This is a genomic window from Ruegeria sp. AF2 (assembly GCF_056542025.1).
The window spans coordinates 1-57,671 of record NZ_JBQFZC010000009.1 but is presented as its reverse complement, the minus strand read 5'-3'; the positions used below and the strand labels follow the sequence as shown (position 1 = coordinate 57,671).

The window sequence follows — 57,671 nt, the reverse complement described above, 5'->3', positions numbered from 1 at the left end:
TGCGATCTGGACCGACCGGGTGGAATCTGAGGTAACCCGCCGCACAGCGTCTAGTAACCCGCTCTGGCATCGCCGGATCAGAGCGCGGTTAGAACATCGGCCCATGTGGGAATGGGAAAAATTTATCATCCGACGCGCGGCTCTGGGCCTGTTTCACGGCAAGGAAACCTATGAGACCTATGCCCCCTATTGCCGCCAACCACAACTCGTGCACGACATCCACATCAAGGCCTCGGAACATCTCCCTCCCGAAGCTCTGAAGGCTAAGGTTGTCGCTGCGAACAATGGGCCCCTGAAGATCGTCTATACAGGAAGGGCGAGCGCGATGAAGGGTCCGCAAGACTGGGTGGAGGTTCTTGAGACACTTGCCAAGCGACAAGTGGATTTCCAAGCCACATGGCTGGGTGATGGACCGGATCTAGCAGACATGAGGGCGCGCGTCGCCAACGCAGGCCTTGAGAGCCACGTCACCTTCACAGGTTTCGTGAATGACCGCGCTGCGGTTTTCGACCACTTGCGACAGGCCCATATTTTCCTTTTCTGCCACAAGACGCCGGAATCCCCGCGATGCCTAATCGAAGCGCTGGTCTCTGGCACGCCGATCGTCGGCTATAGCAGCGCCTATCCCGAGGATCTGATTTCGACTCATGGTGGAGGACAACTCGTTTCACTGAACAATGTCGCTGCCCTGAGTGAAACAGTGCAGTCGATTGCTGGAGATCGGTTACTCCTCGGAGACATGATGGCCCGAGCCTTGCGGGATGGAGAGGGTTATACCGACGATGCGGTCTTCCAGCACCGCTGCGAGATCATTAAGAAGTATCTTTAAACAACGGGTTGCCCGGGAAGGTCGTCTTGTGGTGACCTTCCCCCGCAGCCCGGATCAATGGGTAGCTTCACCGGGTTTGTGCGACAAAGCCACGAACATGTTTCATGCAAACATATCATAAGGGTTCGATATGAAGTATCTTTTATTCAATACGTTGATGAGTATGAAGAAGCCATTTTCTGATGCGGCTCGCGAACGTCGCCAAGCTCAGTTTTTGAAGCGTATGAAAATTAAAGGCGGCGAACGCATCATCGACTTAGGGGGAACGGTAGAATTTTGGAGAGGTTTCCCTGTCCCTCTGAAACTGACAATCGTAAATCTGCCAGATCCTGAGAAGACGGTTGATGCAAGTCACGAGTTGCATGAGATTGAAATTTTGGACGGAGACGCATGTGACGTAAACTTTGCCAATGACTTGTCTTATGACATAGTTTTTTCCAATAGTGTGATTGAGCATGTTGGTGCGATCGACAAGCGTAGAGCGATGGCTGAAGAGGTCTTGAGACTGGCGCCAAGCTACTGGGTTCAAACTCCTTCTATTTGGTTTCCAATTGAAGCTCATTGCAACATGCCGTTTTGGTGGGCCTATCCTGAGTGGTTAAAACGCCGATTAATTTCTCGTTGGTATAAGAAATTGCCTGCTTGGACGGACATGGTGGCCGGGACAACTGTCTTACTGAGAGCTGAAATTTTGTCTTTGTTCCCTAATTGCATACTGTGGACGGAATGGAAGTTTGGGTTCCCCAAGAGTTACGTGGCCTACAAACCTCCGTCTAACAGCAAGGGCCGGGTTTCAGAGCAGATGTAGGCGCCGAAAGCCAGTCCATTCATTGCAGCCTAGCTTGAGCTCGTACCGAGACGGAACTCAAATGGTGAAAAACGCGCTTTGGGTTAGAGTTGTGCTGGGGAAAAAGCCCGTTCGTTTAGTCGTAGTCGCCTTGGCAATCAAAATTGCTCGAACCGTTTGGGCTATATTGGCGCACGGGCGAACTTATCATCCATATCGTTCAGAATCGAACTAAATCCAGAAATTTAGAATGACAAAATAGGATTTGAGACGATGCGTCCAAAACCCGGAACATCCCTCGTTGTTCATTTCACTCCGGGGTGCGTCAAGAGTTTAGACCCAGTTTATCCCGCCGGTGCAAACCGAGGCAATGGCGGTTCAATCGCCATCAGCGCATCCAGCAGCCTTTCTTCCGCTGCTGCATCACTTTCACCTGGTCTAATCGGCGTGCTCAACCGGATGAGTGCCCCATCTGTCCGCCCTTCTCGGATGCCGTCCACCATCAGCCAGAACTTTGCTGCTAGATCCCATGCTACCTTTCGGCCTTTTTGGTCGAACCAGTAGAAAACCATCATCCGCGCCTCGCCGTGCTGAACGATCGCGCGATTGATCATGAAGGGCGTCGCGCTGCCGACTTCTGCAGCGATGTCGGTTCGTTCCAGCCAGGCGATCTCCCAGCCGCTACCGGGCAGGCATATCTCAGGCGAATGAACGCCACCCCGACCCTGATCGGCATACCAGGCCATGAAAAGTCCGACCTCAGCGCCATCCGCTCGGGTCATATTGACCTGGCGGTAGTCGTCGGCGCCAAGCGTCTCCTCCACAACTGGGTCAAGCCGCTGATGGGGGGTTGTGCGCCAGTCGCCGAGGGTTCGGGGAAAAAGTGCAAAGCGTTCACGGGCCACTTCGATCTGGCCGCGTTCGGGGATCATCTGCCATGTTGCGACGGCCCCGACGGCCAGAATGGCGGCCGTGATTAGTGCGGCTGAAGGCTGAACCAAACGTATGCGTTTGGCTTGAGTCCAAAGCCCGTCCGTTTCCAGATCCAGAGCCTCGGTAAGGCTCATCTTCACGGGGTTAAAGAACAGCATGATCCGGGCAAGCACAAACAGAAGCAACACACAGGCAACAAAGATCACCCATCCTTCGAAGAAATGGGTAAACCCGTCCAACCAGTCGAGCCCGTAGTAGTTGACGACGGTTCCCGCGATGGCGATGCGGACCGAGTTCATGATGACGGTGATCGGCGCGGCCGCGATCAACAGTATAGCTTTGTGCCACATCGGGCCCTTGTAAAGGATGGCAAAGATGTAGCTGAAGCTGAGGATCGGAAAGAGGTATCTGAGCCCAGAGCAGGCCTCGGCCACATGCAGTTTGGTGACGCCCAAATCAATGATGTTGCCGTCAAGAAAGACCGGTACGGACAGAAGCCCTAGCATCCATACGCCCAATTCGGATGAGATCAGTTGCAGCCAGGTAGACATCTTGTAATAGAGCGTGTCGGGCAGCGGTAGCATGTAGACAAGATGCAGTACCGGCGGCCAGAAGTGTTTTCCGGTGGACCAGCCAAAGCTGATCAAAAGAATGCCGCCGACCCAAAGGATCAGCGCATAGGCGGCCATGTCGTCGATATTAGCCAGCCGTGCCAACGCACCAAAAACGAGTGCCAATGCCACGACTGCCACTCCGACCCAACGATCACCAATGGGTCCGGGCCGTTCGGGGTAGTCTTTGAGTTGGCGGAGGAAAAGAAGCCCGGACAGAACCGGGATCAACGGAGCGTGTGAGTACTCTGGCAGGCCCCAGGCAATGCGCAGCGCATCAAGTCCTGGTGATAGAAATATGAACGCCCCCACCGTCGCCACCAAAAGCCATAAAAGGCCCAAGTGCAGGCTTTTACCTACACGGTGGTTCAGAACGGTTTGGGCTGCGGATTCAGTCATGAGGATCTGTTTATCTGGTCGGGCCGGGTTGCCGTATCTTGCGGAAGCTATGTCATCCTAAGCGTAGTCATTAAAGCTTTTCAAACGCCCACCAGACAAAATCATGTCATAGATCTTCATCGTCTAGGCGGCTTTTGTGTTAGAAGTACATAGATTGACAGCATAGCCTTCGCGGCGGTGGAGAAATGTTTCAATGGCCTTGAGCTTGGTTCGAGGCTACGATTTACTCAGCACATGGCGAAATTTGTTCCTCATTGCCGGAGAGGTCACCATTGCGCGCGAGTATTTGTATCCGACCGCCGGTAATGAAGGCCATATAAAGTTACAGTCTCCTGCAAGGATCAGAACACGGGGGCGAGATATAAAAGATTTAATAAACCTATATACCTCACACATTATGGATAGGCCGGACAAAACGCTGAAAGATTTTGCAAACTGCCTGATTGTTTATGACTGACCGCACCTATGTCCTGATCTCTCCATGCCGGAACGAAGCGGCCTATATGCGGCGCACGCTCGACAGTGTGGTGGCGCAAACCGAGACGCCGTCGCTCTGGGTGATCGTCGATGACGGCTCAACCGATGGGTCGATGGATATTCTTACCGAATATGCCGCAAAGCATGACTGGATACGCATCGTCTCCGCGTCCGACCGCGGGCATCGGGCCGTTGGTCCTGGTGTGATTGACGCGTTTTATGCAGGGTTAGACACTGTTTCGCTGGAAAATTATGCCTATCTTTGCAAGCTCGACGTCGATCTGGACCTGCCGCCGCGCTATTTCGAATTGCTGATCGAACGGATGGAGACTGACCCGCGGCTCGGCACCTGTTCGGGCAAGCCCTATATTCGTCAGGATGGCAAGCTGATCTCGGAGCGCCGTGGTGACGAGATGAGTGTCGGTATGACCAAGTTCTACCGCCGTGAATGCTTCTCCGATATCGGCGGCTTCGTACGCGAGGTCATGTGGGACGCCATCGACTGTCATAAGGCGCGCCAGTTGGGTTGGATTGCGCGTTCGTGGGATGACCCCGACCTGAGGTTTGAACATCTGAGGCCCATGGGGTCGAGCCAAACCTCAATCTATACCGGTCGCCGCCGCCACGGGTTCGGGCAGTATTTCATGGGGTCCGACCCGCTTTTCTTTTTGGCGACGGCAATCTTTCGGATGACCGACAGGCCATATGTGCTGGGCGGGTTAGCCACAGTGCGGGGTTATCTGGGGGCCTGGTTTCGGAGGGAAAAGCAGCTCGATGACCCCGAGCTGCGCGCTTTCATTCGGGCCTATCAGCGTCGGGCGTTGTTCAAAGGCAAAGCTCGGGCGATTGCAGAGCAGGAGGCCGCAAAAGCCCGGGCGTGGTCGCTCGGCTCAACTTAGTCCGCATACATCTCCAGCCAGCTCTGGAACATCAGCACATTCCACAGCTGATGACCCCAATTGTGGGTCCCAGCTTGGTGTTGGGACCAAAGCTGCCCGATCAGGACGGGGTCCAGGTATCCTTCTCGGGCCAAGCGCTCGGGGGCCAGCAGGGCAGCGGCCCAGTCCTTGAGCCCTCCGCGCAACCATAGGCCGATGGGAACTTCGAAACCCATCTTCGGGCGCTCGATCAATTCTCGGGGGACGTATCGGTGGAGCACCTGTCTGAGCAGCCATTTCGATTGGCCGCCGCGGACCTTCATGTGAAGGGGCAGCCCCCAGGCAAACTCGGCCACTCGATGATCGAGCAGGGGCGCGCGGCTTTCCAGTGCCACAGCCATGGTCGCCCGATCGACCTTGGTCAGGATGTCGTCAGGCATATAGGCCAACATATCCAACTGCATCATCCGTTCGATCACACCCAGATCGCCACGCGGAGGGAGATGATCAGCCAGGATCGAAGGCGGGTTGGAACCGCCAATGACTGCGGCCTCTGGGAAGCGCCAAACCGATACCATCTTGCGGTGCAGTTCATCTACGTTGTGGCTCGCGGCATAATTGGCCAAGCGATGCAGACGCTGACCGTTGGGTTCCTTGCCTTGCGGAGTTGCGCGGATGGGCTCGATCAACTGGTTCAGAAGCGTTGCGGGGAGAGCGCGAACGGCCCCCGCCCCAAGACGACGTAATTGGGAGGGCATCAATGCCAGCTTTCTGAGCAGCGCCGCGCCTTGCTGATAGCGGTCGTAACCGCCGAAAAGCTCATCTCCACCGTCGCCAGAAAGCGCCACCGTAACGTGTTGGCGCGCCAGTTCGGCAATTAGGAACGTCGGAATTTGAGAACTGTCGGCGAAAGGTTCGTCATAGATAGTAGGCAATCGAGGGATCACGTCGCGCAGGTCTGTGTCGCCTACATAAAGTTCTGTGTGGTGCGTGCCTAGATGTTTCGCCACATCGGCGGCGAATACGGCCTCATTATAGCGGGCTTCGTGGAAACCGATGGAAAAGGTATGTACCGGCTTGTTTGATAGGTGCTGCATCAGCGCCACGATGGTCGAACTGTCGATGCCGCCCGACAAGAAGGCCCCAAGCGGCACGTCTGACATCATCTCGTTGCCGACAGCATCCAGCAGGAGTGCTTCAAGCTGGTTGATGGCCTCAGCATCAGTTGGCACCGGGCCGCGGGGAGCGGCAGCAATGGCACCCCCGTTCCAGTAAAACTTGCGGGCGAGGCCGGGGGCTGTCAGCGAGACTTCGGCCATCTCGCCCGGACGCAGCTTCATCAGCCCTTCATAGATCGTCAGGTCTTCGGGGACATGACCGTGGCGCAGCATCGCCACCAGCGCGTCGCGGCGCACTTTGGCGCGGAACGCGGGATGCGTGCGCAGTGCTTTGAGTTCTGACCCGAACAGGAATAGTGCGTCTTTTCCAGTGCCCTGCCAGCCATAGTAAAGCGGTTTTTCCCCCAAACGGTCGCGCGCCAGCAGAAGCTTCCTCTCCTCGCGGTCCCACAGCGCGATGGCAAACATGCCTTGGGTACGCCGGATCGTTTCTTCGAACCCCCAGACCTCGAAGCCACGCAGCATGACTTCGGTATCGGATGTACCGCGCCATTCCGGCGCCTTACCTGTGTCTTCCAATTCGGTTCGCAGGGCTCGGTGGTTGTAGATCTCGCCATTGTAGACCAGTTGGTAACGCCCGGTTGACGACACCATCGGTTGGTGTCCCGCAGGTGACAGATCGACGATGGCCAGTCGCAGATGGCCCAGGGCAACGCCTACCTCCTCATCGACCCAATGGCCCTGGCTGTCAGGACCGCGATGAGCAATGGCACTCATCATCGCCTGAACGCAGGTCGGAGCGTCCTGTACCTGAGGGCGACCCGGAGGCCAGAGAAAACCGGTGATACCGCACATAACGTGGTCTTAATACCTTAACAAATTTCCCTAGTCTTAATGCCGGGGCGGAGAACATGAGGCAAGCGTACAGTCTCTTGCGCGGAAAAACTGTTTTTATGATGCTTCTTGCGCGCCGCGAGACGGGTATTGTGGTCGCTGGTTGCCAAAAAAATCATCATAAGCGATAGGTTGGGTTTCATCGGCGTCACCAAGCGCCGAGGAGCCGGGCAGGGGGGCATAAGTATCAAACATACCGGGGGTATTTAGTGTGGCCGTTTGTGCGCGAAGATCGACTGTAGATGTCTGATAGCCCCTTTCGCGAGGGCTGAAAAAGAGATTTGTGGAACTGGACAGCGGGGCGTCACCGATCATTGGGTCATCAGTTCCCGTTTGATAGACAACATTGTTGGCGACCGTGATGTTATTGAAATGGTCCTGCCAGTTCACAAATATTGCCATATTGTCAGCAACATCCCATTGATATGCGTCTCGTCGGAGCCGGTTCACGAACGTATTATTTAGAATAGAAATCGGAGCGGAGTTGTTGTCTGGGGATGTGGAAGAACCGCCATTATGTCCGTCCAATAAAATAAATGCATGAGGGTTCGTGGTTCCAAGAGATTGTTCAGAATCCGGCAGAACAAAAACGTTGTTTCGGATGGTGGTGCCCCCAAAACCGAAATTTACGAGATTGGCAGTTTGATACCCTCCAACCACGTAATTTTTTTCAAACAAAGCATTTATGGGACGCTTTTTCTGACCTTCACCCGGCCCCATTGTCACAACATTGTAACCTCCCTCAAAGGCATTCGCCTGGCAGTTGATTTTGGCGCCTTCGAAAGAGCTTGCATTCAATCGTAAGCACGGCTGCGTCGCAATAATTTTGCCATTTCCAGACCATCCTTGTCGAATAAAGAAATCAGAATTTTGAATGATCGAAACAACAGCATTTCCCGCCAATCGAGCCCCCCATCCTCCATTGCCGGTTGAATCGATCAGAGCATTGACATCAGATATGATTGAAGAGCCGGTGATGGCAAACCCTTCAAAGCTGGCGTCTAGAACCGCCGTACCAAAGTTGGTGACAACCGTATCGTTCAAAACGACAGAATGACCACCTTCGGTTTGGCCTACAATAATTGCAGCCAGAAGACCTGAAACGGAGCACCCATCCAACAATGCCAAATGCGGTGGGTTATTAAACCAAGTGAACAGGATGGGGTGCTCTCCGCCCAGAACCGAGGTTGAATCAAACCCGGACTCAAGAACCACATTTTGCCAAACCATATCTTTGGAAGGGTTTGGGATTCTTGGGGCGATGTCGTTCCAGAAAACCCCTCCTGTACAAAAAACCAGCGGCCTGTCAGCATTGCCGTCTCCTGCGACAATATGGAAGGATGGGGTATGTCCGCCAAACCCAGGCGAAATGCCGGAGAAGGTATATTCTTCGCCCCGATTTAACACGATCCTTTTGGGTGCCGCTTCTTGCCCTGCAATATTGTCGTTAAAAACGCTGCTGATATCGCCAGTTTTAAGGCGCCGAGCCCGAGGCGGAGAATGTTCGAAATTGCCGGAGGGGCTGAGAAAAAGCGTGTTTCGGGCTGGAAATACGGCGCCAGGGTCTTCGATCACGATATCGGTTGATGCTGTGGCTGTCTTTCCCGAAGCTGGTTCGATGACGAAAACCGAAACGCGATAGCTGCCCGGAGTGCGAAACGTATGTGAGACCCAAGGGCCATATGCGACACCGGCGTTTAGGTGTTTACCAGGCAGGTTCTCTGGCGCCTGGAAATCGTATGGATCATCAAAGTCCCAAAAATAGTATAAGTCATGAAACCGGCTGTCATAGATTTGACCAGCGGTTGGCGCCACAGCGTCAAAGCCATCGACCGTCACTTCAAAAAAGACGGCATCGGGGGACACCTGCCAAACTGAGCGGCGCATAACGGTAATTTCAGCTGTAGCACCTTCAGACATGTAGGGGACTCCCGGCTGGAAATTTTACCTTGTTAGCAAGCGTTAATCTGATGAGAAACACAACCCTATTTAAGTTGCGGGCTCGTATGAAGCATTTTAAGTGATCGTGTTTCTTGACGGCGCCAGTGCCTGAAATTGTGTCATAAGTTGGATTGGTGACAGACAGGATTGGTGACAGTGTCAAAATCTTCGTGTACCCACTGGGCGTTGCTTTTGAATGCTGGGCGCGGGGCGGCTCCAAAATGTTCGGATATATCGTCCTGTATACTTGGCCGCTAGTCGTATTCGCCTTTTTCCGCGTCTGGTCTCCGGCCGTCGCGTTATTGGCGGCAATCATCGGGGGATATCTGTTCCTACCGACGGGATTGTCTCTTGACTTGCCCGGCTTACCAGCCCTGAACAAAGATACGATACCAGCAACTGCGGCTTTTATAGCTGCAATGATAACTTCAGGAACGACTACACCAACGAGCCTGCCGGGCTGGCTCCCCAAAAAACGTTTGCCAATACTTTTGATCGTTATTCTGATTTTGGGTACATGCTTGACAGTTTTAGCCAACAGACACCCATTGTTCTATGGGCCTCTCGTCTTTCCGGCTCTCCGAGTCTGGGACATTCTTTCGACATTGCTTTCAGCTGTAATGATGCTTCTGCCTTTCATTCTCGGACGGAAATATTTAGCACATCCGGAGAAGCAATGGCTTTTTCTGAAGGCGCTTGTCATTGCTGGAACTGGATATTCGCTACTGGCTCTATATGAAATTCGGATGTCGCCGCAGCTTAATTTCATGATTTATGGGTATTTCCCGCACGCATGGGAACAACATATTCGCCCGGGCGGTTATCGCCCACTTGTTTTCGTGCAGCACGGCCTTTGGTTGGCGATGTTCTTCGCTATGTGTGTCTTGGCTGCCGGCGGACTTGCCAAATACGTCAAAGAGAAAAGAGGGCGTGTCTACCTCCTGCTTTGCGTTTGGTTATTGATGACGTTGTTTCTATCAAATTCTCTTGGGGCGTTTTTAATCGCAGCGATCCTGATAGTTGTGATGTTTGTTCTGAACGTCAGATTGCACTTTGCGATTGCTGCAGTGTTTTCTGGCATTGCTCTGCTTTATCCGATGCTTCGTGGTGCTGATCTTGTACCTGTCAATACTATCATTGAATGGGTTACAACCTTGAGCGTTGATCGAGCAGATTCCTTGGAATTTCGGGTAGTTAACGAAAATTATCTGTTGGAGAAGGCGCGCGAACGACCGCTGTTTGGATGGGGCGGGTGGGGTCGCAGTTTTGTGTATGATCCAGCCACCGGTGAAGGCATCAGTCTAATTGCTGATGGGTATTGGGTGGGGGTAATTGGTGTAGGTGGATGGGCGCGATACCTATCCGAGTTTGGATTGCTTTGTCTCCCGGCCCTAGTACTTTTTTTCAGAGCCCGGAGATTTGGTCTGGGACCAGAGACGGCTATTCTTTCGTTGGTTTTGGTCGCAAATGTGATCGACTTGCTTCCCAATGCGACAGTAACGCCAATTACCTGGCTTATAACCGGGGCGCTGTGGGGTAGACTAGAACTCGGCCGTGTCGCAACATCCGACACTGAAATGGCACCAGTAGCTGAGCCCAAGCATGCCCTTGCCCGTGCCCGCCCACGGGCACCCCTGCCGCCATCATCACCTGTGCCGGGACCGTCGGCCATGAAATCACGACCTACCAGCCGCTACACCCGGCAAACCAACCGGATCATCCGGAACGGTCGCGGAAGGAAAGGAACTGACGCATGACAGGGCAACCGACGGTTGGGGCCGTCGTCATAGGCCGTAATGAAGGGGATCGATTGGTGCGGTGCCTGGCCTCAGCCACTGAACAAGCAGATAGGGTTGTTTATGTGGACAGCGGTTCAACTGATGGCAGTCAACAGGCCGCGAAAGCCGTAGGCGCAACATGTGTCGAATTGGACCAAAGCCAACCCTTCACAGCGGCGCGCGCACGTAATGCCGGGTTCGATATCTTGCAAAAAGACCCGGTGCCGGTGCAATTTGTGCAATTCATCGACGGAGATTGCGAATTGCAACCAAGTTGGATCGAAGCCGCACGATCCTTTCTGGCGGAAACGCCGACTGCGGCCGTCGCCTGTGGTCGCCGCCGTGAACGCTTTCCCGAAGCGTCGGTTTACAATCGGCTTATTGACCAGGAGTGGGATACGCCGGTGGGACAGACCAGAGCCTGTGGTGGAGATGCGCTGATGCGCAGCAAAGCCTTGTCGGCTGTTGGCGGTTTTGATCCGGCCCTCATAGCGGGGGAAGAGCCTGAATTATGTGTCCGCCTGCGCGCAGCGGGTTGGTCGATCTGGCGGCTTGATGAGGAAATGACGTTGCACGACGCGGCTCTGACCCGGTTTGCGCAATGGTGGAATCGGAACCGGCGTGCGGGCCACGCATATGGGGAAGGGGCGGCCATGCACGGGTCTCCGCCCGAACGCCACTGTGTGCGGGAGACCCGATCAGCTCTCGCCTGGGGGGCTGTGTTTCCCCTGCTTGTTGTGACGGGTACACTTGTGACATCTTGGTCGCTCGCGTTACTTTTAGTCTGGCCCGCTCAGGTGCTGCGCCTGGTATCGCGTGGTATGGACCCGACCCGTGCCCTGTTTATAACACTGGGTAAGATCCCTGAGGCACAAGGTGTCCTGGGCTATTGGTGGGACCGGTTCCGCGGACGCCGGGCAAAGTTGATAGAGTACAAATAGGATCTTACCGCCCGGCAAAGGGCAGAATGTCAAAAACGCTTGGGTTCATCCAGATTGTAGCCATTACAATTCCACAGGAAGCAATCAGAAAAGCGAGGTCTTGTTTGGGGTACCACCCACTGTAAGGCCGGATAAAATAGACCAGAAATGGATAGGAAAAAATATCAACGATAACAGGAGCCAAAGCTGCACCGATCAGACCAAACTTGCTGACCATAGGCAACAACACCAAGATACGAGCAATTGCGGTGCCTGTTGTGAATATGGTGAAATCGCGCGAGTTTCCATTCGCCAATAGTATCTTATCGTAGCTCATGATGACCTGCCTTGGGATCATCGCCAGACTAAGAAGCACCAGAATTGGCCCTGCAGCGTGGTAACGGGGATCATAGAGAAAAGTTACAGCTAAAACGCCAACCATAGCCAAGACTGCAGCCATTCCAAGTGTTCCCATGGTCAGTAGCATTCGCGCACGTCCAATACTCTTTCGGTTTGCGTCATTGTCTGCGGGCGGTCGGGTACGATAAAGCGGGAACAATATCCGCTCTAGCAATTGCGTGCTGAGTGTGAGCGGGACAGCGGCAAGCATGAAAGCGATGGTGTAGACTGCAAGATCTTCAAGGCTTACATATTTCCCGAGTACCATTCGGTCACCTTGCTGCACAAAGAAGCCTGCAGCAGTCCCAAGGATAATATACTTTCCGAAATGAAAGATTTCCCTAAAAGCGTCGCGCTCCCAAGCAAGTCTGTTTGCGGGCCCGGGCAAGATTGTATGTGAAAGAACAACACGAACGCTGACCCCAACAAGTGCGCCCATTACAAGCGCCCAAACCGAGTTTAGCCAAAGCGCCATAACAATCATGAATACTGTACCAGAAGTTTGTGACGCTAGTTCCATCGCCGTCAAACGGCCTAACGTGAGATGTCGATTAGCGAGATACATTTTCGTCGACTGGAAACCCTGGATGAATGTTGACATCGCCAAAACCGGAATGATGAGACCAAGTTCAGGTTGTTCATAAAATGCGGCAATCGGATTTGAGATAAGACACGCCACAACCCAAAGCACAGCACCTCGAATGACTTGTAACGTCCAGGCGGTGTTCAGGTACTTGGGATCATCGCCTCGCGGACTCCGTACAACGGACGCACCTATGGCCACGTCAGAAAACATTTCGAGCCCGGCGATGACAACCTGCACCAGGGCCATCAGGCCGAACGCTTCAGGAAAAAGAATGCGCGTCAGGATCAGGTTCGACCCCAGGCGGATCAACTGGCTGCTGCCGAAGCCCATGACACTCAGGGCTGTTCCGCGGATTGCCCGCACCTTCAAACCATCACCGCTGAGAACGGACCGGAGCGCTGCTTTCATGATGGCAGCATCCGGAAATCGGGTTGATTTACCATGCCTTAACCGGTTAGCCGTGTCAGATTGATGGATTCCATGAACCGCAGGTCCAGCGCCTGTTCATACTTTTGTGCAGCCTCTGGCAGCACCTGCCCTGAGTGCAGAAGCACCCAATCTGCAAAGGTTAGCTCGTTGCGGGTCCAGATTGTGTCATAGATGTTGATGAACTCGCGGAAAGTTCCTGTCTGTACTTTGTGCCAGAAGAAATCCGTTGTTGCGTAATCGACGAAGGCAAAGCAGTCGCGATAAGCCGTCCAGCTGTCTTCCAGCGTCCAGTTCAACGGACGTCCAATACGTGTGAGGAACGTTGAAGCGATGTAGCTCTCCGCAGCTCCAATCTGGCAAAGCTCACCGATGGGGATTTGGGCATAGATGTCCGACAACGCCTCGGGCCAGTGTTTGGGCAATGGGTCGGTTCGCAGACCGGGCGTCCAGTAGCGCAACATATCCTCCGCATGACCAAAGACGGTCTGATCTGTGACGTGATAGGGCGCGAATTTGAGCGTTCCGTGACCTACGCCGATGATCCGGTGCAGCTGTTCAAATCCGCCTCCGGCCGGAAAGCTGCGCGCAATGGCCGCGAGGAATCCCATGACATTGGGCCGGTACAGCCGCTGATCAGTGCGGGTTTTCATGATCCAGATTGCACCATTCTTATGCGCCTGGATGATCCCGGCACCGGCGCTGACCAGTTGCATGTTGATGTTGAAGAGCCCCGGGGCCGCGGGCTTTTCGGATAACACCACATCGACCCCTTCGGCACGGATGGGGGCAAGATCGGCCTCAGGCGTGTCGTTCCAGGTCGACAGGATTAGCCGCACACCAGGCATGTTGCGGCGATAAATCCGCAGGGTTTCGACAGTGAAATCATCCTGTATGGAGATCGGCCCCTGCATGACGATTGCCATCGGTTCATCCGTGGATTCAGGTTCGGACTGATTGGCGATCTGCCGGCTCAGCTTGGGGCGCTGCGTATATGTTAGAAAATGATCTGATGACCGGGTGATTTGCTCCAGGCTCCACATCAGCAGGCGCCGGGCGACTTTGACCATCACGGTATCGGTCGTATCCATGATGTTTATCCCGCTAGGCCATTGATGGCCTTTTGCGACACTGGTGCCGCCAGGAAGGCATCAAGATCATCCGGTACGCCGATGCCGTGCATCCCGGCGCCAACTCGACCAATGGAATGACAGGCAATCGCCGCACCTTGTTCGATCATTTTCGTGTAAGCAGGAGCCACATAGAACTCTCCGTTCACGCGGATATTGGCGGCGATCATCGCATCTGCGGCAGCCACAAAATCGCGGCCGTGCGCAAAGTTATATATGCCTACCGTCGCCTCGTTCGAAACGACTTCCTTTTCGACCACCTCGGTAACGCGACCGCTGTCATCTCGGCGTATGAAGGACCATTTGTCATCATCAGCCCACATCGTCATAATCAGCCCATCGGCTGTGCCCATATCGACCAAATAGGCATCAATGTCGGCATCAATGTATTGGTCACAATTGGCGATCATCAGCGCATCGTCATTGTTGATGGCAGCACGATTGAGAAGAACGGTGCAGGCCGCCCCTTCAGTCACCGCATCGACATAGGTGATCGTGCAGCCCGGTGCCCAGCCCCGCAGTTTGCCGGCCAAACCATATTCGCTGTCGTGCTCGCGCAGGATCAGGAAATGGAACTGGTGTGGCACAGACGGCGTCAAGTTGGCGATCACAACCTGGATCATTGGAAACCCGTGGATTGGGATCAGGGGCTTGGGCAGATCATAGCCTACATCAGCAAACCGGCTTCCCCGACCGGCCATTGGGACTACAATGTTCAGCATTCGTATTTGTCTCCGGTCACGCTTGGGGTCTTGACGACAACGGTGGTCACATCGGTGAGAGCCTCAAAATCGGTCGCCTCACCCGGTTCGATCAGGATGATGTCGCCAGCGCCGTATTCTATGCCGTTCATTCGGACCCGACCTGTGGCAATCAACGTCACCTCGGGGGCAATCTTGTGCATATGACGAGCTTCTTTCGCGCCTGCTTCGTAGGATTTCATTGCCACTTCGGCATCTCGAGTACGCAGCACCACAGGATCAAAATCGCCGACAAACCACCCCTTGGTCATGTTTTCCAGACGAAATATCTTCATGAAGCTGCCTCTCGCCGGCGGGCGATCAGTTCCTGTTCATAGTCTTCGACCGCCTGCGGTGTTGCCAACGAAATGTATTGCGCGCGATCGACCTGATAGGTGCCGACCGATTTCTGTAACAGGATCAGCTCGTTAAAGGTTGGGCAGACGAAATAGCCTCCGTTCACATCGGCTCCTTTCATGATCATGGTCTGCGCTGCATCCACGAAATCCTGTCCGCGCCTGAAATAATACACCCCCGCCGTGGCATTGCGGCTGATCGGGCGTTTTTCCGCCGCTTCAATGACCATGCCGTTTTCATCGGTTTTCACGAAAGACCAACGGGGATGAACACTGTCGAACACGACCGTCCCGGCGTCCAGCTTGCGCTTGCGGAAATCAGAGATTGCAGCGGCCACGTCGAATGCCAGTATCTGGTCGGCATTGGCGATCAGAAGCTCATCATCATTGGCCACGTGCTCAACCGCCAGCAGTGCCGTGCAAGCCGCTCCAGCGGTGTCACCTTCCGTGCGGACGATATGACAATTGGAGTGCAAAAGCTGCAAAACCTCGCGCAAGTGAAAGCGCAGATCATCTTCCTTGCGAACGATAAAGACAAACTCCACGCCATCGATCACATTCAGGCAGTCAGTGGCATGTTCGATCATCGGGCGTCCGTCGATCTCGATCACCGGCTTGGCAAAAGGAAAACCGTGATTGCGAAACCGCTCATCGCTGCCGGCCATGGGAACCACGATTTTCATACCTCGCCCTCCTCTACACGAGCAATGGCATCCAGGATGCGATCCAGTTGTACATCATAGACGCTTTGTACCACCAGTAGATGGCAACCTGCATCCTCGGCTGCTTTGATGCCGTTTTGATTGTCCTCAACCACTAAACACTGGTCGGGGTGCAGTCCCAACTTGGCAGAAGCCGTCAAATACATGTCAGGATCGGGTTTCGGCTTGGAGACATCTTCGTTCGAAAGCATCACATCAAGATAACCGTCCAGTGCGCTTTTCTGCATCATCAATTCGACGCTGTTCCGCACCGAATTCGAGGCCAGACCCAGTTTGTAGCCACGGGCTTTGAGGTTTGATAGCGCATATTCATGCACAAAGACCGGATGGCAGTTTACATGCACCTGATCGACGGTAAATTTCTGCTTCAGCGTGTTCAGAAACCCGTGCAGTCCTCGCGGCAAACCACGTTCTTTGGACAGCATCTCCAGCTTGGTGCGCGTTGGCAATCCGTCAAAGGTCGACAGGTGATCGGCCCGTGAAATCGTGTAGCCAAAATGCTCTAGCGCGCGGTTTAAAGCATGATAATGCCATTCTTTAGCGTCTATCAACACGCCATCCATATCAAATATAACCGCCTCAATTTTCATGATTAAAATACTCCTTGGCCGCTTCCGGGTAATCAGTGCAAATCAGAACATCTTCATGTCTGGAGACATCCCATACTGCGAGGCGCTCCCATACTGGTTCATAGGTGCGTTTGTGTAAGTCAGGTGAAACAACACACACGCGTTTTCCCGCATCCAAATGTCGTGAGATGTCATCGCGATCCCACCAGTCGGTCCAGAATGCGTCCAGCCAGACGCCTGCGGCCTCTGAATAAAGAGGTGGTTCCGGTTCGGCATCAGAATGGCGGGTGAAAACCGGGACCCCGGCGTTGAGCCAGTGCAGCGTGTCCGGTACCGACATGTCGAAGACGAAAGCATCGCGCACTTCAAATTGATCCAGTAGATCCCGGACCATCACCTGCAGACCGTCCGCCTTAATGTTTAGCGCCAGTGTCAGTCTCGGGTCTGCCTTAGCGTGGATCGCGAACATCTCTTCGGCCTGCATGGCACCGGCCTTTGGCGGATCGTGCGCAATGGCCAGATCGCCGCCCAAATCGCGGAGGTCGGTTTCGGTACCGAATCCCAGTTCGAATGATCGGGTGAAGGCCACCGGTGCATTCTTTTCCGCCTCGGTCTTCCAATAACCTCTATGACTTAAAATTTGCATGTCCTACTCGGATTTCACATGAAAACAAGTCTCTGTCTCGACCTGCGTGGGAGGGGACGCGTTTTTCAGACCAGCGCGCCGTAGCATCCGTGTCATTGCACTCCTTCCTGGGTAAATCGGGCGAGAGGTGGAAAATCTGTTGCGCGCTGGCACAACCCGCTGCCCCAGCCAGGAATAGCTCAGCGTGTTAAGCGTCGTAATCGTCAGACCTTTCAGCTTTCTCGGATTGGAGGGAAGCTCTGCGACAGTTCCAAAGAAATAAGACCAAAGCGTGCCCCCAATGATGATGGCCTCTCCACTGGAAGCTAGCACACGGTTGATCTCGGCAAAAGCTGGCGCCAGATCGAAATATTGATGGGCCGACACGCACAGGACGAGGTCGAACTCACCATCATCAAATGGTAAAGCCTCGGCCGAACCCTGTTGCACTTCCGGCGGGTCCATACCTTCGCGTTCACAGAAGATGGCACCCATCTGAACATAAGCCTCGATAGGTTCGACGCCCATTACCTTGGCCCCCTGCAATGCAAAGGACATCAGGTTTGTCCCCATGCCGGACCCAATCTCGAGCACGCGGCGCCCGCGAAAGCGCTCAATGGCAAGCTGAGGAGCGACCCCTTCGAAAGGCAGTGCCCTTTGGCGTTCGGTCCAAAATTGGTATTCGCGACAAGAATCTTCAGCGCAAATGCCAAGCTCTGTCCTGTGCCCGTCCGATCCGACCCATTCTAACTCACGGGCCTTGGCCCGGGACTCTGCCCCGTGATCCTCTGAGGCCTTTCCGAGCGCGAGATCGTGCATAAAGCGGATCAGATCATCGCCCTCGTGACCCAAAAGTGCTTCGCGGATATTTTCAATCGCTTGCACGTCGAATTTCATTTGATACGCCCCAGAACACCCAAGTTTAGGGCTGTATCGTGCACGAGCACCTCAAAAGTATAGGAAAAGGTCGTGGCTCCCTGATTTTCGATTTCCAGCCAGGTCAATATTCCCTGCCAATCTGCCAATACTTCAATTGGGCTCTCAAGTACGTAGTTTAGCACATGGCCTTCTGTCAGGATCGCCTGAAGTGCCGCAGGATTGACCTTGCCATCCAGATTGATCGTTCGATCGTGCCAGTATCCCAGTGTCCCTGTTTGCACCGCGCCAACCCATGTTTCGGCATGCACGTTTGCAGTCACCCAGTCGACAACCTGAAAATGCCCCTGATCGCGCACTCCCGGTACAAGGGCACGGCCCAGAAGGCCTAAGCAAAGTGCCAAAGCTGCCAAGCAAAAAAAACTGAACATTGAAGCATGCCGCTCAGGAGTAATACGTCCCACCACTGTCAACAGAACTGATGCCGCAGCGATAATCGTGAAAGGCGCAAAAGGAGCCAGATAGCGACTTAAAAACCAGCCTGCACCGAAATATAGTCCGTAATAGATGCTGAGTACGGTGGCGAATATTAGGAATGCCACGGTCACATACCGCGCCGGACCTCCGCGTTTCCAGGTTTGGATCACAAACACTGCAACGATGAGCAACACCAACAGCAACGCAATGACTTGAAACGCCGGTATAGATTGCAATACCGCCGGGATTGGAAACATCGGAAAAGTATTTTCAAACAGGATAGCGGGCAACAAATCAACGTTCTTGGCAAAGCCGCCACTCAGAGCCTGCGCAGTGCCGCTGACAGGCACGATGGAACCGAAGTTGACATAGTTGTTGATCAGCCACGGTGCCGCAATGATCAGGCTCAGCACACCGGGTGGAAGCAGGTCGGCGACAACTTTAACGAACCTGTCTCGCTGCACGATCAGGTTATGCAGGCCCCAGACAAGGAAGATAGCAGTCACCAGGAAGGCACCGTCATTACGGGCCAGGAAAGTCACGCCGCAGGCCGCGCCCAAGATCATTCGGTCCGCAAAGGTTGCTCCCGGACCCTTTGCCAACACTTCGCCGAACAGAACGAGCGTCAGCGCAATCATAGCGGTGTAAAGTCCGGTCTCCAGCCCGTTCATCGTATGAAACAGCAACAATGGCCCGAGAAACCAAAGGGCCGCCACGAACCAGGGCCAAAGTGGATTGTCGTCTTGCCCCCGCAACAGATCTCGCGCCAATGCGCGAACTGCAAAAAGTCCACCTACCGATATGGCTGCCGCGATCAGGTGCACGCCAGTCAATCCCAAAACCTTGTCGCCGTTGGTCAGCAGATAAGGAACCGAAAACAGGAACGTGGCCAAAGGCTGCACACCATTGCTCGCGGTTGTGCCGTCTGAGACCGACATCCCTAGGCCGATCGCCATATTGCGGGCGATGGTCAGCATCAGATAGCCGTCTTCAGTCATGAAGAATTGGGCCAGCGCTGGGGTGCCCGCCACAACCGGCCACAATCTATAGGCCGTGCCCAGGATCAGAGACGCCACAATAAGGCGAAATGTGGTTTTTTCGGTTAGAATAGTCATGGCCTAGCGCTATTGCCTGAAAAATGTGTCATCAATATTGCTATTGCTTATAACAAACCCAATTTGCGCGAAACCTCACATCCCCACCATCCGCAATCGAAATCTAGCTGTCCCATCATACCGGCCTATACCGATCCGGGGCAGAGCCTGCTGCGGATCGTCAGGCGTCATATGCCTATCCTCCAGGATCGTGGCGCTGACAAAACCCAGATCATAAAGCATTTTCATTAAGTCGGGCGTGTAATTGCCATTGGGGTAGGCGAAATGACGGATCTCTTGCCCGGTCCAGCCCTGCAGCAGATCGCGCGATCGCGCGACACTGGCGCCTGCGTCATCAAGTGATATCTGGTCCAGCAATTCATGGCTGTGGGTGTGTGATCCGATGGTTACGAGAGGTTCCGCCGAAAGTTCCTGCAACTGTGGGAGGCTCATGGGTTGAAGCGGAGTGAAGCCTTTGGTCTCCTGACCTGTCTGCGCGATAATTTTGTCGGCTAACGCGTCTCTGTCTCTGGTATTTACCGCCTTCAAAGCTTCTAATACCGGGCCGATCTGAGCCCAACGCAGCTTACTGCGGTCAGGTCCGATCTGCCAGGATCCAATGCCATCCAGTTTGATCTTTGTGGTGCCCGCACTCTGCAATGCATTCATCACACGATCGAACCAGAAGGCCCGGCCGGTTTCGATCTGTTTGGTGGCAACATAGACAGTCACCGGCAGGGCTTCAGCTTGGACAATCGGCAACAGGTGCTCGTAGAGCCCCAATTCCCCGTCATCGAAAGTCAGCACCACACGGCGGCGGTCGCTAGTGGCAGGAGCCAATGCATCGTCCAGAGATACGATATCATAGTCCTGCCGCAGCAGATTGATTTGCGCACGAAACGCATCAACCGACAGCGCAGTCCATGCATCCAACTGCTCTCTGGCCGGCCGGAGTGTGTGATAGCACAGAATTGTCACGGGGTTTCCATGAAACGCCCGACGACGTAGCAACCCATAGACTGGTGGCGTGGTCAGCGCCCAAAGCGCTCCCCGTTTCAAAACCGCCTTCATGACCCGAGGGCCTTGAACAAGGCTTTCAACTTGGCAGCTTCGACAGACGCATCGTGGCGCGCACGCACCCGGTCGAATCCGGCTTGACCCATTGCCTCAAGCTTTTCAGCGGGCATGTCTGCGCAGGCCAGCATCGCCATGGTTAGATCCTTCACTTGCCCGGCCGGTACCAACCAACCTGTTTGCCCATCCTGAACCAGTTCCGGAATGCCCGCTATATAAGTCGAAATGACTGGTCGGTACTCGGCCATGGCTTCCATGATCACAACGGGCAAGCCCTCGGTAAAGCTTGGATGCACCAACGCACGGGCACCGCGCAATTCCGCACGCACCTGATCTGATGTCACCCAGCCGGTGATCCTCACCGCTTGCTCAAGGTTCAGCTGTGCAATGTGATCTTCCAGCATCGCGCGCATCGGCCCGTCGCCTGCCAACACCAGCCGCGCCCCGGGGTGAGCGGCATGTACAGCGGCAAAGGCTTCAATCAGCAGTAAATGTCCCTTTTCAGGGCTGAAACGTCCGACGCTCAGGAAAATCGGCGCATCCGGCAAAGGTGTTGCATCGTTGGCAAAGGCCGTGGCCGCCAACCCGCAATGCACAACATTAACTTTTGACCAGAGCGCGGGTGGCACATTGTACATCATCTGGCTGCCAATGTATGCGCAAGAAGTCACCGCAAACCGCGCCCGGTCTACTTTCAGCGGTAGGGCATGGCGTTTGGGATCATCAAAAACTTCTGACCCGTGCGTTGTGAAGCTGAAGCCCGGGCCGCTCAAAGCCTCTACTAAGGCGGCGATTTCCGCTGAATTAGAGCCGAAATGCGCATGCAAATGGCTCACTTCCTTCCCCTCGAGCCAGGTCATGATTCGGCAAGCATGGGCGAGGTAGATCAGGTGATAGGGCCAGGGGCGAATGGCCCCCTTCGACATCAAAAACGCCAACTTCAGGCCGCGCAAGAATGCCTGCGGATGACGCAGGCCCCAGACAAGCGCCCCCAGTATCAGCCGGGCGGTTCCATCTTTCAGTGTGTGACGGGTCCGGGCCATCTCTTCGCGGTCCAGCGTATCAACAACATCGCTGTCCCAGCCCCTGAGCGCAAAACGTTCGACCTCGACTCCCATGTCCTCCAGGGCCCGGATCTCGCGACGGATGAAGGTATGGCTGATCGCAGGGTATTGGTTAATCAGGTAGGCTACGCGCATCTGGGACTACACCTTGCCGTGGCCGGAAAGGCCCCGAATGCTTTTGCTTATGGACCGAAACCCATGCTTCATTGCGAATTCCAGGAGCTCCCAGGTTGGGGAGAAGTCAGCAAAGGATACCGTAGCTCTACCTGACCGACTGTAGATACGCTTTGCCAAAGGTCTTCGTACGGGCATTGGTGTGCAAGTCCAAAACCTGTTCCCCTAATTAAAAGAATGTGTCTGTTCATGATCTATTGTCTTCAAAAATTGCCGGCAAAGCCTGGCGTTGGACCATGCATAGAATGAAGCCTCTGAATCCAGAACCCTTTCAAGACAGAAATTTTGCAACTGATGTTACCTTGCTTTGCAAAGCCTCTGCCATTGCGTCAAAATTGGTCACGACACCGGCCCGAATTCGATCCTCGCACAAAGGTCCTCGCTTGATCCGCTCCAGTCAATTTGATTTCTGTCTATGTGGATGTGAAAATGACCGCTATTTGATGTTTAGGTTAGGTCATGAAACCACCAGCTGATTCCCCTTATGTCGATATCACTATTATTAGTATCGCCGTGCGCATCCCGGGAGTGATCTCGATTGACACCTATTGACAAACCCGCAAGGCGGGATCGAGCCGAGCACGTGTTAGATGAAAAGGTTAGCGGCACTACATGACTGATTTGACTGAATTTAAGCCGCTGAGCTGGGGCCTGTTGATTGCAACTAACAAACGCCCTGATATTCTCCGGACATGTATAGAGTTGGCGCTGGCGCAAACACGGGCGCCATGTGAAATCATTGTCATTGACACCAGCCCTGACTGGGAAACCCACGCAAGTGCAATCAAAGCATTGATCGAACCAGATTCAGGCATCCGGATGGTTTATAGGACATGTGACATTGGCTCGACAGCGGTGCAACGTAACACAGCAGTATCAGAGGCGCGGGCCGACATTGTGTTTCTTATTGACGACGACTCCCTGATGTATCCGACTTGTGCTTCAGAAATCATGAAGATCTATGAGGCGGATACAAAGGAGCAGATAGGCGGCGTGCAGGCCGCGCTGTCAGACGCGCCTCCTCATCTAATGGAGAGTAGGGGTCCGCAAAAGCAAGACAATCGACAGGAAGCAATAAAAAGCCGCTGGTTCTGGGTGGGGCGGATAAAGTACTTCATCTGGCGTAAGGTCTTCCTGATGCATCAGGAAGAAGTATTCATTCCATATGAAGGAAAATTTCCTGACCTACCGATACCTGTTGAGGTTCAGGGAATGTCGGTTTGGCCCGAGCGGCTCTTTCACGGCTGTCGCATGACCTTCCGTCGTGAAAGCATTCTTCGTGAACCTTTTGAGAACCTGTTGCGTTCTTATAGCCCCGGCGAGGATCTTGATGCGAGCTACCGGATTTCCCGAACGCAAAGTCTGGTCACGGCAGAAAAGGCGCTTCTTAATCATTATAATATCGCGACGGGGCGAATTGACCGCTACAAGACAACTGTTCTGAGCAATATGAACCAGGCATTGCTGGTCACAAAACACGGAAACGCATTGGCAAAACGGCGCTTCCGCCCACTTCTCCGACGAAAACTGCTGGCCGAGTTCTTGAAAGATATTCTTCAAAAGCGGCTGACCCTCCCGCAGGCCAGAGGTATCCTGAGCGCAATACGCCAGTCCCGCCAAATTCCGAATATGCCCCCTGGTGAACTGGAAGCATGGTATCCGGTGTGTCAACAGCGCATACTCGAGACTTAAATTTGCTGTGGCCTCTTGCTAGAAATTTGGAACGCAACCTAGATTGCTCTCTGTTCTGAAGTTCATAACTCGGATTTTCTGCCCGAGTTTTCCGCCGTCAGTTTTTCGGAAAGCTGAGGCTGTTTCCTGACGGACACCTCGGCTTGAATCCGGGAATGTCTGCCACCAGCTTTCGAACTGATATATTAGGCAACTTAAATTAGAAGAGCATTAAAGGTCGTAAGCCATCGCCTCCAAATTCCCGGTCAAAATGTACGAGTCATCGGGACCATTGAGAAAGCCATTCTATAAACTGGAAAACGACAGCGTCTATAGCACTGAAAGCAAACGTCTGATATATGTAACATCCTGAAAACAAATAAATCATAGCGCCCAATGACAGAAAAAGTGGTTAGCCTCCAATGGCTTCGAGCTCTAGCAGCCTGGATGGTCGTTTTTCATCATTACATTCAGGTATATCGAGACTTTGAGCCTGAAAACAAAATAGAGGCGTTCTTTACTTATCACGGAAGCCTCGGCGTCGACATTTTTTTTGTTCTCAGCGGTTTAGTTATGGCCATGTCCATTTCTCGCGGCCATGTCTCAGCGGCACGGTTTTGTCGGGATAGAGCGACCCGCATCATACCGGCCTATTGGCTGGCGACAGTGGTCTTTTTGGCGGTTCTCCCGTTCGCGAATTGGGACGCCGTAAGTTTCCTGCATGGGTCAACCTTGAGGGACGTTTTGTTTTCAATGCTCTTTATCCCTCATGAACACGCATCTGGGATAGGTTACATCCCAGTTCTTACAGTGGGCTGGACACTTAATTTCGAGATGTTTTTTTACGCAATCCTGGCCGTTGCCTTATTGATTAACAAAAAATGGTCTTTGGTGATCGCCGTAGCTGTAGTTTTAGCGTTGCCAATTGGTGGCCGTTTCGGACTTCCAGTCGGACCAATTGCATCTAACATCGTACTCTTTAATTTTGCTTTTGGTGTTTTGATATATTTGGTTGGAATTAAACTCTTCCGTATGCAGGAATGGCCAAGAACGCGTCGCTATACCATCGCTGCTATATGCGCCAGCGTCGCTTTAGCGTCGTTAGAGTTAAGGTTCCCTTGGTACAAAGAGGCTTTTTCAGTCGCGATGGTTGTTGGCTTTTTTCTCACTGAGGATGTGTTTCTTAAACTGTCGTCAGGTGTAGGCAAAATTGGGCCTCACTTGGGTGATCTATCGTATAGCACCTACCTGTTTCACGTGCCCGTTTTGCTGTTGGTTGGAGCCCTAATGGATTTTTCACGTGGTAACGATTTTTGGCTGGTCATCGCTGTTTGTACTATAACGTACATTACATCTTTGCTGAGTTATTACATTGTCGAAATGCGTTTCAGAAGGTGGCTAACGACAACCATCGGAAACGTGCACTTTAAAAGTGGTTTTCGTTCTCTAAAATAGCCCGAACCGTCGTCGCGCACAATTTGTTACCCCCCCTGCGGTCTTGATCCCGCGCGTATTCACTTTTGCTAAATCTAGAGAAGCGGAGCGGACCCACCAAGGGCTTTTGCTGGCGCGAACTGCACGTGCACAGCGCGTCAAATATCCATCTTCTTAAATACGCCTTCCGGGATCGCACCAATAATCGCCATGATCACAAACCAGATGCGGCGCACGTAGATGATGTTCCGGCCTTTGCGTAAGCCCTTGAAGATCGCATCAGCCACCTCTTCGGGTTCTGCCGTCAGTTTTTCGGGCAGGTCCATACCTGCGGTCATCTGCGTATTCACGAACCCTGGCAGCACCGTCATTACGTGGATCCCGCGTTTGGCCATCCGGTTGCGCAGGCCGGAGAGATAGGAGGTAAAGCCTGCCTTGGCGGAGCCATAGACATAATTCTTGGCCCGTCCGCGATTGCCCGCCACGGAACTGATGCCCACGATCTGCCCGGAACCCCGCGCATCGAACCGCTCCGCCAGAAGACCCAGAATGTGCGCCGGGCCCTCATAGGTGCTCCGCATCACGCGGGTAGCAGCCTCGATGTCACGTTCATTCTCGATCTGATCCCCCATCAGTCCGATGGCGCAGATCACCACGTCCGGCAAGACAGGCAGAGCGTCGACGAACCCGGTATGCGCGGCACTGTCCAGCACGTCAAAGTCGTGTAGGCTTACCTCCACGTTGTGACGCAAAGCCATATCCGTCCGGGTCTTTTCCAGCGCGGTACTATCGCGTGCAGCAAGTTGGATGTCATAGCCTTCTTTGGCAAAGCGATGCGCTGTTGCACGACCGATATCGGAGCGCGCGCCGAGAAGCAGGACTGTTCCTTTGCTCATAGATCCAGCCTTTGTGATTGATGTGACTGAAATGCCTCCGCTGCACCAAGTTGCGTTCGCATCTGCCGGAATTGCTCAGTACGGGGATCGGAGGCATGCAATGTCTGTGCGCTCATGCGGCTGTCCTTGGCGAGATAAAAACGCCCGCCATGTTCCAACGTGATCTCGTCCAGCTTGCACATCAACGCGATCATCTTAGGCGTGGCGGGGAAGTCGAGGGCCAGTGTATAACCCAGCATGGGAAAGGAGAAGGCGCTATCCTGCGGCCCAAACCGTTTGAGTACGGCAAGAAAGGAACCGGCTTTTTCCTGCGAGGTAGTCTTGAGCAGCGCGTGAAGTCCCTTGCGCGATGTCTCCAGCGGCAGAACGCACTGGAACTGCATGAAGCCGCGTCTCCCATAGATCCTGTTCCAGCCGTGGATGGCATCGAGCGGGTAGAAATAGCTGTCATAATCGAGAAAGCTGGTCCCGGATTTGCGGCATCCATTCCAGTAATAAAGCGCGTTAAAAGCCCGAACCGTGAGGCCGTTTAACGGGCTGAAGGGCGGCGCGAAGGGGACGCTGCGCCGCATCTTTTTCGGGATTTCGAACGGGTAGCGTGCCGCGTCATCAGACAACTCTTCCGGTATGGCATGCTCCCCCAGCATCAGAATGGCTCGCCCAAGGGCATCACCAGATTGCAGGCAATCGATCCAGGCAACCGAATAGGTGGCCTCATGTGCCGCTTCAAAAGCAGTGATGACGGCGTCGAGATTGGGAAGGGCCTGCGCGGTCTGCCGGATCCATGCAGAGGGTACCGCTCTCAACCGGATTCCGGCGCGCAAGATAATACCCGTGAGCCCCATGCCACCTATTGTCCACTCGAACAGCTCGGGTTTCTCATTGCGGCTGCAGCGATGCACGACGCCTTCGGTATCCATCACGTCCAGCCAGTCCACGAAGTTGCGGAAACTGCCATCTTTGTGATGGTTTTTGCCATGAACATCCGCTGCGATCATGCCTCCGAGGGTGACAAATTTCGTCCCCGGCGTGACCGGGGGGAACCATCCATGAGGCAAAAACGCCGGGATGATATCACTGAGCAGAACGCCCGCCTCAGCCACCAGAATTCCGCTTTGCCGGTCAAAGCTGAGCATGTGGTTGAACCTGTGCATATTGACCGTGCTGCGCAAGCCAATCGCGCTGTCACCATAGGCCCGCCCATTGCCGCGCGCGATCACCGCCCCAGCCGTGACAGCTTCGACCAATGCAGTCTCGTTCACAGGCTCTGTTGCCACCCCGTAATGTTTGGGAAAACCGCCCCAGCCCGAAAGCTCTGTCATACCGCCGCCGCCTTTTGGGTATTCTGAAAGACAAAGCGTCGATCGAGGAAATATTTGACGACATAACCCACCGAGAGCCCCAACACAGCGCCAAGTTCACGCATCATATCCGTGTCCCAGATCAGCCAAAACGCTGTTTCCGTACCCCAAAAGATCGCTGTCGTGACAATTCCCATGATCGTGTAGAGCGTAAATTTCTGGCCGTGCGCTTTGAAACCTGTACTGAAATCGGCAAAAATCCAGCGTTTGTCGAGGGTATATTTGACGACGAGGCCCGCGAGCGTGCCGCAAAAGACCGCCAGCGCAAAGCCAGTTGCGTCACTGTTCCACGACAGAACCAGCCTCTGGACGCCGAGGTTGATCACTGTCGCGATCACGGCAAACAAGGCATAGAGAACCGCTATACGTATGATGCTCACAACAGCGTCCCACCAGCGGCGACGAGGATGATCAATATAGCACAGATCCGACTTTGCCGATCTCGTGCAGCAAAGACGACCGGGTCCTCGTGCATTTGGCCACGATGCGCCAACAGGATGACCCGGGAGATCCAGTAGAGCAGGATGCCGCAGATGGCGCCCAAAAATTTGGGGTTTGTGTAAAGCTCCGAAACCGAAGGCGACTGGATGTAGAGCGCCATAACCAGGACGGCCACATAGCCGGACGCTACAGCCATCATGACCAGAACAGGTAGGTCATCGACAACATAGCCTCTCCCGGCAGCTTTGAGCTTGCCGCGCGCAGCACTGTCCATCAATTCCGCCTGCCGTTTCACGATGGCCAGCGACAGGAAGAAGAAAATCGAGAAGGCCAGAAGCCACATCGACAGCGTAATACCCGTTGCCACGGCGCCTGCGATGATCCGCGTGGTATAGAGCGCAGCCAATGTGCCGATATCCATGATCGCTTTGCGTTTCAGCCAGAGCGAATAGAGCGTAGTGACAACGACATAGAGCAGCATAATCCCAATGAAGGCTCCACCGAGAAACAGGGACAGGATCAGGCCCAGTCCCATCAACGTGGCGATCAGGTAGGTGGCATGAGCGATCGGGATTGTGCCCGCCGCGAAGGGGCGCTTGCATTTCGTGGGATGCGCCCGGTCGGAGCGCAAGTCGAGCAAGTCATTGAGAACATAGATGCTGGAGGCCACGATAGAGAAGACCACGAAGGCCAGAAGGCTTTGCAGAAAGGTCTCGGCGTCGAGCTGGTGGGCCGCCAACATCGGCAGAAAGACCAAAAGGTTCTTCAGCCATTGATGCACCCGGATCGCCTTGAGATAATCCCGCAGGCCGGGTTGGGCGGTGGACAAATGTTCAACTTCCAACCCCAAACCGTCAACACGTTGGCGCAGGGGCGCAGGTAGGTTGACCGTGACCGCCCTATTTGCGCTCTCCCAGACCGGCAGATCCGCCTCCGCATCCCCCATATAGGCATAGCCACCGCGCCCGAATTGGTCGGTCAAAAAGGCGGCTTTTTCACTGGATTTGAGATTGCGGACCCCGTTCGAGCCGTAGACGCCATCAAAAATATCAAGATGCTGGGCAATCTCTTGGGCAATCGTCTCGTCGGACGCCGTGACCAGAAAAACTGTTCCCCCCTCCGACCGCCATGCATTGATATAATCGATGACCTGCGGGTCATAAGGCAGCGTCGTGACATCTATGTCCATCCGCCCCGCGAGACTGCGTTTGAGCGCCGCCCGCCCTCCAGCCAGCGCAAATGCAGCACCCAGAGGCGCGTGCCAGTCCCGGCTGGTCGCTGACCAGAAACTTTCAAACAACATGTCAGACCGCAGAAGCGTGCCGTCGAGATCGACAGCAAGTATGTGCTGGTCTTTCAACTGGTCCAGTTCCATACTGTTAATCTCCTGAATACGCCACGAGAACAAGCCTCCATATTAAAGTGACACGAGGTGGTATCTCAGACAAACGGAGCATTCTTGGTATCCGGTACAGAATGAGGCAAAAGAACCTATACTAAGAGAAATGGGGGGCTGGACGCGATCGCGTAATTCCGCAAATGCCTGTAGTATCGCAATGTTTCCCGTAATTTAAACCCAATCATTGTATAGGCCATGCCTTGAAGTCCTGCAAGATTGCGTCCTTTATCATCGCCATACTTCATGACGCTCGCAAAAGACCTCCAGCGCCACGACTCGCGCTCCATTGTGGGCGAGAACATGGTCGATGGGTGCGCCCAAGCGCCCCAAGACGGCAAAGCCCCAAGCGGAAGACGGCCATTACAAGCAGAAGCGCTAACACAAACCACCCGCGGGTGAGATTGTCGAATAAACGTGCTCCAGCGCTCCATACACTATGTTGAGAGGCAAGTTTCAGAACTGTTCCGACGATCAGACCGAGTATCGATAAAGCCGCCATGGCACCAGTCCAGACCGTCAAATGAAATGTGGCTTTGGAAGTGGAACATACTTCTGAAGCACCACAAAAGCCAGCTTGTGAAGTGCGCTGGCTTTCAATCAGAATATTGCGCTTTTGGTCAGGCGAATTGACGGCGACGATGCATAAACCCGAGCCCACATAACCCTGTCAAAAGCAGTGCGAGACCAGTAGGCAAGGGCACCGCAGACAACACATTGAACGTGATGCTTTGTAGTGCGAAGTTATCACGCCAGCTGTCAGCGCCGAACCCGATGAGCGAGCCTGTGACCTCTCCTGCGCCAAAGTAATGTGTGTAAGGATTAGAGTTTCCGTCACCTAAGTTTTCTTCGTAAATCACGGCTGTGGCCGGAAGCACAGAGCTGTCATAGGTGCCGAATGCGAACGTATCGCGGCGGTCCCAGTAAGAGAAGGTGACCGATGTCACTTCAACTGTCAGGTCGCCGAAATCAATCAGCGCGAATTCGTCCGGGCCCCGCCCGTCGATCAAATGATTGTCCAAGCACCGGTTTTGCCAGCGGCAGTCATAAACGCCCAATCCACTGCGATTGCTGGCCCCATCCCAGCTTGCAGTCCAGAAATTAGAAGTATTGATGATTGTGCCTGAGTTGTTGACCCGAACACCATCCACGCCGACGGTTACTGATCCATCCGTACTGGTATAATTATTAGAGCCATTGGTATAGCTGCGGTCAACGTTGAAATTTATCGTTGCTGCGCCCGCAGACGTTGCGCACAACAGAACGATAGCGGCGGCGAATCCCGCCCCGATCTGTTTTGTAAACATTTCAATCATTACCCCCTAAAAAACTAGGTACCAGTCGTGAGTTATGTCATTTCGACATTATTATCCTACTATACTGAATGAAATTAGCTTTTTTACGATCATTTTACAAGCCAGTAGGCTTTGTCGGGTTTTATTGCACAAATGGCCTGAGGTGACACATCTTGCGAAACCAGCGTGATGGCTGGAGCGCATGAGCAGCTGGGGGGCCACAAAGTACAAGACTACGAATTGGTCGTCTTACAATGACGCGTCGAAGCACCGAGGATCGTTGTCGATCTTTAATCATTTCGCTCTGCTTCGGAACTATCGGAAAACATCATCCAATTAACCAAAAACTTGTTTGCGTGCGGCTTGGGAACAATTGAGAATCGTAGCCGATATTCTCAACTCTCCTTTTGTCTCCGCTCGAGCATCAAAAATCGCCAGACGGCCATAAGAGTAGCGAAACCAGAAACATTCATCGCGCCTGGAACTTAGGATTGTTGGAGCGCCGTAAGATTTTTTGATTTGTGGACAATGACTATTTGTGGACCCGAGTTAAAATGTGTTAACGTTGTGGCGTGGCAGAATTTTCGCCATAATTGGGGTCTTTATTGATTTTTTGCGGCCTCGGTTCGATGTGAGTGCTGGTAAGCGTGTTGTAACGAGTATGAATCCACCGTGATTCATGTGTTTGTGAGTTAAAAAGTGACAGTTCAATACACTGATATTCCGAGAGAATCGCAACCTGTTATTATTCAGGTCGAACATGGAGTATATCGCTTTCCGCAGGTGGGCGTTTACTCAAACTTCTTTAAACGCATCCTTGATATTGCTCTGATTCTTCTGGCCTTGCCGGTCGTCCTGCCGACTCTGTTGTTTTTGGCATTGCTTGTCGCGCGAGATGGAAGCAATCCATTCTACGGACAAACGCGTATTGGCCGTGATGGCAAAGAATTCACCATGTGGAAACTGCGCAGCATGGTTCCCAATGCGCATGTTTTGCTGGCAGATCACCTGACGCGAGACCCAATTGCCAAGCGTGAATGGGACGAAACCCAGAAGCTCAAAAACGATCCGCGCGTCACAAAAATCGGTCAATTGATGCGTAAGGCATCATTGGATGAGTTGCCGCAACTCTGGAATGTTCTGGCCGGTGAAATGAGCCTTGTTGGTCCACGCCCGATGATGCCGGAACAAAAAAATTTATATCCGGGTAAAGCTTACTATTCTATGCGCCCCGGGCTGACTGGCCTGTGGCAGGTATCTCAGCGTAATGCCAGCAGCTTTGCCAGCCGTGCCGATTTTGACACTTCGTATGCTGGACAACTGTCTTTACGCACTGATCTGGGCATTATATTCGCGACAGTCGGTGTTGTGTTGCGTGGTACCGGATATTGATCCGCACTATTTTTCGGACAAGTGAACCACATACAGGCTGACGTCGGCAGCATCGCGTTTGGACTGTAACTCCTGATGACGTATGATGAAGTCGTCGGTGATATTTTCCGAAGTTGTGGTGAAGTTCCAGCAAACCCAGAACCGCCTTCCCCACTAGCGCTTGAGCAAGTCCGGAAATGCCATCTGAACACGGCGGGATGAGCGCCCCTTGATCCGCTGCATGGCCTTCGACAACGCTAGATGTGGTGGTACCGTTATGAACATATAGGCATGGTCCCGTGCCAAAACGCATTCTACATTATCCACGCGGATGGATTGCAAGTAAGCGGTGCGCCGATCACACGTCTGCAGCGCAATCCCAGGACACCAGACTGCTGATGTCGGATTGCTTATGACCGTTTGCGATGGCGGTCAGGGTGCGAGTGATCCAAGCGACCATCTTCAAGGAACACGGTCAGGCGTCCCAGTGTTGGCAATATAGCTCAGGGCTCTGCCGATGGGGGATTAGGCAGAGACGCAGGGACACTGTTTCTGAGGTTGAGTTGTAAGCCAAGCCCGCTCCGCAGCGGTGCAAATTACTTCTTCCAAATCAGGATCAAAGGGGTGTGTTGGGTTAGATATCGATACTGCGAACTACCTGATCATTAGCGACGACAGCTTTGCAGGTACCCTCATAATGAGTAATGGAGCCTACTAAGCCCGCAGGTCAGATTAAGCTGCGATCAGGGACCATCAGGACAGAGCTTTCATGGTGGCCGATCTCTGCCGTGGTTTGATGGGCCGCCGCACGACCTGCTTTATTTGGGACGGCACGATCTACAGCAGAGGCTTCTTTGGGAAATAACGCGCCTTCGGGCGCCTTGGGATCGGTGACACCGCTCCTAACATCGGGGTCGACCAAGCCACGTAATTCAGCGCGGATCAGATCAAGTTCTGTCACGCCTGCTTTTGACGTCGGGCGCGCATTTCCCGTCGGCGCGACATGGCGTCGCTGCGTTTTGCGGCCTTGTCGGATTGGACAGATCCTTCCGTTGTCGGGGTGGTTTCTGAAGTTGAACCGGTTCCAGCCGCGCCCTCTGTTTTTTCTTCGATCTTGGCAGCTAGTACACCCAACATTGGGAACCGGAAAATATCCGTGATGCTGAGACCCGGAACATTTAGCTCTTTCTTGATTTCCCGATGCGCCTGTACGGCCAGTAGTGAATGCCCGCCAAGGTCAAAGAAATTGTCGCGCGGGCCGATATCCTGAATGCCCAGAATCCGGGACCATATCGCGGCAACCTGTCGAACAGCCGTTCCACCCGATGCTGCTGCGGGTGCGGGGTCGGTGGTTTGCACCACCTGGGTCTGTGTGGTTGGAGCGGCCTTGCGGGGCCGAGGGGCTGGCAACGCCTTACGATCAATTTTCTTGTTGGGCGTCAGTGGAAAGCTGTCCAGCGTAACGAAATGTGCGGGGATCATGAATTCGGGCAGTTGTCCGGTCAGCGTATCCCGCAGCGCCCGTTCATTCAGGTCGCCATCCGCGATCAGATAGCCGACCAACTGGGTCAGGCCCGGAGTGTCTTCGCGGGCCATAACAACGGACTGGCGAATGCCTGATTGGGCATCCAGAACACTTTCGATCTCTCCCAATTCAATCCTGTATCCGCGCAGCTTGACCTGATGGTCCGCCCGCCCCAGGAAATCGAGTCGCCCATCCGGACGCCAGCGCGCCAGATCTCCTGTCCGGTACATCCGAGCACCGGGTTGGTTGTTGAATGGGTCAGGCACAAAACGCTCGGCCGTTAAGTCTTCACGCTGCCAGTACCCACGGGCAACGCCAGCCCCGCCAATGTAAAGCTCACCCGCGACACCAGTGGGTAGTGGGTTTTGATCTTCGTCCAGAACATAAACCTGAGTATTGGCAATCGGTCGACCGATGTTGACCGTACCCAACACCGGAGTTGCAGTTTCAGTCGTCGACCAGATGGTGGTTTCGGTCGGCCCATACATGTTCTCAACATGTGCCGAGGTGATCTCGGCCAATTCCGAAACCAGTGAGCCGGGTAGCGCCTCGCCCCCGATCATCATGTGCTTGAGGCGCGCCATCGCCTGACGGGCCTCGTCATTCATAACCAGCATCTGCGCCATGCTGGGGGTACACTGCATATGCGTAACCTTGTGGCGATGAATTTGCGCTGCGATCGAGAAATCATCCTCGGCCGGTTCTGTATCCTGATTGGACAGGCGCAGAACTTCGGCCAGAGGTTTAAGCCCCTCAAGCACCTGATCCACCGGGACGCCATAGTCGATCAGACAGGCAATCTCATCCACGCCAATGCGCTTGAGCTCTTCGACGCGCGCCAAGCAGTCTTCGACCGTGCCAAAAAGACCCGAGTCTTCGAAATACCGCAGGAAGGCGAAATCAAGAATGCCCTCAAGTTCTTCTTCTTCAAGCGAGCCCAGGTCCAGTTCGAACGCATTGCTGACGCCCTCGGGTTTCTTGAAGGCGGGGAAGGCCCAGGCATATTGTTTGATCAATCCTGCAGCGGAGCGCAGGTAATCCTTCATCGGTTCGCGCGCCACTTCGCGTACCTCTTCACGATCCGCTCCGACGAATGTATGCAACATCAGGGTGACTGTGTGGTCCTTCGGGTCATGGCCTGCTTCGCGCAATGCGCTGTGGTAGAGACCGATTTTGTCAGCGACTTCATCGACGCTTTGTCCCAGAAGGTGGGTCAGGACATTTGCGCCGATGGCGCCAGCCTCTTTCCAGGTTGCCGGGTTGCCTGCTGTGGTGACCCATACTGGAAGCGTCTTCGAAACCGGCCGGGGCTGAGTGACAACAGCGTGCATTTCTCCGGACTTCTTTGGAAACTCGACGGGCTCTCCCTTCCAGAGTTTGCGCAGGATATCGATGGATTGCAGCATGGCTGGCTTGTTGTCCGGCGGGGTGTTTTCTGGGCGCAGAACGAAATCATCAGGTTGCCAGCCAGAAGCGATCGCCAGCGCCGCACGTCCGTTGGTCAGATTGTCGATGATGGCCCATTCCTCGGCGATCCGGGCCGGATGGTGCAGGGGGGCGACACAGGAGCCCGCGCGGACCGATAGGTTCTCGGTGACGGCTGCGACGGCTGCGCCAGTGACTGATGGGTTCGGATAGGGACCGCCAAAGGCGTGGAAGTGACGCTCGGGCGTCCAGACAGCGCAAAATCCGTGCTTGTCGGCGAATTTTGCCCCCTCTAGCAGGGATTTGTATTTATCGCGCCCGACGCCGTCATCATTACCCCAGTAATAGAGGCTGAAGTCCATGCCACGTCCGGTGCTTCCGCGCGCAGGGGTACTGTCGCCCGCCACAAGGGCGCGGTTATCATCATCGCTCAGAACAACCTTGAAACCGCGGGCCAGTGTCCAGAACAACTCCAGCACGGAAATATCGAAGGACAAGCTGGTGACTGCCATCCAGACACCTGCCGGGTCATGTGAAATACGCCCATCCATGCCGGTGAAGAAGTTCGATACATTGCGGTGTTCGATCATCACGCCCTTGGGTCGTCCGGTCGAACCTGACGTATAGATCACATAGGCCAGATCATCTGCCGTCACGGTGCTGTCGGGGTTGCTGTCAGCCGCAGCAGACAGGCGCGAATCCGCATCGATTGACAGTAGCTGCGCCCCGGATTCCGGCAAGTTCCGGGCGAGATCGGTCTCGGTGATGACAACGGGTGCGGCGCTATCCTGAAGATACAGCGCAGTGCGATCCGCCGGGTAAGAAGGGTCCATCGGCACATAGGCACCGCCAGCTTTGAGAATACCCAGAGCTGCGATCACAAGCTGCGGCGAGCGTTTGACATGCAACCCGACCAAAGTGCCGGGACCAACCCCCATATCCTGCAGAACATGCGCAACCCGGTTGGCCGCACGGTTCAAGGCATCGTAGCTAAAGCTTTGATCTTCGAAAGCCAGCGCAGTGGCGTCGGGCGTCCGGGCGACTTGGGTTTCAAAGTGCTGGTGAATGCAGGTCGTGTGATCATAGTCCGTGTCGGTCGCATTCCATTCCGTCAGGATTTTCACCCGCTCGGCTTCAGACATCAGGGATAGATCGCGGATGGGTTTTCCAACCGTCTCTGGGGTATCCAACTGTGCCATGATGGCCTCAAGCCGGGCGGCGATCAGGGCCAGCGCCTCGGCGCTGATATGGCCACTGTCGGCACAGAGCTGAATCTGACCCTCTACAAGCGACAGGGTCAGGCTGGTGCCGGGGATCAGCTCTGCGTTTGTATCCGTCAAGCCAAGCTGCGGCATAGCAAAATGATCATCTCTGGACCGGGACAGACGCGCGGGCAGGTCAATGGAAAACCCGCCACGTGCCCGGGCCGCAGTGATGTCCTGTGTCAGCCCGGCTTGAAGCTCTACCATGGTATTACCCGATGACACGGTGACTGGCACCCAGTCGCTGATATAGTCTGAGGCCGTTTCGGTCAGAGATAGAGCCAGATTCAGAGTATCACCTCCCCCTTGGCGCAGGAAAAGCGCGGCCAGCGCAGTGGCGGCTTTCTCGAATGTGGCGCTTCCATTTACGATATGTGTAATCACCGCGGATGCGGGCGCATTCCGCTCAATCAGTGGCAGATCGGAATGTTTCAGTGTTTCCAATGGTTTCCGCCAGTGAATATCTGCTTTGGCAGTGGGGGTGAGTGTGGCGGTAAGCTCGGCCCGGTCTGCGGCACTGAACAAGGGGAGCACATTGCAATCCGGGGCGATGTCTGCCGCCGTGATCCCTTCGCCAAAACAGTCTCTAAACTGGCTTAATCTGATGGCGTCCTGTCCGGTGGCGATAGTCAAGCTTTCCGCATCGCGGGCCAGAATTGTACCCGGTGCGGCCGGTTCCGATGATTGAACCTCGGCCTGGCCAACCAGATAGATCTGTTCTCCGGTGTCCAGCTTGGGACAGGTCAGCGGGTTCCAGTAGTCTCCATGATCAAGGGCACGTACCAGTGTGGCAATCTGTGTGGCCGGGGCGGTGAAATCAATCTGTGCTCCGGCCCCGGGGCGCGCGTCACGGGCAAAATAACTGCGCTGGCTCAGGTCCTGAAAGTGTGGGTTGGGAACGCCCGCCTCAAGCGCTGCGATGACATCGGGAAAACTGTCCATCGCAGCGCCATAGCATTTGGTGTTGAGCGTCAATGCCGTGTCGTTTACGCCGATATCCACATGACGCTGGGTGATAATGTCGCCTTTATCCACTTCGCATGTGATCAAGTGCCAGCTGATGCCGTGCCGAACTTCTCCATTCAAAAGCGCCCAGACCGGCGCGTTCAGCCCGGCATAGCGAGGCAAGGGACCATCATGGAAATTGACCGCCCCTTTGCGGGCCTGATCCAGAAGCGTCTGCGGCAGAAGATCAAGATTGGCGATACTGAGCAGCCAGTCAAACTCGGTATCAGCGACCCGGTCAGCGAGGTCCGCACCCGGCGCGTGAACCGTCAGCGACTGGCCTTCAGCCCAATTCCGCACATCCGGATTTCGGGTTACAACACCTCGAATATTGTGACCGGCCTCAAGCAGCATTGTTCCGCATTGCACAAGTAAGGATTCATGGCCGATCAACAGGGTTGAAAAGGGCATATGTTACTCTCCAGGAATAGGATCAGGCCGATGTTCTCGCCTATTATTGGGCAGGCAAGCGTACAGGCCAGCCTTTAAATCGTGCCAAGCTAAAGTCGTTAGAAAGAAAGGCGGTACGTCGCGTTTCCTGCGGGTAATCAGACAACGTAGCCAATGCAGAAAACCGCCGCTCAGATGAGCAAGGGTCGCCCCAACCGCATAAAGAGCACCGTGGTTTTTAGTGAAATAGTATAGACGCGAGTCGAACCAATACGTTGGCACTCGGCTCCAGGACTTCATGCCAGTCGATACCGAACCGATATGCATGACGCGACTGTCTCGCAAATAGTATGTCTGATACCCGGCTTTTGCAGCGCGGCGGCATAAATCTGTTTCTTCGAAATACAGAAAGAAGGTCTCGTCAAACAAACCAATTTCATCAAGGAGGCTTTGACGCATCATCAGACTTGCCCCAGCCAGCCAATCGACTGGGCGACTGTGATCGGGGATTGGAATTGGAACAACACGATGCGCCAGAATCCGGCTAACCGGCCCAAAGCGGATTGCGCTTTCAAATTCACTGGCGATCGACGGAAAGCGGAAACTGGTCAGATGCGGATCATCATCTTCGCCGTGAATATAGCTGCCGGCAAAACCAGTTTGTGGGTTGGTATCGAGATGATCACGCAGGATACGGATGGCCTCTTTTTCGGGAAAAGCGTCAGAGTTCAGCACATAAATGTAATCAGGTGCATGCCCATTGCTGAGCTTGGCGCGAATACCAACGTTGTTGCCTGCTCCATAACCACCATTGTGCTCGGATTGCAGTACTCTGACCCTGTTGTTTTTATTCCAACCTTGCGAGGCGGCATGTGCACACATCCGCTCAAATGACCCGTCTTGTGAATTATTGTCGACAAGGATGATTTCGCCTTCGACACCTTCCATTGCCTTGAGGGCTGCTTCGGCTGAGCGCAGGCTCATCTCGGCAGTCTTATAATTCAGAATAATGGTAAGGACGGCAGAACCGGGCATTGTTATTCAGCCGCCTCCTGCCGGAGTTGTCGAAGAGGGGTAGAGAGTGCGGATTTGTCTGCGGCTTCCAGACTGCGCCGCATCCGAGCCGCGAGTACTCGTACATTGGGCTCCAACACCATGGAGTCATGATCTCCGGGGACTTCATGTATCTCAAGTTTAGGAGCCCATTCGGTCCAGTCATTATCAGGGCTCAGGTAGTCGCGATCGTCATTGACCAGACGGTCTGGCGCGACCTGCCATTTACCAACAAGTGGCGGGCGGAACAGAGTCAGCGGCCCATCCCAAGGTTTGAGCGGGTAATTGGCGATACTTTCCAAAAACGCAGCTTCAATGGCGGTATCGTGGAAATTTTGACCTGCTGTCGTGGTATCGTCTTCAAGACGACGCTGTCGTTTCTCGACCTCCCAGGCGATACGGTTTTTTAGCCAAGTTATCGGGTAAGATAACCCCTTCTTCTTCAGCTCAAGCCACTGGATCACCGCTCGATCCCGCGTACTCAACGCCCGGGGGACCGGCAAAGGTGTATCCAGCATGATCAACGCCAGAACTTCCTCACCTGCTTCCGTTAACTGGCGGGCAATCTCGTAAGCGGTAATACCACCGCCGGAAAACCCACCCAACATATAGGGGCCATGTGGCTGAACCTGACGCATTTCGGCGATATAATCACATGCCGCTTCGCACAGATCACGGTGGGGCTCCTCGTCGCCGTAAAGGCCGCGAGCCTGCAGTCCATAGAAGGGTCGGTCGGATCCGATCAGATGGGCCAGATGGCGCAAGTTGAGCACATTGCCAAACATGCCCGCCACCAAGAAGAAGGGTGTCTTCGATCCACCTTCGCCCGAATGCATCGGCACCAGATGCGTAAAGCGACGTGTAGGTGCGACTGGTGCATTTGCTGGGGTCACTTCCGCAGTGCCCTCGGTGGGGACACCACGTGCGGCGATCAATTCGGCACATTTGCGAATAGTAGGCGCCTCGAACAGCACTGAAATAGGGAAGTCCACATTGTAGGTTTTCCGAATCTGCGCAAAAAGCCGGACGGCGATCAGGGAATGCCCTCCAAGGTCGAAGAAACTGTCCTCGACCCCGATCTGATCAACCCCCAGCAGCTCCTGCCAGAACCCGGCCAATCGACGTTCAATATCATTGTCCGGCGCCACATATTCCCCGTCGAGGTCTGGGCGCTGGAATTTCTGCTCGCTGTCACCGGTGGACGCGCCCGTCTCTGCGGCCTGTTCAATCAGTCCGTTCAGGTCCAATGATGAGAGAATGACCTGCGATTGGTTCAACCTTAGTGCGCGGAAGAAGAGGTCAGCGCCTTCTGTCGAGGAAATACCTTGCGACAAGTTATGACGCAGGCGCTCTTCGGCAGGCGACAGAGGTTGTGCAAGTTCCACATCACCCGTACTCGCGGTGTTTGGTGCTTCACTATGGGCAAAGTCGGCAACGGATTCTATTCGCCGAATGGTGAAGCCTTCGACTTCGACACAGACACTGCCATCAGGCAGGGCAATTATGACATCGAAACTGGCCGTTTCGCCGTCAGCCTGATTGTCACCAGCGCTGCGCACCCAGCTCACGATTTGTGGCCCAAGCGGGTGGTGCACTTTCACCGAGCGATACGAAACGGGCACCCACAGATGGGTAGGTTGATAGCCTTCGATCAACTCCATCGCCCATCCCGTCGCCAAATCCATCAAGCCGGGGTGCAGATCATAGCCTGCGGTCAGATCGTCAGTTAGGCTTCCACGCAGGCTGAGATGGGCGATCCCTTCCTCGGCTCCAAGTGCTGTTTGGGTCAGAACCTGCCAGCGTGGGCCGAACTTCAAATGTGCTTCTTGTGCAGCTGTCAGGCGCGCATTTTCTTCGGCTTTGTACTGCGGAGCGCATCGGGCGATGATAGCAGCAATATCAAGAGGTTCTGGGTTTTCCAGCGGCAAGAGCGACAGGCTGGCCTGCGCGTTCATCTCAAAGCTCGATCCCCCTTCAGGTGCGCTCTGTATCACCAGATCATAGCCCATATCGCTGCGTGGCAGGCGCAGTTGCACTTGTTGCCCGGCATCATCGTCAACAGCCAGCGGACGCAGAAAATAAAGGTCGCGAATTTCGAACGGGCCGGTTTCGCCTTGGGCGCGCAGGGCTTCGGAGGCAAGCTCCAGATAGCCTGTGCCCGGCACCAGCGCCTGACCCGCCTTGGTACGGTGATCATCAAGGAACCAGCGCTCCGCCACTTCATACTCTGCGGTAAAAACCCGATTTCCGGACCGGTCAAAAGTGGCGTTGTCCAACATGGGTTGGTCAATCGGTTCAACCGGCGCTTCTTCGGGCCCGATACGCGTTTCCATGGCGTCCGCGGCCATGCCCACATCGGACCAGATGCCCCAGTTTACAGCCAACACCTGTGTTTGGTCTTCCGAGCGCGCGCGCGCATAGGCGTTGAGATACTCATTTGCGGCCACATAATCTATCTGCCCAATGGGCGCGGTTGCCGTCGAGGTCGAGGAAAACAAAACCAGCCAGTCAAGCGCCCCGTCAGGAAATACCTGATCAAGCACCTGTGTGCCGTGAATCTTGGGGGTAAAGATGTCTTCAATCTCCATCATGGACTTGGTCATAATGGGCGCGTCATCGATCAAGCCAGCGGCATGAATGACACCATGGATTTCTCCGAACTCTTGCGCGCTGCGCGCAATGATGCGCTGCATGTCTTCGACATTGCTGACGTCCCCAGCAATCGGCAGGACCTTCCCGCCAGCGGCTTCAAGTGTCTGGATGGCGCGGATGTTCCGGACGGTTCGGTCCTGCGGAGCATTCTGATGCAGTATTTGTTCCCAGCTGTCACGCGCAGGCAGAGGGCTACGGGCCATAAGAACGATGTTGGCTCCGGTTTTGCGGATCAGAGCTTCGGACAATGTGAGCCCAATACCTCCGAACCCACCGGTGATCAGATAAGTGCCCCCGTTGCGCAGAGGTAAATCTGCAATGTCAGGCTCAGGCAGAGGCTGCGACCGGTACCCCTGTACATAGCGTTTGCCGCCGCGAATGGCCGCCGTCAGCGTGGCAGGTTCTGCCAGCAGATCCTCAAGCACCTGACCCACCATGTCGCCGGGCAGCGCCGGGCGGCGGCGTTTGCCTTCGGCTTGAGGCAGATCGATATCGAGCAGGGCACATGTCAGGCCGGGAAACTCGCGCGGGATCACCCGCGTAGGACCTGTCAGCGTGGCTTTTTCCGGGTGCGGTAAATCTTCATCCCGAACCTGTAATGCGCCCGAGCTCAGCACATGCATGTGCAGCGGCATTGGTAGGTCTTCTTCGCCAATCGCCTGCGCCAGGAAAAAGAGACTGTAAAAGCCTTGCTCCAGATTGCGATGGAAGAAACTGCTGCCAGGGCGGAAACTTTCACGGTCTGTCAGGGACCAGCCATGCACGATACGTGTGGGCAGGCGGCTCTGATCCGACAAATCCCTGAGCAGCATGTCATAGCCTTCGCGCCCCCGCTCCGGGGCAAGACAGTAGTGATCTTCATGGATGCGCGCAAAACCGTCGCCAGGAACCACCGTGATGACGGCATGGCCAGCACCACGCAGGCGCTCAGCCAATTGACGACACAGCCCCGCTTCATCTTCAAAGACAAGCCAGCTTTCTGGTGGCACATCTTCCAGGCCCTGCGCCACGTCGATATCGCAAGCAGCATAGGTAGGGGTCCAGCTGACACGATACCCCCAGCCAGCGGGATCATCGCTGCGCATCAACCATTGAGTTTCAGCATCTGACTGGGCTTTGCCCGGCTCAATGAAATAAGGCGCGCGTTGGAAGGCGTAGCTGGGCAACACGACGCGATTGCGGCGCGCCTCGCCCCAATACTGGCCCCAGTCAAAATCTCCGCCCAACGCCCAGACCCGACCCAGCATCGCCAGGAAATATGCGTCATCAGCGATGTCATCCTTTGGATGGCGCAAGCTGCCGATAACTTGGTTGGCGTCAACCTTGTCATGCTGACCCGTTAACGAGGCCAGCGCTTTGCCCGGACCAACCTCGATGAAAATCCGTTCGGGGTTTTCTGCCAGTGTGGTGATGCAATCTGCGAAATGAACAGTGTTTCTGAGATGCCCAACCCAGTATTCTGGATCAGTTGCTTCCTCGGTTGTGATCCAGGTGCCGCTCCGGTTCGACGGAAAAGGAATTTGCGGAGCGTTCAGGGTGATACTGCGCAGGTAGTCCCCGAAATCCTGCAGGATCGGCTCTAACATGCGGGAATGGGCGGCGATGTCGATCTGGATACGTTGACAGTCGATGTCCTGCGCCTGCAATCGGTCTGCAAGCGCGTCAAGCGCGGCCTGAGGCCCGGTTGCAATACTCAAACCCGGAGCGTTCACCGCGCCCAAATCCAGATCATCCCCCAGCAGCGGGCGCAACTCATCTGCAGGCAGCGGTACGCTCAGCATGCCACCTGCGGGCACAGTATCAAAAAGCTGGCCGCGCAGATGTACAAGGCCGATGCAGTCTTCAAAGGACATGACACCGGCCACACAAGCAGCGGTGTTTTCCCCCATGGAATGACCGACAAGCGCGGCTGGTTCCACACCCCAACTGATCCAGAGCTGCGCCAGCGCATATTCCGTGATCATGATCAGCGGTAATTGCACCGACGGCGTGGTCAGGCGCGCGTCGGCCTCGGCTTCCTGTCCGGGTTCCGGCAGCCACAATGAACGGATGTCATAATCGATCTTGGGCTGCAAAATCTCCAATCCGCGATCCATCCAATCGGCAAAAACAGGCTCTGTTTCATAGAGATCGCGCGCCATGCCGGCATATTGTGCGCCGCCCCCGGGGAACATGAAGACATGATCGGGATTGTCGGAGATGACGGAATGCGTAAAGACCCGGCGAGGGTCGCCGCCTTCCAGAAGCGCCGCGGCTTCCTCGTGGCTTTCAGCAGCAATCACACGGCGTTTTTCAAATCCCTGGCGGCCTTCTTTGAGGGTCCATGCAATATCAGCCAGATCTTCATCCTGATGCCGCCGCAAATGTGCGGCCAGTGCAGCTGAATTGCCCTCAAGCGCCTTTTTGCTGTGCGCAGAAATAGTTAACAACTGGAACGGCCAATCTGATGACTCAGATGCGGCCCGTGCGGGTGCTTCCTCCAGCACCACATGAGCATTGGTACCTCCAACACCCAGCGAGTTCACTCCGGCGCGTCGTGGCCCTTTGTGAGATGCCCATGGGGTCAACTGATCATTGACGCGAAACGGGCTGTCTTCGAAATCGATCGCCGGATTGGGTTTTTCATAGCCCAGGCTTGGTGGGATTTCCTGATGATACAGGGCCAAGGATGCCTTGATCAGACTCGCCACACCGGCGGCTGTATCCAGATGGCCAATATTGGTTTTCACCGATCCAAGCTTGCAAAAACCCGTCTCATCGGTGGTGTCAGAAAAGGCCTGTGTCAGCGCAGCCACCTCGATCGGGTCACCAAGATATGTACCAGTGCCGTGGCATTCCACATAGTCGAGCGTATCTGCCGTAACATCGGCCATGACATGGGCTTCCGATATGGCGGCGGCCTGTCCTTCGACGGAAGGAGCCAGATACCCGGCCTTGTCAGCACCATCATTGTTGATCGCCGTGCCCCTGATCACACCCCAGATGTGATCGCCATCGGCAATTGCATCTGACAAGCGGCGAAGGATAACGGCCCCCGCCCCCGATCCAAAAACCGTCCCCTGCGCCCGATGATCAAAGGCATGGCAATGACCATCCGGCGACAGGACCTCACCTTCTTTGTAGATATAGCCGCGATTTTGCGGCAGCTCGATGGTGACACCCCCGGCAATCGCCATATCACACTCACCGGTCAACAGCGCTTGCGTAGCATAATGTGTTGCCACCAGTGAGGTTGAACAGGCCGTTTGCACATTCACGCTGGGGCCTTTGAGATCAAGAATATGGCTCAGCCGCGTCGAGAGGAAATCCTTGTCATTGCCGGTATGACGCAACAGGAACATGCCCACGTCGTCCACAAGGTCAGCATTCGAGCAGATGTTGAAATAAAAATAGCTGCCCATACCACAACCGGCGAAGACTCCAATCGGACCTGAAAAGCTCTCGGGTGTATGGCCGGCATTTTCCAGAGCTTCCCAAGACACCTCAAGGAATTGGCGATGCTGCGGATCCATGATGGCAGCTTCCTTGGGGGAGAGGCCAAAAAACTCGGCATCAAAACCCTCAAACCCCTCCAGAGGGGCGGCAAAAGGCACATAATCCGGTCGGTTTAGCAAATGCGGAGCTTCACCCGCTGCGCGTAGATCGTCTTCGCTAAGATGGCGGATGGATTCAATGCCGTCCCGCAGGTTGTGCCAATACTCTTCAACCGAGGCCGCCCCAGGCAAATGCGCGGCCATGCCAACAATGGCAATATCGTTTTCCCGAACGGAACTACTCACTTAAATACACCTATGACTGAACCGCATTGATCTTATGCAGTGCGAACAATGTTGCCAAACAAATCTGGCATTTTAAACACTATACAAATTTTGTGAGGATTTTTATCCCAACAGAATGAGACACATTTTTCATAAGCTAAAGGAACTCTCCAGAAAATGCCTTGGTTTGCGCGACCATAAGACGCGTGAAATCTGTTTAACTCAACGATAGACTGTCTGCAAAATGGATACAGAAAGTCGCTTTGGGGCAGTTTTGTTGCGTTATTGTCTGATGTCAGACGCAGGTTAGCAACTGTATTTCTCAAGCGGTCTGAGCGGACCATTTTTGTCTAGATTTGACGAGAACGTAACGGGCGCAACTCTTCTCTATCTCTTGGCAGATGCTGCAGAATCTTTTTCAGTCCTCCGTGGCGTTGAAGTCTTGATCGACCGTTATCTGGCCTAGACGGTATGTTACCGATAATATTCCTGATCGAGTAATAGAAGAAACATTACAACACGAAACGACCACACAGTGCTCTGGGCTACCGCCCTCCGGTCTCAGCATCCATCATCCAGATGGACCAAACGCCAGTCGTGCACTAACAATCAAATTGGACCACTAAAGTGGGGCTGATCAGATCAAAACAGCTTCTTTGAAATCCAGACACTCAGCCAATATGCAAAGAAAGACTAAGTAACATGAGTACTAAGAAACTGCGAGTGCTGGTTATTGCTGAAGCCGCAAACCCTGAGTGGGTGAGTGTCCCCCTTGTTGGATGGTCGCTGTACAACGCACTACGAGAAGTTGCGGATGTTCACCTAGTGACGCAAATACGAAATCGCGAAGCAATAGCGCGGGCGGGGCTACAAGAAGGCACCGATTTCACCGCATTAGATTCCGAGGCACTAGCACGGCCCATGTGGAAAATCGCCAGTGTTTTGCGCATGGGAGAGGGAAAGGGATGGACCACCGAGGCGGCGATTAGTGCCATCGCTTATCCCTATTTCGAAAAACTCGTCTGGAGAAAGTTCGGCAGCCGCATTCGGGAAGGATACTATGACATTGTCCATCGTATTACACCCCTTTCACCAACCGCCCCAAGTTCTTTGGCAAAACGATGTTTAAGGGCAGGCGTCCCATTTGTGCTAGGGCCACTGAACGGGGGCGTGCCTTGGCCTGACGGATTTGATGCAGAGCGAAGACGAGAACGTGAGTGGCTATCTTATGTGCGAGGAGCCTATAAACTCCTGCCCGGAAGAACTGCAACATTGGCTTCGGCAAGTGCTATTTTGACGGGATCAAGATACACTGAAAGCGAGATCCCAAAACAATTTCAAACAAAGTGCATTTATATTCCTGAAAACGCTGTCGATATGACGCGCTTTAACCAAGTCGCTTCTCATTCTGGCAATTTACCTTTGCGCGCATGCTTCATTGGGCGCCTCGTACCGTACAAAGGCCCTGACATGTTAATAGAGGCCGCTGCCCCATTTCTTGCTGACGGACGAATGACACTAGATATCATCGGTGATGGCCCGATGATGCCTGATTTGATAGCGACCACTCAAAACCTTGGAGTTACAGGTTCAGTATTTTTTCATGGCTGGGTTGAACACAAGGATGTCCAAGAAACCGCGAGCAAATGCCAGTTATTAACTTTTCCAAGCATCCGCGAATTTGGCGGAGGTGTGGTATTGGAAGCAATGGCAATGGGACTTGTGCCAGTTATAGTAGACTATGCTGGACCGGGCGAACTGGTAATTTCTGGCACGGGCTACAAGGTCCAGATAGGATCTCGCGACGAGATAATCGAGCGGTTTCGAGATGAGTTGGAGAGCATTTTAAACAAATTGGATGAACTAGTGGAAGTATCAGACGTTATTAGAGAATACGTGAGAAACCACTTTACCTGGCAAGCCAAGGCACAACAGATAAGCGACGTGTACGATTGGGTTACCAAACGCTCAATCGAGAAACCCACCCCATTTCCCGTAAAATTACCCATTGTTGAGCAAAAGATGAAGAAACCTCACTTTTCTTCTTAAAGGCTAATTCTCAAGTGTTGGACATCCCATCCAGTTATTCGGCTACTGGCAGAGAACCCTCTAAATGGTTAGGCAGGATCTTCCGAAAAGCACCTGTTTCATCTCCTTCCCAACTTTGGGTGACATAGTCGCGCGCGGCATAAAACGACACTCCAGCGTCGCAAAAAAGATCGTAGGTCGCACGGAATCTTTCGGTCTGGGAAATTTGATCAGAGGCCGCATCTAGATACCCGGAAAGCGGCACCCATTCGGACGGGCACGTGCTGTCGGATGGAAAAATCGGCAACACATCTGGCGGACTCTCCCAAAACACGTTGCTGTTGAACCCATGCTGATTGGGCACGTCTGATCGGTAACCATCATCGGGCGCATGGGCCATTTTCGTCCAGTTCAATCCGAGTAAATCCAGGACTTCGTGATCGTAGGTCATGCGAATGGCACCAGCGGCGAACACACCTATGGAAGGTGTGCCCGGAAGTGCGTTCAGCTTGTCTCCAAGCACACGTCCCGCATCCGCGATCGCAAATTCTATGATCATACTGCCTTTTGTTTGCACAAAACGGGCTCCAGCCACCAAGGCAGTCACGACGAATGGTACAATCAGCAAGGTTGAAATCTGCCACCGCGGCCGATCTTTGGGGACCCAGCTCGCCAACCCAGCCACAATGATGGGCAAAGCCAGCGGCAGAAAATACAGAAACTGCCGATGTGATCCGAAGTGGTCTCCGCCAAGTACGGTATAGACCATTACACCGCCTACGATCAGATAGACCGAAAGCCAGAAGGCCCCCCTTTGCGCCCAGCCCCCACGTGACAGCACCATCGCACCAGACAGACAGAAACTGACGAACAACAAGACATTCTGCGGTTCGTGTAAGTAAGACAACACATAGCGCGCGCCGAGTTCAGCTTGCGCCAGAAGATCAGTCGAGGTTTTGGCATAGAAGGTGTTGGGAACCGGATAACCAAAATAACTCAGCCGCCACGCTGTGGCGGCGGCAAAACTCCCCGCGCCTGCCAATCCGATCACAAGCCCGGTCAACAGACCTGGCACAGCAAAAAGTAGCCAGCGCAATACGTAAAACCCCGCAAGCGCCATGGTCAGTGCGATCCCTTCAGGTCGCGTCACAGGCAACAGCGCGGCCAGCACCGCTACCCCCAAAACTAGATTACCGCGCGGCCCTGCCCTGTCGATCCGGCATAAGAGCCAAACCATCACTGCGATCACCATGACCCACAGCGTGACATCCATCAGCGACCAGATCATCCAGCCGAAAAACGCCGGGAAGGCCAGAAAGGCCGCCCCGGTCAGAAGCGCGGGGATCGGCCCACTTTCAGCTGTCAACTCCCGGGTGATCCGCATGGCGCTAAAGAGTGTAACCCAGGCAAACACGGCGCTAAGCGCTGCCAGGCCTATTTCAGGCGTGCTTGAGATCCAGAAGGCCACAGCGTTGATCAGAGTCCAGATAAGCGAGGTTGAGCCTTCGACCCGCTCGCCGCCGATATTGTAGACATAGCCATGCCCCGCCGCGAGGTTGCGACCATAAACCTGCGTGATGTTGGCATCGTCAATGCCAACCGTCGGCATCAGAACCCAATATGCCAGAGCGGCACCTAGCATGGTGATCAGAAGCGCCACCAGCGCCGTCAGTCCATGATCCGAACGTGAAGAATAGGCCATATGTCAATGCTCGAGCAAAAGTTCGATATCCTTTGAAATCTCTGCATCCGTCAGAATGCTCAAATCGGGATGGGTCGGGAAATTGATCAGCCGCTCGTAAATGGCACCGACCTGTGGCAGCGGTGCAAGCGGCGGGTACTGCCGGGCAATATCCACACCAAGCTTCAGGGTGGCAAGACGTGCATGATCAATCGGACGTGGCAACAATACGGGTATGCTGTTGGTGACCGGGGCTCCATCCGTTGGCAAAAGCGATGCGGCGCCCGCGTCCGTGAAGAGGGCGGCAATGCGGGTACGCTGTTCGAGATAACCGGGTTTCCACTTAGCGACGTTTGCAAGCCGCGCAATCAGAAACGCACATGAGATGTCAGAGATTTTGCCATTGTTTAGCCAGTATTCTGGCGCCTCTGGTATCCGGTCGTAGTTGATCAGCAGGCGCAGAAACTGGGCCGCCGAAGCTGGCGATAGCACCATCCCCCCTTCACCCAATCCATAGGGTTTCGTGTGGTGCAGGCTGAAAACCTGCCACGGCCAAGGCGGAATGTTGCGCGCCATCCCTGCAGCGTTGTCTATGATGAGCTGCTTGCCAGTTTGCTTGGCAAAAGCGATGAACCGGTCAAAATCTCGTACCAGACCAAAAGGGTTGGTAACGATAATGCCATCATAGCTGTCGGCCTCCAGCGTCAGGATATCGTTGAGGTCCATGACGCCCTGTTCGTCGCAATCGACGAAAGACATGTCCGAGAAATATCCTCGCCCGAGGTTCTTGAAGCTGAAGGCAGACCCAACCCACCTCAGTTTCGGCACCCCTGTGTCAGCCGCCAGGGCTCGTGCAGCCATCTCCAGCGCGATCCCAGCATTGGCACACGGCGTCAGCGTCAGTTCAGAACCCAGCGACATATGCGTGGAGTAATCGGCGACCAACTGGTCATAAAGAGGTCCAAAGTTGGCCCATTGGTTCATGGCCGAGCAGGTTTCCAACAAGCCGGCGACCAAGGGCATGTCCGGATTCTTCGCCTCAACGAATTTCACAGCTAAGTGTGGCGTGGTGAATTTTCGGGCTTTTTTTTCAGCCTTTTCCATCCCAATTCCCTTGAGGGTAATGCTATAATTTAGCCGCTCTTCAATTGTACGTGCATCTCGAGGAATCTGCTTCAAAGCCTTTCCAATAAGCGTTTCAAACTATCCGGTTCAACTTGAAATCCGTTGTCGACCGGGTCTCCGACAAGGAAAGCGTAAGACAAGCCCATCCTGTCAGTAAACTCTTTATATACCATCGAAAAACGATCTGGTGGCTGTATGATCAAAAAGGCACCACCATCGGCAACGGAAAAAAGCGCGTGGGCGATATGGCTGCCTTCGACACCAGCAACGACACGAGCCCCCATAGACAGTCGGGTAATTTCCTCCCCATCCATTTTGTCAGGGTCGATGATCACGAAGCCCTCGGCCTTCAGTTCTTGGGCAATTTCAGCCTCATTAATCAATTCACGACGCTCGCCACCGCGCCCACGCAGGATATAAACGCCCCGTCGGTCCGGAAGAGGTCCATCAGCACACACAAACCGACGCGCCCGCGCCCGCAGCTCCTGATACCTCGCTGCCCGGAATGCATTTTGTCCGACATCTGAGTAAACGGTCAGATTCCTGACACGGCCACGCATAACCACAGGCGGTGCAGCCATACCGAAGACCTTACGATATCCCTCTTCGTGCCAGCGGGGTAACGCGCATAAGGTGATTGGATGATCATTCGGCCCGGGCAACAACTCCATGGGCAGGTTGTCCCACATGAAATGACCGAAATGCTCACTTCCGACCCTGCAGGTCACAAGTTGTGCACTGTCCAACTCCTGCCATTCTCTCTGGGGCTTCCCAAACAATCTGTCGTTGCCCGCCCCATAGCGCCCCCGCAATGCACCCTTATAAAGATACGCGCCTGAAACCAGTACATCTGACATCTCGTAAGACAAGGTCGGCCCGTGGTCCATTGGCGCGCCCTTGATCAAAACCTGTTCGATATCCCAGCTGCGCCAAGGAGCAATCCTTTGCACTTTTTCCAGGTCTACTTCCGAATACACCGCAGGCTGGCTTGAGGAGCGCTCACCTGGGGCCAGTTCGTGAACACGATCTGCCCTACTCAGAAAGTCGCCCCCGCGCCCCCGTGCCAAGCGCGCGGCCATCCAACGCATTTTGATAGTGTCGATCACCACAAAAGAATCCTCTCTGGTTGGGAAGCCGGCACTTTACAACTGTACAGACAAGGCTTGGCAAGGTCATCAAACATACAGCGATCAGGCAAGGCTCAGTCTTTGAAAAAGTGGATCGCGAGCGGATGACGTTTTAATCAAGGATTTGATCTTTTCACTCTATGAGGAAAGAGCACGCGTGGTCCGCGTCTGGTGATACCAAATTGCGTTTCATCATAAATTTCGGAGCTTATGCCGTTATTTTTGCCTTCTGGCCAGAAGGTTTTCGAAAACAGATTTCCCTCTCGCTAATTCATCCCTATTCAAAAACGGGGGAGAACAGATGTTGCAAACCCAGGGCTGTGGTTATGGTTACGTGGTTGTTGTCGTGATATGCGGCTCTTCCATCCTTCATCGCTGAACAAATGTCGCCCGTACAAAACTCCGGCCAGGTTTCCAGAAGTGTGACATTCGGGCGGCGCAGCACGGGTTCGAGCGCTCGATTAGTGTTGTACATTCGTTGTTTCAAATCTTTGCTTTGAACCAGTGTACGGGCCATAAGTTCGCTGTCATCCATGCCACGTAGCGCCGCATCGCGTGCCAAAAAATATGATAGATAGTTTGAAATTTCTGGCGGATGTTCCAATACGAACACCCTGTCAGATTTATTCTCCAGTTCATCAACGGTAAAATGAAGAGCCTTTGCAAAAAGTTGTGGCTGATCATCCCCAGAAAGCCCGCCAATTGATGGAAACAACTTGGTCGTTGTTCCTTCATCCAAGCCGACGCCCTTACCCTCAACATGATAGGCCCAGCGACTCACTAAAAGCACCGCCTTCAAATCCGGCAATTCTTCCAAGCCTTGCTGAAGAGACGTATTTGCGGTTTCGCATTTCCTGTCTTCTAATTCTGGCTGAAAGCTCTCGTCCTTTCCAATCCCGAACACAGGTGCGCAGCCAAGCTGCCAAACAACCAATGTAGGCACGCCAGCCGATCTTGCGGCAGCCTCTATACCAGCCGACAAAGCAACAAGGTGGCTGTCTCCCCAAATCAATACTTCAGGGTCACCTTCTGGGCCGATGTGGCAAACTGTGCTGCCCGGAAAGGCGTAGCTCTCGGAAAGACGGCAGGTCGGTGTATCCCATCTGAAGTCCTGTGAAGCTTCAATGTGGGTACGTACATCGTGGGGGAAGCGTTCGACTATCCCATCCCCAAGATAGATCACCGCGCCACCGCCTAGGGTGATTATCGAGGCTCCGGCAGCGCCTCCCAAAAGCGCCTGAGGTTTCAGATTGCCAAAACGAACAGGTTTTTCAATGAACCGTAAGGACGCCCAAGCCAATATCACAGAGACGCCGATCAACATCACTCGTACCAGCAGGCTCAATTCCTCACCCGAATAGTATTGGGCCAGCACGATCACCGGCCAGTGCCAAAGGTAGAGGGAATAGGAAATCAACCCGATGAAGACGAGCACCGGATGGTTCAATGCCCAATTGACGGGATTGTCATGTTTACCGTTTCCGATGATCAGAACTGCGCCCAGAACCGGCGCAAGGGGCCAGATCCCCGGGAAACTCTCGTCCGACGGGATCAGCGTCACGGACCCAACAATCAGCAGTAAGCCGATCCAGCTGACAAGCGGATGTATGGACCATCGCCAGCCATAGCGATGCCCAAAGATCGCCAGACAAACACCAGCAAGAAGCTCCCAGGCCCGGAAGGGGAACAGATAGAAAGCCGCGGGCTGAGACAGGGAGGTGAAGCCAATACATGCCACCAATGACACCAGCCCAAGACTAATCAGGATAACTGGCAGCCATTTTTGGGCACGTCGTAAAAGCAAAAGAAAAAGCGGCAATATGATGTAAAACTGCTCTTCGACCGCCAGTGACCACGTATGTAACAAAAGTTTCTCGTCCGCTGCGGTGTCGAAATATCCCGCAGACAGGTAGAAATAAACGTTGGACAAATAGACCGTAGAGGAGATCAACTCTTTGCCCAGCTCTTGAAACTCGAACGGCAGAAGGACAAACCAGCCGACCACAAGGCAACTGATCGCCATCGTGAAATAGGCTGGTGCCAGTCGCCGTATCCGGCGGAGAAAAAACTGGTCCCATCGGATCCCACCCGTCTGGGTGAGTTCCGACCAAAGCAACCCGCCAATCAGAAAACCGGAGATGACAAAGAAGATATCAACGCCAACAAACCCGCCACCCAGACCGGGGAGCGAAAAATGGAAAAACACAACCGGCAGGATCGCCAAGGCGCGCAATCCATCGATTTCACGTCTGTAGTCAGATGATGAGACCGTCATCCTTTGTCCCTAGAAGTACTCAATAATCAAATTTACCGATACACCCAACCTTTCGACACAAGATAAACCCAAGCCGCGTTCGTCTGTTATCAGAGCTTTTCAGAACACGTCGGTGGTTTCGTACAGTACGATCTGGTTCGGTTTCAGTTTAGGCGACGGCAAATCAGGGCTGCAAGGGTTGTTTTTAGGGTGTCTTTTTCTTGATCTCCTTCCATTTTTAAACTCTGCACAGTTCTGCCGTGGCAGACATCAGCGGGTGTTCGACTGGTGATGTTCTCACTGTGTCGATGAATTGCCTGCAGAAGTCGCTGAGACGAACATAACGAGCATTCGCAACACCGGATGCGCTTTGATATGCGGGCTAAAGTGATCAAATGTTCTCAACACAGAACAGTGTCTATTAGGCGCTTTGGATTTTGAACGACCGTCGCACAATTGCAGCAAGTGCGTCACGGGATCATTATTCTTGCTCCAGCGGCAAAAAAATGTCTCATCCTCTGCGGCCTTCAGCGTGGCCGCCGCTAAACATTTGGCCTAAAACCAAATCCGGCACTGGTTCTTTTGGGGTGTTTCGTAATACTAGCGGCGCAATTTGAGCGGTTATTTTGTATGCAGGCCAAAGATCTATACGACGACTATCTTGCACGAAGGCATTTCGGCTCGCTTGACGGGCTCAGGTGTCTTTGCATCGGCGCAGTACTGTGGCACCACAGCCCGCTCTTTGATCCGGGTCAGGAACCTTTACGCCTGTTGGATCGCGGCTTCCTTGGTGTGGACCTGTTCTTCGTGCTCAGTGGGTTCTTGATTACGACGCTTCTACTGCGCGAAGAGGCCCGTAAGGGGCAATTTTCTATTGCGGGCTTCTACTGGCGTCGGGCGCTGCGGATCCTGCCGGTCTATTTCCTGATCGTGACAGCCTTATCGATCTATTACATCGCGTTGAAAGGCGAGACCCAATATGTGCCGTTGGTCAAGTTCTACTATTTTTTTATGGCCAATTTCCTGACCGAAGAAATCCCGCTTCTAGCACCAACCTGGTCACTTTCGGTCGAGGAACAATACTACCTGCTCTGGCCGCTGGTCCTGCTTTTGACCCTGCATATGCGCCATATCCGCGGCTGGCTTTTGGCGGCGGCCATCGTATTTTGTGCCTATGCCCAACAATGGGGGATGTGGCCAGGCCCGCTGCGTACCGAGAACGCGGTCTGGGCACTACCGGGGGGAGCTTATGAGGCCATCTTGTTGGGCTCATTTCTGGCTGTATTGTTGAATAATCGTCGTGGCTACATGGTACTGTCACGCGGCCTTGGTGGTCGATGGAGCGCGCTGATCTGGCTCGGTGTCTTGATAGTTGCTCTGGAATTTCTACCCGTAAACCTGACAGGTTGGCCACAGCTTGTTGTGCATCTGATCATGGCGCTCCTGCTGGGGTCGTTGGTCGTGCGGGAGGACAACGCATTGTCCCCTGTTCTGTCACTACCACCCGTCGCGCGGGTAGGTGCGATCAGTTACGGCGTCTACCTGTATCATCTGATCGGGTTGGATTTCACAACCCGCGGCCTGGCATTTCTGGGCGTCTCCGCGGGTGATCTAAGCTGGTCGCTTCTGGTCACTCTGGCTTATATTCCGATCTCTATCGCAATCGCTGAAATAAGCTTCAGAACCTATGAAAACTACTTCCTGTCATTCAAGCGCCGAAAGCCATTCCTCGGCCTGCTACAGAAGCCCTGATTTCTGTAGAAAAAGGGCGGTAGAGGAATGCTCAACCGCCCTGAGGATCTGAGTGGCCGGTTCAGCCAATCATATAGACCAATTCGGCTTCGTTATAGATTTCCGTCGGCAGGGTATCGGAATGCGGATCATGACCATCTGTCAAGGCCGCCCAAAGGGCAGCGCCATGGTCGTCCATATCACCCTCTTCACCAACATAGGACATATTCACGGAGCCCGAGCCCTCTGTCACCGACAGGGTGATCGTATCATTGGTGTAATCGACCACCAGATCGGCGTCATGGTTGCCTGCCAAACCATTGAAATACACGTCGGAGAACTCCCCGATTATCTCATCGACGGACAACAGCTCATATGTGCCGACGGAAAGGCCAGAGAGGTCCAGATCAAGCGTACCCAGACCAAGGTTCGCGCCCGAAGCGACGTCCGGGTCGTCACCGAAGGCACCTGAGCGGAACTCCCCGATCCCGCCGATGTCGCCATCCTCGGCCGAGAAGGCCAACGTACCATCTTCGGCAAGGCGCAGCACGGCGGTGTCGCCTGTTTCTCCATCGAAACCGACCTTGGCATCGTTGCCTTCAACATGAAGGATCGCACCAGCCTCGACATCGTAATTGGCACCATCTGTGGCCAAAATCGCCTGACCATCCGTGACGGTGGTCTGGGCACTCCCGCTCATATCACCGGTATTGACGAAACGGCCGCCGTCGACATTGAGCACGAGTGTATCGTCGTCGCCATAGCCATTCATCCACAATTGGCCGACATTGGAGACCTGAATCGTGCCGCCATCTTCGCCGACCGTGGTGTCGCCAGTGACAGTCAGCTTGCCATTACCAACGGTCAGCGTACCGCCGTCGCCCAACTCGAGGTTCGCAATGACAGTTGTGCCACCGTAACTGACCCAATTGCCGCCCAGATCGACACTGTCGCCGGCAACGCTGCCAGGCAGGTCTTCGGTCGTCCAGTTGAGCCTGTTGTCCCAGCGGATACCATCCCCCAGATCGCTGGGCACGAACCGCACAGTTTCAGCGATGACGCGCTCCTCGACGGCCAAGCCAAAGCCGGTCTGGAAGAAGTCAATGATCAGGTCGGCGTCCACATAGTGATCAAGTTCGCCGTCGGCCTGAGCCCGCAGAAACGCCACCAGATCCGGAATATCTGCATTCGGATCGCCCAGAAGTTGCTGGGTGAAATTCTGAATCGTGGTCGCGTTAAGAATGTCCGTGTTGAGACCATCAATATTCTGGTCTGGTTGCTCTTCTCTTGAACCATCCCAGTTATATACGATGGTGTCGTCATAGAAAGGGTTCTGGGTGTGACCAACAGCATAGCCTGCCCATTCCTTATAAGCTATCTCTTCCGGATTGTCGGGGTTGGCCAAGTGCGCGATGATATTGTCTATCATCGTTGTATCCAGACCGTTGTTGTGTATCCCTATAGATGGCGCGCCAGTATGTTCTGCCACGTGATAGCCTGCCGAGGTCACGACGTTGTCTGCAAAAAGTGTATAATTGCCAATGTAGCCCGAACCGTTCCAATTGCCCCCGGCAAAGTTGCCTGCCGCGTTGCTGTTTGCGAGGACGTTGTCCTCGATGAAGCCGCCTGAGCGGATCATCATCGCATTGTTTGCCGCATTCATCACAATGTTGTCGCGGAATGTGACATCCAAGTTGTTGTAGTCAATGTAGACACCGTGACTGAACACACTCGGAGGTTGGCCACCAGAGGTCGACAAATTCGGGTCATAGTCTGGAGCAAACCCATTTTGATCAAACAGAGTATTCTGGATGAGCAGACCATCAGTATTGCTCATTAGAATTCCCGTCGCGCCCTCATAGCCAGTCCAAGACCCGCCCTCCAATGGTGACGTAAGATAAACATCTGTGACTGTTGAGTTATTCAGGGTAAATCCAACGGCACCGTCAACCAGCAGAGTATTGCTGTTGAAATCCACATTGTCGAACAACAGGTGAGATCCAGTTAGAGATTGGACCCCACCGGTCACCTCCAGATCGGAGAAGACAATATAGTCGCTTTGTTCGGCAATGATCGAGATGTTGTCATGAAGGGTTGGGCGGTCTCCGTCACCATAAGCGGTAATATGAATCGGATGCAGGGGGCTCTCACCTTGAGTGCCCCATTCGATGATGCTACCCAGCCCATCATACTCATATCCGCGCTCAAACAGGAGCCAGTGCGAGGACGGCTCGGAGCCGGAACCCGTGATCTGACGCCACAGCATCATCCCGGCCTGACTGTCCAGCGCCATACCTTCACTGCCGCCGTATTCAGGATTGTTGACAAGCCATTGCGCCGTAATCTGGTCAGCACGCAGCCCCTCAATGGCGGCGATATCCGAGATGCTCAGCGCATCATTGCTGCCCGAAACATAGACCTCACGGTGATTGTCACCATGCTCGACAACGACATTCCCGTTCTCATCCTGCTCGAGCATGTAGAAGTCACCTTTTCCCCAGCCATCGCCCTGCGTGGTCGGCTGCACGTTCACAGTGCTACCATGCACTTCGGTGGCACCGCCTGCATAAGTGACTTCATAGGTAAAGTTTATCTGACCCGAAAACTCCTGCTCGTGGCTCATCACCAGCGCCAGTGTATTGTCCGGGTTCACGGTCAGGTTCCCGTGATCCGGGCCTTCCAGAATAGAAATACTTTCAACGGATTCGCTATTTTCCACCTGTAGCGTTGTCACTCGACCGCCAGCCACGGAAAAGGCCGAATCCACGTCTACGGGTGGGATTCCGCCACCATCCGAGTTGCCATCCTGATCACCTGGTGTCGGATCAACAGGTGTCGGATCAACAGGATCATCCTCAACGGGATCTTCGTTCACCGGCGTCTCATCGACAGGCGTCTCGTCAACGGGTGTCT

At 54.2% G+C, this 57,671-nt stretch carries 39 protein-coding genes and 1 pseudogene (1 of these 40 running past the window's edge); 11 read left to right on the top strand and 29 right to left on the bottom strand.

Annotation, left to right across the window (positions count from 1 at the left end; genetic code table 11):
• Both ACR0NM_RS19315 and ACR0NM_RS19310 read left to right on the top strand, forming a co-directional pair.
• Positions 1-829, top strand: partial view of a glycosyltransferase gene (locus ACR0NM_RS19315; RefSeq protein WP_480437946.1) — the 3' portion only. Its footprint begins 221 nt before the window's first position; 829 of the gene's 1,050 nt are visible here — the last part of the coding sequence; its start codon lies off the left edge, out of view; its stop codon occupies positions 827-829.
• Positions 830-959: 130 nt separating this feature from the next.
• Positions 960-1,637, top strand: coding sequence for a class I SAM-dependent methyltransferase (locus tag ACR0NM_RS19310; RefSeq protein ID WP_170399542.1), 678 nt, complete (start codon positions 960-962; stop codon positions 1,635-1,637).
• 323 nt (positions 1,638-1,960) lie between these two features.
• Here the strand turns inward: ACR0NM_RS19310 and xrtD are convergent, their stop codons facing one another.
• On the bottom strand, positions 1,961-3,559 hold the full coding sequence (gene xrtD, locus ACR0NM_RS19305; protein WP_170567787.1) for a VPLPA-CTERM-specific exosortase XrtD: 1,599 nt from the start codon (positions 3,557-3,559) through the stop codon (positions 1,961-1,963).
• A 449-nt stretch (positions 3,560-4,008) separates the two neighbouring features.
• On the opposite strand from xrtD, the gene ACR0NM_RS19300 reads away from it, so the two are divergent.
• Positions 4,009-4,935 carry a glycosyltransferase family 2 protein gene (locus tag ACR0NM_RS19300; protein ID WP_170399548.1) on the top strand — a complete coding sequence of 309 codons (927 nt, stop codon included), beginning with the start codon at positions 4,009-4,011 and terminating at the stop codon, positions 4,933-4,935.
• Here ACR0NM_RS19300 and asnB read toward each other — a convergent pair.
• Entirely contained in the window at positions 4,932-6,887 is a 1,956-nt protein-coding gene (gene asnB, locus ACR0NM_RS19295) for an asparagine synthase (glutamine-hydrolyzing) (RefSeq protein WP_480616246.1), read from the bottom strand. The two genes, ACR0NM_RS19300 and asnB, sit on opposite strands and share 4 nt — an antisense overlap.
• A gap of 96 nt (positions 6,888-6,983) precedes the next feature.
• Entirely contained in the window at positions 6,984-8,846 is a 1,863-nt protein-coding gene (locus ACR0NM_RS19290) for a PKD domain-containing protein (RefSeq protein ID WP_480616244.1), read from the bottom strand.
• A 155-nt stretch (positions 8,847-9,001) separates the two neighbouring features.
• Here ACR0NM_RS19290 and ACR0NM_RS19285 point away from each other — a divergent pair, with 155 nt between their 5' ends.
• Both ACR0NM_RS19285 and ACR0NM_RS19280 read left to right on the top strand, forming a co-directional pair.
• The gene (locus ACR0NM_RS19285) at positions 9,002-10,624 is read left to right on the top strand and encodes a hypothetical protein (protein WP_480459932.1); all 1,623 of its coding nucleotides are present in this window, start codon (positions 9,002-9,004) and stop codon (positions 10,622-10,624) included.
• Positions 10,621-11,586, top strand: coding sequence for a glycosyltransferase family 2 protein (locus ACR0NM_RS19280; protein WP_170399560.1), 966 nt, complete (start codon positions 10,621-10,623; stop codon positions 11,584-11,586). Before ACR0NM_RS19285 ends, ACR0NM_RS19280 begins: the two co-directional genes overlap by 4 nt.
• 4 nt (positions 11,587-11,590) lie before the next feature.
• Here the strand turns inward: ACR0NM_RS19280 and ACR0NM_RS19275 are convergent, their stop codons facing one another.
• The 11 genes from ACR0NM_RS19275 to ACR0NM_RS19225 form a co-directional block, all read right to left on the bottom strand.
• Complete coding sequence (locus ACR0NM_RS19275) at positions 11,591-12,958, bottom strand: oligosaccharide flippase family protein (RefSeq protein WP_170399563.1); 1,368 nt, start codon at positions 12,956-12,958, stop codon at positions 11,591-11,593.
• A 38-nt stretch (positions 12,959-12,996) separates the two neighbouring features.
• Positions 12,997-14,067 (bottom strand): WavE lipopolysaccharide synthesis family protein, encoded by a 1,071-nt coding sequence (locus ACR0NM_RS19270; protein WP_170399566.1) that lies wholly within the window; start codon positions 14,065-14,067, stop codon positions 12,997-12,999.
• A 5-nt stretch (positions 14,068-14,072) separates the two neighbouring features.
• Positions 14,073-14,828, bottom strand: coding sequence for a glycosyltransferase family 2 protein (locus ACR0NM_RS19265; RefSeq protein ID WP_170399568.1), 756 nt, complete (start codon positions 14,826-14,828; stop codon positions 14,073-14,075).
• Positions 14,822-15,142 carry a cupin domain-containing protein gene (locus tag ACR0NM_RS19260; RefSeq protein WP_170399572.1) on the bottom strand — a complete coding sequence of 107 codons (321 nt, stop codon included), beginning with the start codon at positions 15,140-15,142 and terminating at the stop codon, positions 14,822-14,824. Before ACR0NM_RS19260 ends, ACR0NM_RS19265 begins: the two co-directional genes overlap by 7 nt.
• On the bottom strand, positions 15,139-15,885 hold the full coding sequence (locus ACR0NM_RS19255) for a glycosyltransferase family 2 protein (protein ID WP_170399574.1): 747 nt from the start codon (positions 15,883-15,885) through the stop codon (positions 15,139-15,141). Before ACR0NM_RS19255 ends, ACR0NM_RS19260 begins: the two co-directional genes overlap by 4 nt.
• The gene (locus ACR0NM_RS19250; protein WP_170399577.1) at positions 15,882-16,514 is read right to left on the bottom strand and encodes an HAD family hydrolase; all 633 of its coding nucleotides are present in this window, start codon (positions 16,512-16,514) and stop codon (positions 15,882-15,884) included. The genes ACR0NM_RS19255 and ACR0NM_RS19250 overlap by 4 nt, the downstream gene beginning before the upstream one ends.
• A complete protein-coding gene (locus ACR0NM_RS19245; RefSeq protein ID WP_170567797.1) occupies positions 16,504-17,139 on the bottom strand; it encodes a PI-PLC domain-containing protein in 636 nt (211 codons plus the stop codon). Before ACR0NM_RS19245 ends, ACR0NM_RS19250 begins: the two co-directional genes overlap by 11 nt.
• A 3-nt stretch (positions 17,140-17,142) precedes the next feature.
• Positions 17,143-18,015 carry a class I SAM-dependent methyltransferase gene (locus tag ACR0NM_RS19240; RefSeq protein WP_170399583.1) on the bottom strand — a complete coding sequence of 291 codons (873 nt, stop codon included), beginning with the start codon at positions 18,013-18,015 and terminating at the stop codon, positions 17,143-17,145.
• Positions 18,012-19,586, bottom strand: coding sequence for a hypothetical protein (locus ACR0NM_RS19235; protein ID WP_170598694.1), 1,575 nt, complete (start codon positions 19,584-19,586; stop codon positions 18,012-18,014). The genes ACR0NM_RS19240 and ACR0NM_RS19235 overlap by 4 nt, the downstream gene beginning before the upstream one ends.
• A gap of 75 nt (positions 19,587-19,661) precedes the next feature.
• Positions 19,662-20,636, bottom strand: coding sequence for a polysaccharide deacetylase family protein (locus ACR0NM_RS19230; protein ID WP_170399591.1), 975 nt, complete (start codon positions 20,634-20,636; stop codon positions 19,662-19,664).
• Positions 20,633-21,838: a glycosyltransferase family 4 protein gene (locus ACR0NM_RS19225; protein WP_170399594.1), complete on the bottom strand. Its 1,206-nt coding sequence runs from the start codon at positions 21,836-21,838 to the stop codon at positions 20,633-20,635. The genes ACR0NM_RS19230 and ACR0NM_RS19225 overlap by 4 nt, the downstream gene beginning before the upstream one ends.
• Positions 21,839-22,489: 651 nt before the next feature.
• On the opposite strand from ACR0NM_RS19225, the gene ACR0NM_RS19220 reads away from it, so the two are divergent.
• Both ACR0NM_RS19220 and ACR0NM_RS19215 read left to right on the top strand, forming a co-directional pair.
• Entirely contained in the window at positions 22,490-23,569 is a 1,080-nt protein-coding gene (locus tag ACR0NM_RS19220) for a glycosyltransferase (RefSeq protein ID WP_170399597.1), read from the top strand.
• A gap of 375 nt (positions 23,570-23,944) precedes the next feature.
• Positions 23,945-25,003 carry an acyltransferase family protein gene (locus ACR0NM_RS19215; protein WP_170399600.1) on the top strand — a complete coding sequence of 353 codons (1,059 nt, stop codon included), beginning with the start codon at positions 23,945-23,947 and terminating at the stop codon, positions 25,001-25,003.
• A gap of 137 nt (positions 25,004-25,140) precedes the next feature.
• Here ACR0NM_RS19215 and ACR0NM_RS19210 read toward each other — a convergent pair whose 3' ends face one another.
• The 5 genes from ACR0NM_RS19210 to ACR0NM_RS19190 form a co-directional block, all read right to left on the bottom strand.
• Entirely contained in the window at positions 25,141-25,878 is a 738-nt protein-coding gene (locus ACR0NM_RS19210) for an SDR family oxidoreductase (protein WP_170399603.1), read from the bottom strand.
• Entirely contained in the window at positions 25,875-27,200 is a 1,326-nt protein-coding gene (locus ACR0NM_RS19205; RefSeq protein WP_170399606.1) for an FAD-binding oxidoreductase, read from the bottom strand. The genes ACR0NM_RS19210 and ACR0NM_RS19205 overlap by 4 nt, the downstream gene beginning before the upstream one ends.
• The gene (locus ACR0NM_RS19200) at positions 27,197-27,619 is read right to left on the bottom strand and encodes a GtrA family protein (RefSeq protein ID WP_170399609.1); all 423 of its coding nucleotides are present in this window, start codon (positions 27,617-27,619) and stop codon (positions 27,197-27,199) included. Before ACR0NM_RS19200 ends, ACR0NM_RS19205 begins: the two co-directional genes overlap by 4 nt.
• Positions 27,616-29,055: a UbiA family prenyltransferase gene (locus tag ACR0NM_RS19195; RefSeq protein WP_480616241.1), complete on the bottom strand. Its 1,440-nt coding sequence runs from the start codon at positions 29,053-29,055 to the stop codon at positions 27,616-27,618. The genes ACR0NM_RS19200 and ACR0NM_RS19195 overlap by 4 nt, the downstream gene beginning before the upstream one ends.
• 641 nt (positions 29,056-29,696) lie before the next feature.
• Positions 29,697-30,383, bottom strand: a complete 687-nt coding sequence (locus ACR0NM_RS19190) for a VPLPA-CTERM sorting domain-containing protein (protein WP_170399615.1) — start codon at positions 30,381-30,383, stop codon at positions 29,697-29,699.
• A 687-nt stretch (positions 30,384-31,070) separates the two neighbouring features.
• Between ACR0NM_RS19190 and ACR0NM_RS19185 the strand changes: the two genes are divergently transcribed.
• A complete protein-coding gene (locus ACR0NM_RS19185) occupies positions 31,071-31,763 on the top strand; it encodes a sugar transferase (protein ID WP_480616239.1) in 693 nt (230 codons plus the stop codon).
• A gap of 153 nt (positions 31,764-31,916) precedes the next feature.
• On the opposite strand, the gene ACR0NM_RS19180 is transcribed toward ACR0NM_RS19185, so the two are convergent.
• The 5 genes from ACR0NM_RS19180 to ACR0NM_RS19160 all read right to left on the bottom strand — a co-directional run bounded on the left by ACR0NM_RS19180 (position 31,917) and on the right by ACR0NM_RS19160 (position 44,833).
• Entirely contained in the window at positions 31,917-32,069 is a 153-nt protein-coding gene (locus ACR0NM_RS19180; RefSeq protein WP_255612279.1) for a transposase, read from the bottom strand.
• 400 nt (positions 32,070-32,469) lie between these two features.
• The gene (locus ACR0NM_RS19175) at positions 32,470-32,703 is read right to left on the bottom strand and encodes a hypothetical protein (RefSeq protein ID WP_480616237.1); all 234 of its coding nucleotides are present in this window, start codon (positions 32,701-32,703) and stop codon (positions 32,470-32,472) included.
• Positions 32,700-37,370 (bottom strand): MupA/Atu3671 family FMN-dependent luciferase-like monooxygenase, encoded by a 4,671-nt coding sequence (locus tag ACR0NM_RS19170; protein ID WP_480616235.1) that lies wholly within the window; start codon positions 37,368-37,370, stop codon positions 32,700-32,702. Before ACR0NM_RS19170 ends, ACR0NM_RS19175 begins: the two co-directional genes overlap by 4 nt.
• Before the next feature lie 3 nt (positions 37,371-37,373).
• Positions 37,374-38,384: a glycosyltransferase family 2 protein gene (locus ACR0NM_RS19165; RefSeq protein WP_480616233.1), complete on the bottom strand. Its 1,011-nt coding sequence runs from the start codon at positions 38,382-38,384 to the stop codon at positions 37,374-37,376.
• Positions 38,385-38,386: 2 nt separating this feature from the next.
• A complete protein-coding gene (locus ACR0NM_RS19160) occupies positions 38,387-44,833 on the bottom strand; it encodes a type I polyketide synthase (RefSeq protein ID WP_480616231.1) in 6,447 nt (2,148 codons plus the stop codon).
• A 486-nt stretch (positions 44,834-45,319) separates the two neighbouring features.
• Here ACR0NM_RS19160 and ACR0NM_RS19155 point away from each other — a divergent pair.
• Positions 45,320-45,418 (top strand): annotated as a pseudogene (locus tag ACR0NM_RS19155) (integrase core domain-containing protein); the annotation flags it as partial.
• Between the two features lie 96 nt (positions 45,419-45,514).
• Positions 45,515-46,861, top strand: a complete 1,347-nt coding sequence (locus tag ACR0NM_RS19150; RefSeq protein WP_170567812.1) for a glycosyltransferase family 4 protein — start codon at positions 45,515-45,517, stop codon at positions 46,859-46,861.
• 34 nt (positions 46,862-46,895) lie between these two features.
• On the opposite strand, the gene ACR0NM_RS19145 is transcribed toward ACR0NM_RS19150, so the two are convergent.
• The 4 genes from ACR0NM_RS19145 to ACR0NM_RS19130 form a co-directional block, all read right to left on the bottom strand.
• A complete protein-coding gene (locus ACR0NM_RS19145; protein ID WP_480616229.1) occupies positions 46,896-48,542 on the bottom strand; it encodes a hypothetical protein in 1,647 nt (548 codons plus the stop codon).
• A 3-nt stretch (positions 48,543-48,545) separates the two neighbouring features.
• Complete coding sequence (locus ACR0NM_RS19140) at positions 48,546-49,625, bottom strand: DegT/DnrJ/EryC1/StrS family aminotransferase (RefSeq protein WP_480616227.1); 1,080 nt, start codon at positions 49,623-49,625, stop codon at positions 48,546-48,548.
• A 71-nt stretch (positions 49,626-49,696) separates the two neighbouring features.
• Complete coding sequence (locus tag ACR0NM_RS19135) at positions 49,697-50,752, bottom strand: glycosyltransferase family 61 protein (protein WP_170399638.1); 1,056 nt, start codon at positions 50,750-50,752, stop codon at positions 49,697-49,699.
• Positions 50,753-51,050: 298 nt separating this feature from the next.
• Positions 51,051-53,048: an acyltransferase family protein gene (locus ACR0NM_RS19130; RefSeq protein ID WP_480616225.1), complete on the bottom strand. Its 1,998-nt coding sequence runs from the start codon at positions 53,046-53,048 to the stop codon at positions 51,051-51,053.
• A 609-nt stretch (positions 53,049-53,657) separates the two neighbouring features.
• On the opposite strand from ACR0NM_RS19130, the gene ACR0NM_RS19125 reads away from it, so the two are divergent.
• Positions 53,658-54,779, top strand: coding sequence for an acyltransferase family protein (locus ACR0NM_RS19125; RefSeq protein WP_480616223.1), 1,122 nt, complete (start codon positions 53,658-53,660; stop codon positions 54,777-54,779).
• Between the two features lie 61 nt (positions 54,780-54,840).
• Here ACR0NM_RS19125 and ACR0NM_RS19120 read toward each other — a convergent pair.
• Positions 54,841-57,671: right-handed parallel beta-helix repeat-containing protein (locus ACR0NM_RS19120; RefSeq protein ID WP_480616221.1), on the bottom strand; the 2,831-nt coding region annotated here is incomplete at its 5' end.

Excerpts from the sequence above, each read along its gene's own strand:
- ACR0NM_RS19310 (WP_170399542.1), top strand. The coding sequence starts at position 960 with ATGAAGTATCTTTTATTCAATACGTTGATGAGTATGAAGAAGCCATTT.
- xrtD (WP_170567787.1), bottom strand. The coding sequence starts at position 3,559 with ATGACTGAATCCGCAGCCCAAACCGTTCTGAACCACCGTGTAGGTAAA.
- ACR0NM_RS19300 (WP_170399548.1), top strand. The coding sequence starts at position 4,009 with ATGACTGACCGCACCTATGTCCTGATCTCTCCATGCCGGAACGAAGCG.
- asnB (WP_480616246.1), bottom strand. The coding sequence starts at position 6,887 with ATGTGCGGTATCACCGGTTTTCTCTGGCCTCCGGGTCGCCCTCAGGTA.
- ACR0NM_RS19290 (WP_480616244.1), bottom strand. The coding sequence starts at position 8,846 with ATGTCTGAAGGTGCTACAGCTGAAATTACCGTTATGCGCCGCTCAGTT.
- ACR0NM_RS19280 (WP_170399560.1), top strand. The coding sequence starts at position 10,621 with ATGACAGGGCAACCGACGGTTGGGGCCGTCGTCATAGGCCGTAATGAA.
- ACR0NM_RS19275 (WP_170399563.1), bottom strand. The coding sequence starts at position 12,958 with ATGAAAGCAGCGCTCCGGTCCGTTCTCAGCGGTGATGGTTTGAAGGTG.
- ACR0NM_RS19270 (WP_170399566.1), bottom strand. The coding sequence starts at position 14,067 with ATGGATACGACCGATACCGTGATGGTCAAAGTCGCCCGGCGCCTGCTG.
- ACR0NM_RS19265 (WP_170399568.1), bottom strand. The coding sequence starts at position 14,828 with ATGCTGAACATTGTAGTCCCAATGGCCGGTCGGGGAAGCCGGTTTGCT.
- ACR0NM_RS19260 (WP_170399572.1), bottom strand. The coding sequence starts at position 15,142 with ATGAAGATATTTCGTCTGGAAAACATGACCAAGGGGTGGTTTGTCGGC.
- ACR0NM_RS19255 (WP_170399574.1), bottom strand. The coding sequence starts at position 15,885 with ATGAAAATCGTGGTTCCCATGGCCGGCAGCGATGAGCGGTTTCGCAAT.
- ACR0NM_RS19250 (WP_170399577.1), bottom strand. The coding sequence starts at position 16,514 with ATGAAAATTGAGGCGGTTATATTTGATATGGATGGCGTGTTGATAGAC.
- ACR0NM_RS19245 (WP_170567797.1), bottom strand. The coding sequence starts at position 17,139 with ATGCAAATTTTAAGTCATAGAGGTTATTGGAAGACCGAGGCGGAAAAG.
- ACR0NM_RS19240 (WP_170399583.1), bottom strand. The coding sequence starts at position 18,015 with ATGAAATTCGACGTGCAAGCGATTGAAAATATCCGCGAAGCACTTTTG.
- ACR0NM_RS19235 (WP_170598694.1), bottom strand. The coding sequence starts at position 19,586 with ATGACTATTCTAACCGAAAAAACCACATTTCGCCTTATTGTGGCGTCT.
- ACR0NM_RS19230 (WP_170399591.1), bottom strand. The coding sequence starts at position 20,636 with ATGAAGGCGGTTTTGAAACGGGGAGCGCTTTGGGCGCTGACCACGCCA.
- ACR0NM_RS19225 (WP_170399594.1), bottom strand. The coding sequence starts at position 21,838 with ATGCGCGTAGCCTACCTGATTAACCAATACCCTGCGATCAGCCATACC.
- ACR0NM_RS19220 (WP_170399597.1), top strand. The coding sequence starts at position 22,490 with ATGACTGATTTGACTGAATTTAAGCCGCTGAGCTGGGGCCTGTTGATT.
- ACR0NM_RS19215 (WP_170399600.1), top strand. The coding sequence starts at position 23,945 with ATGACAGAAAAAGTGGTTAGCCTCCAATGGCTTCGAGCTCTAGCAGCC.
- ACR0NM_RS19210 (WP_170399603.1), bottom strand. The coding sequence starts at position 25,878 with ATGAGCAAAGGAACAGTCCTGCTTCTCGGCGCGCGCTCCGATATCGGT.
- ACR0NM_RS19205 (WP_170399606.1), bottom strand. The coding sequence starts at position 27,200 with ATGACAGAGCTTTCGGGCTGGGGCGGTTTTCCCAAACATTACGGGGTG.
- ACR0NM_RS19195 (WP_480616241.1), bottom strand. The coding sequence starts at position 29,055 with ATGGAACTGGACCAGTTGAAAGACCAGCACATACTTGCTGTCGATCTC.
- ACR0NM_RS19190 (WP_170399615.1), bottom strand. The coding sequence starts at position 30,383 with ATGTTTACAAAACAGATCGGGGCGGGATTCGCCGCCGCTATCGTTCTG.
- ACR0NM_RS19170 (WP_480616235.1), bottom strand. The coding sequence starts at position 37,370 with ATGCCCTTTTCAACCCTGTTGATCGGCCATGAATCCTTACTTGTGCAA.
- ACR0NM_RS19165 (WP_480616233.1), bottom strand. The coding sequence starts at position 38,384 with ATGCCCGGTTCTGCCGTCCTTACCATTATTCTGAATTATAAGACTGCC.
- ACR0NM_RS19150 (WP_170567812.1), top strand. The coding sequence starts at position 45,515 with ATGAGTACTAAGAAACTGCGAGTGCTGGTTATTGCTGAAGCCGCAAAC.
- ACR0NM_RS19145 (WP_480616229.1), bottom strand. The coding sequence starts at position 48,542 with ATGGCCTATTCTTCACGTTCGGATCATGGACTGACGGCGCTGGTGGCG.
- ACR0NM_RS19140 (WP_480616227.1), bottom strand. The coding sequence starts at position 49,625 with ATGGAAAAGGCTGAAAAAAAAGCCCGAAAATTCACCACGCCACACTTA.
- ACR0NM_RS19130 (WP_480616225.1), bottom strand. The coding sequence starts at position 53,048 with ATGACGGTCTCATCATCTGACTACAGACGTGAAATCGATGGATTGCGC.
- ACR0NM_RS19125 (WP_480616223.1), top strand. The coding sequence starts at position 53,658 with ATGCAGGCCAAAGATCTATACGACGACTATCTTGCACGAAGGCATTTC.